Origin of the sequence: Lentzea sp. NPDC059081, from assembly GCF_042738015.1 — a bacterium.
Taxonomy (GTDB): Bacteria; Actinomycetota; Actinomycetes; order Mycobacteriales; family Pseudonocardiaceae; genus Lentzea.
Window position 1 is genome coordinate 1 of record NZ_JBHYGW010000033.1, and the last position, 57,671, is coordinate 57,671.

The window sequence follows — 57,671 nt, forward strand, 5'->3', positions numbered from 1 at the left end:
GGTGTCAACTCGCCACGCTTTTCGGCGAGTTGACACCCCTCCTCAGGTGTGGCTCGCTTTTGCCTCGGCTCGTGACGGGACCACCCCACCCGAACCGCACCACCACCACAACAGCAAGCCGCCCAACCCAAACAGGCGTGCCATCAACCCGCCGAGGGCGCTGGCCGGTCTTTGATCAGTTGGCGGGGTCCGGGGCAGAGCCCCGCGCACGAAACAGGAACCAACCCTCCCCAACGCGACCACAATTGGTCTATACCTAAGAACAGGAGAAACCGACCCCCACGGGAGCACTGGTGACCGAAACGACGAGACTGCAGGAACTGCTTCCTCAGCCCGCAGAGGTGCAACCACACCCCGAGGTGACGTTCACCCTGGACCCAAGCGCGGCAATCGTGCTCACCACGGAAGACGCCCGCCATCCCGCGGAACGACTGGCCGAAATCCTCCGCCCCTCCACCGGCTACCCCCTGGAAATCACCACCACCCCAGCCGAAACCGGAATCATCTTCGAACAATCCGAAACCCCGGCAGAGGCCTACGAACTGGAAGTCACGGCGACAACCGTGACCATCCGGTCAGCCACCCCAGCCGGCCACTTCAACGCGGTCGCGACCCTCCGCCAACTCCTCCCACCACAGGCAGAGGCGAAAACGGAACAGCCCGGCCCCTGGACAGTCCCAGGCGCCAAGATCCAAGACCACCCGCGCTACCCCCACCGCGGCGCCATGCTGGACGTGACCAGGCACTTCTTCACCACGGACCAGGTCAAGCGCTACATCGACCAGGTGGCGGCGTACAAGATCAACTACTTCCACCTCCACCTCTCCGACGACCAGGGCTGGCGTCTGGAGATCAAGTCCTGGCCGAACCTGACCAAGATCGGCGGCCGAACCGAGGTAGGCGGAAGAACGGGAAACTTCTTCTACACCCAAGCCGAGTACGCAGACCTGGTCACCTACGCCCAGAACAGGGGCATCACGGTCATCCCGGAGTTCGACATGCCGGGCCACACCAACGCGGCCCAGGCGAGCTACCCGGAGCTCAACGACGACGACCAGGCCCGCGATCCCTACACCGGCATCGAGGTCGGCTTCAGCTCGCTGGCCATCGACAAGGACATCACCTACGCGTTCATCGACGACGTCGTCCGGGAGGTGGCGGCGATCACCCCGGGCCCGTACCTCCACATCGGCGGCGACGAGGCCCTGACCACACCGGACGCCGACTACCAGGCGTTCATGACCAGGGCGCTCCCGATCGTGCAGAAGCACGGCAAGACGGCGATCGGCTGGCACGAGTTCGTCAAGACCACCGAGGACACCACCCCGGTCGTCCAGTTCTGGAACCAGACCACGGCCGACGAGAACGTCGCGGCGGCGGCCAAGCGCGGCAACAAGGTCATCATGTCCCCGGCGAACCGGATCTACCTGGACATGAAGTACACCGAGGAGACCGAGCTGGGCCTGAAGTGGGCGGGCCACGTCGAGGTCGAGGCCTCCTACGACTGGAACCCCGGCGCCTACCTGGACGGCGTGACCGAGGAGGACGTCCTCGGCGTCGAAGCTCCACTGTGGACGGAAACCGTCGCGAGCTCCGCGGACATCGAGTACCTGGCCTTCCCGAGGCTGACCGCGGCCGCGGAACTGGGCTGGTCCCCGCAAAGCACCCACGACTGGCCCGGCTTCGCCCGCCGCCTCGGCGCGCAGGCGAAGCGCTGGGAGGTGCAGGGCATCAACTACTACCGCAGTCCCCAGGTGCCCTGGCAGGACTAGAAGTACCCCTGCCCGCGGTCCGAGTAGCTGACCACCAGGTGCTTCACCCGGCGGTACCGGGAGAGCAGGGCGGAGTCGGCCTGGTAGGCGTAGTAGTTGTTGACCCACACCCGCTCGGCGGCGAGCTCCTCGCCGACGTTGTGCGCCAGCGCGATGTCGCGGCACCAGAGCCCGGCGCCGAGCGGGCGGGTGGCGTCGTTGGCGATCTTGACGGCGTCGTCGCGGTCGTCGAACCGCGTCACGGACACGACCGGGCCGAGCACGTCCGCGGTGAACACCGCGGACCGGTGGTCGCTCTCGAAGATCGTCGGCTGGACGAAGTGCCCGGAGGCCTCGCCGCCCAGGACCAGCCGCGCGCCCTCGGCCCTGCCGCGCGCGAAGTACGCGAGGAGCCGGTCGCGCTGGGCGAGGGAGACGATCGCGCCGACCATGGTGTCGGTGTCGAGCGGGTTGCCCACCCTCAGCTGCCGCGTGCGCTCGGTCGCCAGGTGCAGCAGCTCCTCGTAGGCGGCGGTCTGGATCAACGCGCGGGACGGCGCCGTGGGGATCTCGCCCTGGTTGGCCGCGAACATCGCGAACCCCTCGAGGGTCTTGTCGAGGAAGCCGTCGCGCTGCGCGAGCACGTCCGCGAAGAAGATGTTGGGGCTGCGCCCGGCCACGACCGGGTGGTCATCCGATCCAGTGACAACGTTCACCACACCGGGCGGCAGCAGGTCGGCGATCACGTCGAGCAGGACGTGGATCGACGCCGGGGTCTGCAGGGCGGGCTCCAGCACCACGGCGTTGCCGGCGGCCAGCGCGGGCGCGAGCACACGACCCGCGTTCATCAGCGGGAACGTCCAGGCCAGGCGTTCGTGCACGACGCCGAGCGGCTGGTACGTGCGGTAGTCCCTGGTCTCACGGCCGAGCTGCTCGACCTCGCCCACCTCGGCGCGGACGAGGGCGGCGAACTGGCGGAACTGCTCGATCAGCAGCGGGACGTCGAAGACCAGGGCCTCGCGGACGGGCTTGCCGTTGTCCCAGGCCTCGGCGACCGCGAGCTCGGTCGCGTGCTCCTCGACCCGGTCCGCGATCTCGCCCAGGACCGTGGCGCGCTCACGCGCCGTCGTGCTCCCCCACGCCCGCGCGGCGCCGCTGGCCGCGTGCAGGGCTCGTGCGCGGTCGGCGTCGGTGCCCCGCGCGACCTCGGTGAACACCTCGCCGGTCACCGGCGACACGTTCTCCACGTACTCGCCGGACACGGGCGACACGTGGTCGCCGCCGATGAAGTGGTCGTACCTCGCTCGGTACGCGACCACGCTGCCGGGCTGCCCCGGCGCCGCGTACTGCGTCATTCTCGACTCCCTGCCAGAACGGGCCCACCGGTGGGGTTGGGTGGGGGAAATGAGAAAGTAGGCAGCAGAACGTTGCATGCTCGTTGCAAGCCGTGGATGGATTCAGTGGCCCACGACCCCGAGCAACACGCACTGTTGCTGAGTCGCGTAAGAGAAGCCGTGTTGAGTGGCACTCGCACGGTTGATTCGCCACGCTCAGTGATTTCCGCGTCGTGGCAACGGTCACTCGCCGCCAATGTCGATCCCGACCTGCACACCGCCCCGACCGTGTTCGCCGCCGACGAGCTGCGGGGCCTGCGCGAGCGCCACCCGCTGCACCCGAGCCTGCCGCTGCTGCGCGAGACGCTGCTCGGCTTCGCGGAGGAGGCGGGCCACATCATGATCGTCACGGACGCGCAGGGCCACATCCTGTGGTGCGAGGGCTCGAAGGACACGCGCGGCCACGCCGAGGACGTCGGCCTGGCCGAGGGAACCCTCTGGTCGGAGGACGCGGCCGGCACGAACGGCATGGGCACCGCGCTGGCGGTGGGCTCCCCCGTCACGGTCCACTCGGCCGAGCACCTGGTGCGGACGTACCACCACTGGACGTGCGCGGCGAGCCCGATCCGCGACCCCGACAGCGGCACGACGATCGGTGTCGTCGACCTGAGCGGCCCGCTCTCGACCGTGCACCCGTCGATGGTGGCCCTGGTGTCGGCGTCGGCCCGCCTCGCCGAGTCTGAGATGCTCGCCAGGATGCACGCACGGGACGAGGAGCTGCGTGCGCGCAACATGCGCCACCTGATGGCGTTGCGCCGTGAACCCGGCGCGTTGCTCAGCCCCAGCGGACGCGTGGTCGCCGTCGAGCCGTACGGACTGCTGCCGTCGCGCGTGGACGTCTCCTGCGACCGCGTCGTGCTGGACGACGGCCGCGAAGCGGTCCTGGAACCGCTCGCCGAGGGCTACCTGCTGCGCGTGCCGAGGCAACGGCACGTCCGGCGCAGCGTGCTGTCGCTGTCGTTCCTGCTGCCGGAGCCGAAGGTCGTGCTGGACGGGCGTGAGGTGCCGATCTCACTGCGGCACGCGGAGATCCTGTGCGCGCTGACGCTGCACGGCCGGCTGTCCGCGGGCCAGCTCGCGTTGCGCCTCTACGGCGAACGCGGCAACCCGACCACGGTCCGCGCCGAGCTGCACCGCCTGCGCGCCCAGCTGGGCACGGACGTGCTCGCGACCAGGCCGTACCGCCTCACCGCCGACGTCGAGGCCGACTTCCTCTCGGCACGCACCGCGCTGAACGACGGCGACGTCCCGCTCGCCGCCTCGCGCTACCGCGGCTCGCTGCTGCGCCGCTCCGAGGCCCCGTTCGTGCTGGCCGAGCGCGACGACCTGGCGACGGGCGTGCGCAAGGCCGTGCTGTCGCGCGGAGACGCGAACGCGCTGTGGACGTTCACCCAGACCGACACCGGCGAACACGACGCCGAGGCACTGGAACAGCTGGTCAGGCTGCTGCCACCGGACGACGTGCGGCTCGCGATCGCCATCGCGCGGTTGAGGCGGCTCGACAGCGACGACTAGATCCCCTAGGGGACATCCACGATTGACAAGACTCTCAAGAACTCAATATCTTCCCAACTAAGAGACTTAGTAGGGGAGGCTGTCATGCGCGTTCTCATCATCGGAGCGGGGACCGGTGGCCTGTGCCTGGCGCACGGGCTGAAGAAGGCCGGCGTGGACGTGGCGTTGTTCGAACGCGACCGCACGCCGCGCAGCATGTTGATCGGCTACCGGGTGGGGATCAGCCCCGACGGCAGCAAGGCGTTGCACAGCTGCTTACCCCCGGACGTGTTCGCCGAATTCGTCAGGACGACGGCCCGGCCGCCGCAGCGGATCAACATGCGGACCGAGAAGTACCGGGAACTGCTGGTCGGCGACATCCCGACGGGCCTCGACGAGAGCCGCAACGAGAAGTCGGTCAGCCGGATCGCGATGCGCACGGCGTTGCTGAACGGCCTGGAAGACGTGGTGCGGTTCGACAAGACGTTCACGCACTACACGCAGAACGACGACGGCACGGTCACGGCGTTCTTCGCCGACGGCACGTCCGAGACCGGTGAAGTGCTGGTCGGCGCGGACGGCGCGCAGTCCAAGGTGCGCAGGCAGTACCTGCCGCACGCACGGGTGAAGGACAGCGGCATCACGTCGATCGCCGGCAAGCTGCCGCTGACCGAGGAGAACGCGCGGCTGCTGCCACCGCTGGCCGACGGCGGCATCACGCTGCTGTTCGGTCCGCGCGGCGAGTTCGTGATCATCCACGTGATGCGCTTCGACGACGCGAGCGTCGAGGACGACTACATCATGTGGGGCTACACGGCCTCGCACGACAAGTTCCCCGACATGAAAGGCATGAGCCAGGCAGAGCTCAAGCAGGTCGTCCTGACCATGACGCCGAACGTGCACCCGAACCTGCGCAAGCTCGTCGAGCTGGCCGTTCCGGAGACCGTGTTCCAGATCAAGGTCCGCACGTCGGAGCGGCTCCGGCCGTGGACGCCGAGCAACGTCACGATGATCGGTGACTCGGTGCACCTCATGACGCCCGGCCGCGGCATCGGCGCGAACACGGCGTTGCGCGACGCGGAGCTGCTGTGCCGCAAGCTCGTCGAGGCGGAGAACGGCAAGGACCTCGTCACGGCGATCGGCGAGTACGAGCAGGAGATGGTCTCCTACGCGTTCGACGCCGTGGAGGCGTCGCTCGAGATGATGGACGGCACCAGCCTGGTCCACAAACCCGTGATCGGCCGGGTCGTGGCGGCGTTCTCCCGGACCTTCCTGCGGGTGACCAACGCCGTGCCCGCGCTCAAGCGGAAGATGCTGGCCGAGGACGCGGCGGAGCGTGATCACGTAAGTTCGGCGCATGAGGTCGTTCACGCCGGGTGAGGTCGTCGTGCGGCGGGAGGTGCTGCACGGCAAGGTCTGGTCGGAGATGCCGGTCAGGGTCGTCGCGGACTCCCCGGAGCTGCTCGCGGTGTTCGTCGAGCCGGGCACCCGGCTCACCTACCCCGCGCACCACCACCCGCACCCGTGGGACACGCCGACCCGCGGGTTCTGGCGCGGCCACGGCAAGCTCATGCTGCACCGCCCGCAGGACGCCTACTCCGTCGACCTGTTCTGGAAGGGCGACGACCGCGTGTTCGGCAACTACTACCTGAACCTGCAGGCGCCCTACCGCCGCGTCGAGGACGGGTTCGAGACGCTCGACCACGCGCTCGACTACACGCTGGCGCCGGACGGGACGTGGGCGCAGCACGACCTCGACGAGTTCGAGGAGCAGGTGGCGTCCGGCAAGTACTCGGCGGACGAGGCCGAGTCGATCAGGACCGAGGGGCTCAGGATCGAGAAGATGCTGGCGTCCGGCGAGATCTGGTGGGACACCGCCTGGGCGGACTGGCAGCCGTCGACGGTGTGGCGGTGAAGGTCCGGCCACTGACCTTCGACACGCTCGTCGCCGAGATCGTCGACCAGGTGTCGGAGCTCGACGGACGGGTGCGCGTCCTGGTCGACGGCGCACCCGCCGCGGAACCGGGAAAACTCGCGGACGCTGTAGTGGAACCGTTGCGCGCCTTGGGACGTGCCGTGCGGCGGGTGTCCATGGAGGACTTCCTGCGGCCGGCGTCGGTGCGGCTCGAACACGGCCGCACCGACTCGTACTCCTACCGGCACGACTGGTTCGACTTCCACGGCCTGCAGCGCGAGGTGCTCGACCCGGCGCTGACCGGCAAGGTGCTGCCGTCGCTGTGGAACGCGGCCACCGACCGCGCGAGCCGCGCCGAGTACGTCGACCTGCCCGAGAACGGGGTCGTGGTCGTCGACGGCACGCTCCTGCTCGACCGGTGGCTGCCGGCCGAGCTGACCGTGCACCTGTGGCTCTCCCCCGGCGCCTTGAAGCGCAAGACCGCCGAGGAGTGGACGCTGCCCGCGTTCGAGGACTACGAGCCGGTGGCGGACCTCTTCGTGCGCTACGACCACCCGGAACGGCCTGGGCTCGTCGAGTCGTGAACCGGCTCGCTCTCCGCGGACATGAACGGGGCGGAGAGGAGGGTCCGTGACCGACGAGGAACTCTGGGAGCAGGTCCGGACCGGCGACGGTGAGGCGTTCGGGCTGCTGTTCGAACGCCACGCCCCAGCCGTGTTCGCCTACTGCCTGCGCCGCACCGGCACGTGGGCCGTGGCCGAGGACCTGGTGTCCGTGGTGTTCATGGAGACGTGGCGCAAACGGTCGTCCGTGACGGTCGACGGGTCGCTGATGCCATGGCTGTACTCCGTCGCGCTGAACGTCACCCGCAACCACCAACGCGCCCGCATGCGGTACCGGGCCGCTCTTGGCAAGGTTCCGCCGCAGCACGCCGATGACGACCACGCCGACGACGTGGCACGACGGGTCGACGCGGAGGCCAGGACGAGAGCGGTGATCGCGGAGCTGGAGAAGCTGCCGGCCGGAGACCGGGAGGTGCTGGAGATGTCCGCGTGGTCGGGCCTGACACAGGCGCAGATCGCCGAGGTGCTCGGCATCCCGGTCGGCACGGTGAAGTCCCGGCTCGCTCGCGCCCAACGCACCGTGCGTGGCGCTCTGGTCGAGGAGGCGTTGTGAACATCAAGCCCGACATCCCGCAGCTGGACCCGATGCGGCTGCAGGTCCGCAAACACGCGCTGCTCAACGAGATCGGCGCGAGGCCGTCCCGCCGCCGGTGGCGGTTCGCCGCACCCGCGACGGCTCTGGTCGCCGCGGTCGCCGTGGCGCTCGTGCTGTGGACGCCGACGACCCCGGACGCCTACGCGTCGTGGACGGCCGAACCGAGGGCACCCGGCGACCTGGCCCCCGTGCTCGCCGACTGCGGCGAACGGCTCGACTGGCACGACGCCCGCGGCAAGGAGGAGAACCTGCCGAACTGGCCCGCCGCGCCACGTGACGTGTCGGTCGTCGACCAGCGCGGGAGCACGACGCTCGTGCTGTTCACGGGTCCGCAGGCCGACATGCTGTGCATGCGCACGCCGGAGGGCGTGGCCATGACCGGGAGCGGCAGCGGCCGGGATCGCGAGCCGCTCGGCGGGAGGCTGTTCGCCGACTTCGGCGCGAACCTGAGCACCGACCGGGACGGTCGCCGGCCGATGCGCGTGCTGAGCGGCCGGGTGAGCCCGGAGGTGGCGAAGGTCGTCCTCGAGACCGAGGACGGGCTGACGGTCACCGCGACCATCGGCAAGGGCTGGATCCTCGGCTGGTGGCCGAGCGGGGGTGACCCGAAGCACGTGACGCTGTACGACCGCGCGGGCGGAGTTCTGGAGACTTCCGCGCTGCCGGTTCGGTAGTCTGCGAGGCATGTGGCGACCGGAGACCGGGCAACGAGCGCTGTTGGTGCTCGCGGTCTTCCTGCCCGCCCTCTACGCCTTCACGGTGTTCTCCTCGCCCACCGAGGTCGTCGCTGTCGTGACCGCGCTCGCCCTCGCATTGGTCGTGGTCGTCGCGCTGGTGCCGCTCTCGGTGGCGCCAGCGCGGTCGCTCTCGATCCGCGAACGAGCCCAGCGGACAGCACAGCTGCGCCTGCGCAACCCCGACTCCCCTGGCAGGGCCCGTCCTCGAGCACCGGGATGCCGGACGTTCTGACACGTCCGCACGTCCCCAACTCGATACGGAGAAACCACCCTTGTTCGCTGACCTGGGCGCTGCCCTGGCGGGCTTCGGCATGCCCGCGCTCGCCATCATCGTGTTCACGATCGTCGTGCGGCTCGCGCTGCACCCCTTCTACCGCGCGGCCGTGCGCGGCGAGAAGGCCAAGGCCAAGCTCGCGCCGGAGATCCAGAAGCTGAGGAAGAAGCACGGCAAGGACCTGATGCGGCTCACGGAGGAGTCGCAGAAGGTCTACAAGAGCAACGGCGTGTCGATGTACGCGGGCATGCTGCCGATGCTCGCGACCGTCCCGTTCTTCATGGTCATGTACCAGGTCGTCACGACCCCGAACCCGTTGTTGGAGGGGACGATCTTCGGGGTTTCGCTCAGTGCTCATTTCACGAGCAGTTTCGCGTGGGTGTTCTTCGCGCTGTTCGGGCTGCTCGCCGTCGTCGCGTACCTGACGGTGAAGTGGCAGCAGTCGCGGATGACCACCACGACACCGCAGCCGGGGTTCGTGACCGGCCTGGCCAAGGTGCTGCCGTTCGGGACGATCCTGATGGCGGCCTACCTGCCGCTGGCCGCCGGGCTGTACCTGCTCACCACGACCACGTGGACGATCGCGGAACGGGCGCTGCTCTACCGCATCCTGAGCTGAAGCTGGGCGACGAGGCGAACCAGCGGATCGTCCAGATCCAGGTCGATCCGCTTGAGCCGGTACCGCAACGTGTTCGGGTGGACGTGCAGCTGGTCCGCGGCCGTGCGCACGTCCCCCAGCGCGTCGAGGTAGGCCAGCAACGACTTGGCGAGCTCGGGGTCGAGCGCGTCGATGCGGGGGTCGCGGATGCGCGGGTTGTCCTGCAGCAGAGCCAGGATCTCGCTCACCAGGACCTGCGAGCGGACGTCGGCCAGCGTCGCGACCTCGGCGTCGAGGTCGCGGGCCATCGCGTCCAGCACGCGTTCGGCCTCCTGGCGGGAGATCTGCGCGTCGTCCAAAGTGGACACCGTGGAGCCGACCGCGGCCTGCACGGCCGTGTGCAGGTGCCGGCGCGCGGTGTGGACGATCTCGCGCGTGAGGCTGAGGAGCTGGGCGTTCGGGGCGAGGTCCGGAAGCAGCACGTAGGTGCGGCCGCCGGACTCGCTCACCAACGCGCTGCGCCGGTACGCCGCAGCGTGCACGGAGATCAGCCCGGTCATCTCGACCCGCCGCAGCTCGTGCTCGCTGCGGTCGCCCTCGGCGCTCCTGACCGCGAACACCACCACGGCGGCGGGTTTGCGCGGGTCGGCGCCGATCTGGCCGGCGACCGTGGCGGCGTCCATCCGGCCGGTGAGCAGCGCGGCGAGCAGGTTCTCGCGGAACCTCGACGTGGGCTGGTTGCGCTGCTGGATCAGGTGCGGGGCGGTGACGCGGGCGGCGCCGAGCAGGGCCCGTTCGGCCTGGTCGGTCAACGGCTGGTCGCCCTCCTGCACCCAGATCGAACCGAGGGGTTGCCGACCGGCGTGGATGCCGACGGCGATGCGGCGGCGGATGCCGAGCTCGGGGCGTTCGTCGATGCGCACGACCTCCTCCCCCGACCTGAGCAGGTTGTAGACGCCCCACTCGCGCAGCATCTTGAGGTACGGCTCGGGGCCCTGGCGGCCGAGGATCGACAGCCGGCGCAGCTCGTCGACCTCGTCCGACGACCGGGAGTAGGCGAGCACGCGGCTCGCGGTGTCCTCGATGCTGACGATGCCGCCGGTCAGCGTGGCAATCGTTTGCGCGAGCGCGAACAGGTCGCCGAGCACCTCGCCGTCGTCGGTGGTCGTGGTCAGCACGCCCTTGGCGAGCGACTCCAGGTGGCCCCAGCGGACCTCGGGCCGGACCTCCAGCAACGCCACGCCCGCGTCCGTGGCCGCCTGGTCGAGCGCCGCCGACGACTCCTTGACGGCGACCGCGGCCGCCTTCGCTCGTCCGGCTGCTCTGACCAGCGGCAACGCGGCTCGGCCACGGGCGCCGATGAGCAGGGCGAGATCGCCCGCGGCGACGTCCGGCGGGTCGTCCGGATCCATGATCACCACATCGCGCACGTCTACCTCGAGGCCGCACGGGGCAACCTGCAGTTCGACGAGCGGATCGCCGAGCGCGATGAGGAGGTGGCGGAGGCTCGACACTGTCCGATCGTACATCCGGGACGGTGAATCTTGGCCTGCCGCACAACGGCCGGTGACCTGCGCGGACTTACGGTGTGCGTACCGACGACGACTTGAAGGAGCTGCGAGTGGACGCCGTCACCCAGGTTCCCGCCCCGGTCAACGAGCCGGTCCTGCAGTACGCCCCCGGCACCCCGGAGCGCGCCGAGCTGCAGGCCAAGCTGGCCGAGCTGCAGAAGGAGCCGCTCGAGCTGACGACGACCATCGGTGGCGAGCAGCGCATGGGTGGCGGCGAGCGCTTCGACGTCGTGCAGCCGCACAACCACCGCTCGGTCCTCGGCACCCTGGCCGGCGCGACCCAGCAGGACGCCACCGACGCCCTGCGCGCGGCCCGCGAGGCGGCCCCGGCGTGGCGCGCGCTGTCGTTCGACGACCGCGCGGCGATCATCCTGCGCGCCGCCGACCTGCTCGCCGGGCCGTGGCGGCAGACGCTGAACGCCGCGACGATGCTCGGCCAGTCCAAGACCGCGATCCAGGCGGAGATCGACTCGGCGTGCGAGCTGATCGACTTCTGGCGCTTCAACGTGCAGTTCGCCCGCAACCTCCTGGCCGAGCAGCCGATCTCGTCCCCCGGCGTGTGGAACCGCACGGACCACCGCCCGCTGGAGGGCTTCGTCTACGCGATCACGCCGTTCAACTTCACCGCCATCGCCGGCAACCTGCCGACCGCGCCCGCGCTGATGGGCAACGTGGTGCTGTGGAAGCCGTCGCCGACCCAGTCGTTCGCCGCGCACCTCACCATGCGGCTGCTGGAGGAGGCCGGCATGCCGCCCGGCGTCATCAACCTGCTGCCCGGTGACGGCCTGGCCGTGTCCGAGGTGGCGCTCAACTCCCCCGACCTCGCGGGCATCCACTTCACCGGCTCCACCGCGACGTTCCAGAAGCTGTGGGCGCAGGTCGGCGCGAACATCGCGAACTACCGCTCGTACCCGCGGATCGTCGGCGAGACCGGCGGCAAGGACTTCATCCTCGCCCACCCGTCGGCCGACCCGGACGTGCTGCGCGTGGCCATGATCCGCGGCGCGTTCGAGTACCAGGGCCAGAAGTGCTCCGCCGCGTCGCGCGCCTACGTGCCGCGGTCGGTGTGGAACAAGATCAAGGACCAGTTCCTGGCCGAGGTCGAGGCGCTGACCTACGGCGACGTCACCGACTTCTCGAACTTCGGCGGCGCGGTGATCGACCGCCGCTCGTTCGACAAGCTGTCGGGTGTGCTGCAGGCCGCTCGCGCCGACTCGTCGCTGGAGATCGCCGCCGGCGGCACCGCGGACGACTCGGACGGCTTCTTCGTCCGCCCGACCGTGCTGCTCGGCACCGACCCGGCGAACTCCGTGTTCACCACCGAGTTCTTCGGCCCGGTGCTCGCGGTCCACGTCTTCGAGGACGCCGACTACCTGACGGTGCTCAAGCAGATGGAGAGCGCGGCGCCCTACGGTCTGACGGGATCGATCATCGCCCGTGACCGCGCCGCCGTGGCGCACGCGCAGGAGGAGCTGCGGTTCGCCGCCGGCAACTTCTACGTCAACGACAAGCCCACCGGTGCCGTCGTGGGCCAGCAGCCGTTCGGCGGCGGCCGCGCGTCCGGCACGAACGACAAGGCGGGGTCGGTCCACAACCTGCTCCGCTGGGTCAGCCCGCGCTCGGTCAAGGAGACCTTCGCGGCGCCCACCACCCACCTCCACCCGCACCAGTCTCAGATCCCTTCTGGGGAGGCGTGATGTTGCGCAGCACCCTTCTCGCGGCCGCTCGCAACAGCGGCGCCCGCAAGCTCGTCGAGTCGACGCCGCTGACCCGGCCCGTCGTCGAGCGGTTCGTCGCCGGCGACGACGTCTCTGCCGCCATCCGCGCGACCGCCGAGGTGCTCGGCGACGGCCGGTTGGTGACGCTGGACCACCTCGGTGAGGACACCGTCGAGGAGTCGCAGGCCACCGACACCGTCGAGGCGTACCTGACACTGCTGTCGCGGCTGGAGTCGCACGGGCTCACCGAGGGCGCCGAGGTGTCGGTCAAGCTCTCGGCCGTCGGCCAGTCGCTGCCGGTGGACGGCGAGAAGATCGCGCTGGAGAACGCCCGGCGCATCTGTGCCGCCGCCGCTGTCGTCGGCACGACCGTGACGCTCGACATGGAGGACCACACCACCACGGACTCGACGCTGGGCATCCTGCGCGAGCTGCGGGTGGACTTCCCGTGGGTGGGCGCGGTGCTGCAGGCGTACCTCAAGCGCACCGAGCAGGACTGCCGCGACCTCGCGCACTCCGGGTCACGCGTGCGGCTGTGCAAGGGCGCGTACCAGGAGCCCGCTTCCGTGGCATACCAGGACAAGCACGACGTCGACCTGTCGTACGTGCGTTGCCTGAAGATCCTGATGGAGGGCCAGGGCTACCCGATGGTGGCCTCGCACGACCCGCGCCTGATCGCGATCGCCGCGGACCTGGCCTCGGCCCGGTCGAAGGACACCTACGAGTTCCAGATGCTGTACGGCATCCGGCCCGAGGAGCAGAAGCGCATCGCGGGCGAGGGCAACCGCATGCGCGTCTACGTCCCGTACGGCGACGAGTGGTACGGCTACTTCATGCGCCGCCTCGCGGAGCGTCCGGCCAACGTGGCGTTCTTCGTGCGGTCGCTGCTCACGACCAGCTGAGCGCGATCTCGGCCTCCTCCACCGTTTCCAGGGCGAACTCCAGCTTGACCGGGTCGCCCACCGCGCGGGCGATCCGCACCGCGCGGTGGGCGAGCTGGAGCGCCTTCGCCGGTTCGTGCCTGGTCTCCACGCACAGCCGGCCGTAGATCGACAACGCGTCGGCGTAGCCGGGTTGCCGGTCCAGGTCCAGGCCCGTCATGTGCCACAACACCACGGCCGTGTGCGCGGTGTTGCGCGCTTCGTCCTTGCGTTCCGCGCCGCGCAACCGGCACGCGTGCTGCTGCATGGCCGAGAGGTAGGCGTTGGGCGGTGACTTCGGCAGCTGCGCGCGCCACACGTCGATCGTGAACTCCGACAGCCGCAACGCGCGGACGTGGTGGTCGGACTCCGAGAGCGCGCGGGCGGCGGACTGCAGGACCGGGGCCAGCTTCGCGCCGAAGAACTCGACGAGCTGCGACGGCAGCCGGTGGCACATCTCCAGGCACTCGTCGGTGGTCCGCAACGCCTGGTCATCGCGGTCGTGCAGGAGCTGCTGCTCGACGAGGGTGGCGAGGGCGATCAGCAGGTCGGCCTGGTTCCAGACGAGGTCGTCGACCACCAGCTCCCGGTAGACCTCCACGGCCTCCTGCGCCGCGTCGAGGTCGTCGGCGATCTGGGCGAGGACGAGCAACGCCGTCCCGAGGCCCTTGCGGTGGCCCGTCTCGCGCCACGCCATCACGGCCTCGCGGGCGGTGAGCTCGGCGTCGAGGAACTCGTCGAGCTGGCGCAATGCCTGGCTGTGCCGCATCAACGCCTCGGCGAGCTCGGTGCGGAACGTCTCGGGGTTCACGACGGCGAGCCGGCGGAAGAGGTCGATGGCCTCCTTGACCGCCTCGCTCGCGGCTCCCGCCCGGCGCAGGTCGATGAGCATCGTGCCCGCCACGACGAGGTTGCGGGCCAGCTCGGGTTCGAAGCGCGGGTCCTCCCTGGCGAGCACCCGCCAGTTCGCGATGGAGAGCTGCATCGAGTCGGCGGCGTTCTGCTTCTGCCCCTCGGCCAGGTAGCGGCGGGCCAGGGCCGCGGCGACCCGCGCGAAGTCGGCGCGGAACAGCGCGGGGTGGTTCTTCGCGAGCTCCTGGAAGAGCAGCGTGGCGCGGCTGATGGCGGTCGTCGCGGCCTCGTCCCTGCCGAGCGCCTGGTAGCGGTAGCTGATCTGCTCCAGGGCGGAGGCGAGCTGTGGAGCGGTCTCCGGGTCGTCGAGCGCGATCTCGTGCCAGAGCGCGATCGCCTCCTCGGAGACGGCCAGCGCCTCCTCGCGCCGCTGGGCGTTGATCAGCCGCAGGCCCAGGTCGCCCAGCGCGTCGGCGAGCAACGGCCGGTTGTCGGCGTCCTGCTCGGTGAGCTCGCGGTAGCACTCGACCTCCCGCCGGGAGGCGTCGACGGACTCCTGGCGCAGGCCGCACAGCATCGTGCGGGCGCTGAGCATCCCGTACATCTCGGCGCGTTCGAGGACGTCGCCGGCGCGGTCGGCCAGGCGCCGGGTGAGGATCGACGGGATGGCGTCGACGGCGAAGCGCTCGTCGCGGAAGACCTGGCGGGCGATGTGCTCGGCGGTGGCGCACGACCCGATCTCGGCGGCGATCCGGAGGCTGTCGCGGGCCATGTCCGGCACCACCTCCGGACGTGCGGCGATGAGCTCGTCGAGCTTGCCGACCAGGTGGGGCCACCGGTGGGCGGCGCGGGCGAGCAGGTCGGGGTCGGGGTCCTCCGGCGTGGCGACCGCGAGGTGGTCCTCGGCGAGGCGGCCGGTCCGCGGGCCGGTGTCGTGGTGCAGGACGCGGCGGACGAGCTGGACCCGGTTGACGTCGCACGGGTCGCCGCGGACCGCCGTCAGCGCGGCCAGGTGCAGGTCGAGGACGGTCTCGCGGGCGATGTTGGGCGGGGGCTCGTCGGGGGTGGCGACGTTGAGGCGCTGCGCGAAGTGGCGGCAGGCGAGGGCGAACGACTCGGCGCGGTCGGCGAGCGTGGGGGCCAGCTCGAGGTCGCTGACCTCGTGGTCGAAGTCCGCGACGCGCTGACGGGTGGAGGACCACCACCAGCCCGTGGTCCTCGCCGCGAGCAGCACCCGCGTGCGCGCCGGTCCGTTCCTGAGCGTGTCCTGCAGCCGTGTGAAGACGTCCTGCCACGGCAGGCGGTCGGCGTCGTCGACCACGACCAGCCTGCCGTGCTCGGCGTCGTCCCAGTGCTCGTCGCGGAACTGCCGGAGCAGCCTGGTCTTGCCCGCGCCGGCGGGGGCGTGCAGCAGCATCGACGCCTGCGGCGCGGGGCTGTCGCGCCAGAGCTCGAGGGTCCGCAGTTCTGGGTCCCTGCCGTGAAAGGGGACCACCTGGTGGGTGGGATCCAGCAGGGCGGCGACGCTGAGTGCTCGGTCCACGGCTTCATAGTCGGCTGGCGGTCCGGCCAGGGGTAGGAAGACCACACCATCGTGGTCTTTTCCCGTTTCTGTCTCACTCCTTCGCTGTCTGTCTTGGAGAACCTCCACCGGCTACGGGTTCAGCCTGGACTGAAATTGTCGGACCCGGTCGGCACAATCAGGGGTGTGCTGGTCGCCCTCGTCCCGGAAGCGGACGGTGCGGGCCGGTGGCAGAAGCTGCACGACGACGGGACGCCGGCGGGTCCCGCGATGGCGGCGGCGTCGCTGGCCCCCGCCGTCGCGTCGCTGGAACGCGCCCACCGGCCCCGCTGGGTGTGGGCGGACACGTCCGAGACCTACCCGCTGCTGCTCGCGGCCGGCGTGCGGGTCGACCGGTGCTGGGACCTGCTGCTGACCGAGTCGCTGCTGCTCGGCGCGGAGGGCGGGCACCGCGAACCGCGCGAGCTGGCGGGGGCGGTGGCCCGGTCGCTGGGACTGCCCGCGCCGGCGGACCTGGGGCATCGCAAGAAGGACGTCGAGCTGACGTTGTTCGAGCCGGAGCCGGTGGTGCTGCCGGGCGACACCGACGAGCTGGCGGCGTTGTCGCTGGTGTTCCGGGCGCAGCAACGCAACCCGGCGCTGGGCCTGCTGATCGCGGCGGAGTCGGCGTCGGCGCTGGTGGCCGCGGAGATGACGCACCACGGGCTGCCGTGGCGCGAGGAGGTGCACCTGCAGATCCTGGAGGAGGTCCTCGGACCGCGGCCGGCTCCGGGGGCGCGGCCGAAGTTGTTGCAGGACCTGGCGGACCAGATCCAGGAGGCTCTCGGCGGGCGCGAGATGAACCCGGACGCGCCGGCGAGCATCGTGCGGGCGTTCGCGCGGGCGGGGATCGACGTCCCGTCCGCTCGCCGGTGGGTGCTGAAGAAGGTGGACCACCCGGCCGTCGCGCCGTTGCTGGACTACAAGGAGCGCGCCCGGTTGTGGGTGGCGCACGGCTGGTCGTGGCTCGACACGTGGGTCGCGGATGGACGGTTCCGGCCGGACTACGTGGTGGGAGGCGTGGTTTCGGGCCGGTGGGCGTCGCGCGGTGGTGCGGCGTTGCAGATCCCGAGGTCGCTGCGCCGCGCCGTCGTGGCGGACGAGGGCTGGTGCCTCGTGGCGGCCGACGCGTCCCAGCTGGAACCGCGGATTCTCGCTGCCCTGTCAGGAGATGAGCGGCTGATGGAGGTCTGCGGCGACGACGACCTGTACGCCGCGCTGGCGCAGGACTCGTTCAAAGGGGAGCGTCCACGCGCGAAGATCGCGATGCTGTCGGCGATGTACGGCGGCACGTCGGGCGAGGCGGGCCCGCTGCTCGCGGTGCTGCGCAAGAGGTTCCCCGTCGCCGTCGGGTACGTCGAGGCGGCGGCGCTGGCCGGTGAGCAAGGGCGGATGGTGCGCACGCGGCTGGGCCGCACCTCGCCCACCCCGTCCGCGGCCTGGCAGGAGCTGACCGGGGGCGCGGACGACTCGGGGGACGTGTCGCGGTCGTCGCGGCAGGCGGCGCGCAACTGGGGCCGGTTCACGCGCAACTTCGTCGTGCAGGGCAGCGCGGCGGACTGGACGGCGGCGTTGCTGGGCGTGCTGCGCACCCGGTTGCCCGCGGACGCGCACTTGGTTTTCTTCCAACACGACGAGGTGTTGGTGCACTGCTCCCGTGCGGACGCCGACGCCGTGATCGAGGCGATCGCCGTGGCCGGGCGGGAGGCGACGCGGTTGCTGTTCGGCGAGACGCCGGTGCGGTTCCCGATGAACGCCGTGCCCGTGGAGTGCTACGCCGACGCCAAGTAGCCCTGAGCAGTCCGAACGGGACGATCCACGCGCATGACCGCTGGGAGGCGTTCGTCCGAACGGGCGCTTGTTCTTGCACCGTGAGAGCGCTCTCATAAATGGACTGCACCCGTGACAAGGAGGTCACTCGCGCATGAAGCAACGCCGCCGCGTCCTCGCGGCCACGACAGCTCTTCTTGCCGCGGTCCCCCTGGCGATCGCCGCCATGTCCGCCAACGCCTCGATCCCACCCCCTGCATCGGGATGGACGCAGGTGTGGGGTGACGACTTCACCGGCTCGAACGGATCACTGCCGTCGAGCGCCAACTGGATCATCGACACCGGCCACAACTACCCCGGCGGCCCCGCCAACTGGGGCACCGGTGAGATCCAGAACTACACGAACAGCACCAGCAACCTGAAGCTCGACGGCAACGGCAACCTGCGCATCACGGCGCTCAAGGACGGCTCCGGCAACTGGACGTCCGCGCGCATCGAGACCCAGCGCTCCAACTTCAAGCCGCCGTCCGGTGGCAAGCTCGCCATCGAGAGCCGGATCCAGATGCCGAACGTGACGGGCGAGGCCGCCCTGGGCTACTGGCCCGCGTTCTGGACCCTCGGCGCGCCGTACCGCGGCAACTACTGGAACTGGCCGGGCATCGGCGAGTTCGACATCATGGAGAACGTCAACGGCATCAACTCCGTCTGGGGCGTCCTGCACTGCGACGTCGCACCAGGCGGTGCCTGCGGCGAGTTCACCGGCATCGGCAACTCGCGGGCGTGCCCCGGCTCGTCCTGCCAGTCCGCCTTCCACACGTACCGCTTCGAGTGGGACGACGCGGCGAAGACGTTCACGTGGTTCGTGGACGGCCAGTCGTTCCACCAGGTCACGCAGGCCCGAGTGGGTGCGGGCGTGTGGAACCAGATGACGTCGCACGCGGGGCACTTCATCCTGCTCAACCTCGCGATGGGCGGCGCGTTCCCGAACGCGCTGAACAACAACCAGCCGACCCCTGTCGCGGCCACCCAGTCCGGACACTCGATGGTCGTGGACTACGTGGCCGTCTACTCGGCTGGCGGAGGCACCAACCCGACGACCACGACCACGACGTCGAACCCCGGTGGCGGGGGTTCCGCGTACAGCGAGCTGCAGGCGGAGAACGCCTCGGAGCGCTCGGGTGGGTCCGTGGGCTCGGGTGACGGCGGCTCCGGTGTGAACCAGATCGCGAACGGCGGGTACCTGAAGTTCTCCGGCGTCAACTTCGGCTCGGGCCCGGCGCGGCAGTTCTACGCCCGCGCGGCCTCCGGTGCCGGCAGTGGCGTGAGCGGCTTGGTCGAGGTGCGGCTCGACTCGCGCACCGCGACCCCGGTGGGCTCGATCGCGGTCGGCAACACCGGTGGCTGGGACTCGTGGAGAACCATTCCCGCGAACATCTCGGACGTCACCGGCACGCACGACGTCTACATCACCTTCACGAGCGGGCAGCCTTCGCCGTACGTGAGCGTGAACTGGGTGAAGTTCGGAACCTGACCCCGTGTGAACGTCGGGGTGTGTTCGTCCGCTAGAATCTCGTCCAGAACGCACGGACGATTAGCTCAGCGGGAGAGCACTACCTTGACACGGTAGGGGTCACAGGTTCAATCCCTGTATCGTCCACCACCGGAGGCCCGCTCCACCATGACCCTCAGAGGTCAGGCAGAGCGGGCCTTTCGTGTTTCCGTCCTGAAGAAGGCAGGGATTGCGGAGGCTCGCAGCAAGAGCAAGTCGCGGACCCGAGTTCAGTCAGGTCACCACAACCACGCACAGAATCGATCGCCGCCGTCAGACGCAACAGCGACGACACACCATTACATACCGCTCGAACGACCGGTGTTCACCCCTGGCTTGGGGTGAACACCCCCGAGGCACTGTCCACCTGAGCCCGTCGCCACGCTCGATCGGCGTCGCGCACACCGAGCACGCCGGCTCGACAACCGACGGGCTACGAGCTGTGATTCAGTCCAAAGACGAGCTCTCGCACGTCGTGTGGCGCATGGGTCAAATAATGGCGCAACAGGTCGGCGGTCGCCTTGGCATCGGTGAGCGCGCGATGGGCTGCGCCATGGATGCCGGGCACACCGGCCGCCGCCAAGCAATCCGGCAATTTGCGGCGCCCAGTCTGGTGGATGTGGGTGTCGAGCTTCATCGTGCACAACGACCCATGAGGGGTGAACGGGTGACTGGCGCGGGCGAACTCCGCGTGCAGGAAGCTCAGGTCGAACGAAGCGTTGTGGGCCACGACGACGGCACCATCCAGGTGGGTGGCGAGGGTGGGAGCCACATCGGCGAATGCCGGAGCATCGGCCACATCGTCCTCGGTGATGCCGTGGACATCGGTCGCCGCGAGTGGGCGACGGGGATTGACCAGTGAACTCCACTCGCCAAGAACAGTCCCGTCCGGGGCGATGCGGACGACCGCGACCTCGATGATCCGGTCGTGTCCCTTGGCGACGAAGCCGGTGGTCTCCACGTCCACGACCGCGTACGCCGTCGGGACGGTGACGAGGGCCAGCGGGGCGTGACGGGTTCCGGTGATGATGTCCACGTCGTACTCGGGCAGTCGGTCGACCAGGTCCACGAGGGCGGAGCGAGTTCCTGCCATGTCGAGGTAACCGGCGGCATAAGCGCGGGTGCGCAGAGACTTGCCGAGGTGGACGTCATGCTTCTCGACCGCAGTGTCGGGCAACGCGGCGGCGATGTCCTCAGCGGTGGTGTCGTCCTCCAGCAGCAACTGCTGGACGATCACGCGCAGTTGCGCCGGCGTGCACTTGGGCACGGTGAAGGCGACACCGTCCCGGGCAGCCTTCACACCGGTTCGGGTAAGCCAGGCGGCAAGGGTGTTGAGGATGCGGTCGCCGCGCCAGGGGAACACGATCGTGTCGTCACCTCTGGCGAGGGCACCGTTCCGAGCGAGGTCGAAGCGGCGGTAGGCCGCACGTCCCTCGTCGAGGAGGCTTTGGGCGGTAGCGTCGAGGTAGGCGGGGACGTCGTCGGACTCGTACCAGACGCGCATGCGACGGCGAACCTCGTCATGGATCTCAGCACGACCACCGGCGAACTTGGGCGCCCGTCCACCGCTGGAGGGCTCGACCTGGATCAGGGCCGCCTGGTCGTCCACGGAGACGATCTTCCAGCGCCTGCCCGCGAAGATGACGAGTGAACCGACTTCGGTCGGCGTGTTCACGTGCAGCGTGCCGAGGGTGCGGGAGCCGTGGACGAGCCGGTACTCCTGCTTCTCCGCGAACACGGCGTAGAACGAGTAGTGATCGACGATCCGCTCGCCCACCTTGCCGAGCAGGAGCAGGCCGTCGGGTTCCTGCTGGACGACCTCGGCGTGACCGAGGTCGCGCAAGAGGGATGCGAAGGTCGCCTGGTCGACGTGCGAGAACGGCCCGGCGAGGCACAACGCCCGGAACAGATCGGCCGGATGGGCTCCTTGGTGCTGTGCGATCACGGACATGACCTGCTGCACGAGGGTGGACAGGTGCAGGGAGGACGTGTCCGCGGGCTCGTACCAGCGATCGGAAAGCAAACTCATCATCGCCACGGCCTGGAACAACTCGGCACGCAATTCGTCCTGCGGCGCGATGTCCGTGGTGAGTTCCTCGGCCGTCACGTACATGCGCAACACGGCGGGTTCACCCCGTCGCCCGGCACGGCCGATGCGCTGACGCAGGCCCGCCACCGAGGGCGGCGCCCCGACCTGGGCGACTGAGGTGAGCGTGCCGATGTCGATGCCCATCTCCAGCGTGGAGGTGCACAGCACGGTGACGGGCCGGTTGCTCTTGAGCATGCTTTCGACGTGTTCTCGTACCCCTTTGGCCAGGTTGCCGTGGTGCGGGAAGAACTCGTTGGGCAGGGCGCGTTCCTCACTGCGGCGGCGTAGCCGGTCGGCGTACAGCTCGACGTCGCCGCGCCGGTCGAAGAACACGAGGTTGTTGCCGCCGCGCAAGGCGGAGAAGACGTGCTCGCTGATCCGCTCGACGGAGGTTCCCTCGCCGGACTCATCGTCGTCCTCGGCGGTGGGTGCATCGTTGACGTACCCACGGATGATGGCGCTGATGTTGCCGGCCTGGTGCGTGGCGGTCACCAGGTGGACGCTCTCACCGCGGCCTGGGCGCAGGTAACCGCGCGCCGACTGCATGTCGCCGAGTGTTGCTGACAACCCGATTCGTGGCACACGGCGGCGGGTGGCGAGCTCGACGCGGTGCAGCAGGGACTGGAGTTGAGCGCCGCGCTCCGTGCCCATGAACGAGTGCATTTCATCGATCACGACCCATCGGAGGCCGCGCAGCATCCAGCCGATCTCCATGCCGCGCAGGACGAACATGGCCTCCAGCGACTCCGGCGTGATCAGCAGGATGCCCTCGGGCTTGGTGAGGACCTTGGCCTTGGCCGACCCCGGCACATCACCATGCCACCGGTGCACCGGCAACTCGAAGCTCTCGCACATCTCGTCCAAGCGACGGTGCTGGTCGTTGATCAGTGCCTTGAGCGGTGACACGTAGAGGACCTGGATCCCGCCGTCGGCCACCTCGTCGAGCAGCGCGGAGCAGATCGGCAGGAACGCCGCCTCCGTCTTGCCCGACGCGGTGGCCGCAGAGACGATCACGTCGTCGGTGCCCCCGAGCACCAGGGGGATTGCCTGTTCCTGGGCGTCGTTCAGCTTCGGCCACCCCTGGCGGTGGATCCAGCGCTGAACCGTCTTGTGCAGGCGGAAGAACTCCGAGGTCCCTGATCGAGCGTCAGAGACGGAAGGTGGCCAGCTCATCATCCACTCTCGACTCGTCCTGCGCTGCCGGCTCCAGCGGTTCGAGGTCGGGGTTCGTCTCCACCTCGAACCGCACGCCACCGACGAGTGGCTCCCACGGCTGGCCGGGATTGTTCTCCAAAACCGACAACAGGTTCAGGAACTCGCGGATCGTGGTGCGCGGGGTGCGGAAGTAGGCGTCGCCGATGTTCTGCGAGCAGTGGTGCATGAACGCGTGCAGCGCCTCGTCGGGCACGAGGTACTGCTGCGGATCACCCGAAGCGTGCACATGACGCAACTTGGTGAGGAGGATGTAGAAGTCCTCCTGCGTGAGATTGGTGAGCCGCAGAACCGGACCTGAGTGGTCGACCAGGCCATTGGTGGCAAAAGCGTTCTCCGCCAGACGCGACTGCAACGCCTCATAGGAGTACAGGCCGCGGCGCGTGTCCATGAGGAACTCCGGCGTACCTCCGAACAGGAAGCCGACGTGGGTGCTGATGCCCTGGAGGCTGTCGTTGACGATGCGCAGGATCTGCTCGTAGTTGGCAGAACGGGCTTGCGAGGAGGTCAGCTTGTAGAGGTTGACCATTTCGTCCAGGCACACCAACAGCCCGCTGTAGCCGGCCATGCGGACGAAGCGGGACAGCAGCTTGAGCTGGTCGTAGAAATTCGCGTCGTCCACGATCGTGCGCACGCCGAGCGCGGCCCGGGCCTCGGTCTTGGTGGTGAACTCGCCGCGCAGCCAGCGCACCGCGTCGATCTTGAGTTGTTCGTTGCCGGTGTCGTGGCCGCGCCAGTACGCCTCCACCACCGTGCCGAAGTCGTAGCCGCCGACCAGCTCGGACAGCTCCTCCATGCGCTGCCGGATGACGTTCTCCGGCGACACACCCTGCTCCCGCGCGGCGGTGAGCGCTTGGGAGACGAACCGCTCGACGAGGCCCGCCAGCGCACCGCCGTCCGGCTTGGCCGAGGTAGAGGTGTTACGGGCCAGCTCCGCATAGAGGCTGCGGGCCTGGCCGCCGGTGGCGTGCAGGCGTCGGTCGGGCGCGAGGTCGGCGTGCATGGTGACGAGCCGCTTCTTCAGCGCGGCTGCCCGGATGAGGTTCAGGAAGAACGTCTTGCCCGAGCCGTACTCCCCGATGACGAAGCGGGCCGTGGAACCACCGTCGGCGACGCTGTCGAGGTCGCGCAGCAGCGACTCGACCTCGCGGGCACGCCCTACCTGGACGTGCTGCTGGCCCGAGCGGGGCACCACGCCTGCGCGCAGCGACTGGATGATCGCGTCGCGGTCGCGGGGCCGGATGCGCGTGTCGTTCATGCGAGCAGTTCTCCCATTGCGTAGTCGTTGATCACGAGCTGGTCGCCGTCGTCCTCGACGACCGGTTCGTCGGTGGCCTCAACCGCTGCTTCATTGAGCACGTCCAGCGCACCTTCGGGCAGCAGTGCGGCTTCGGCGCACAAGGCGTCGAAATCCGCACGGCTCCAGGACGGGTGGACAGCCAGCTTTCGCAGCAAAGTCGAGTGGGCCGCGTCGAGTGGACCGACGAGATCCACCGCGGCGACCGACGCGGGTGGCTGTGGTGCCGGCTCGTCCGGCTCGTCGTTGAAGACGTCGGCGAGCAGGGCCGCCACAGCTGCACTCTCCCGCATCTTGGCCTCCACCAGGGCGGGATCGAGACGGACAACTCCGACGGACAACTCGGGATTTGGCGGTGGCGGGATGAGGTAGCCGGTCGGGCCGGTGTCCGCGGGCACGACGACCACCGGTTCGGTGGCGGGTGCGGGGCGGGACGATGTGGCGGTGAGGGCGTGCAGTTCGGTGTACACCGAGTCCGGGTCCTGCCCCAGCAACTTGTAGATCTTGCGCAGGGTGTCGACCTCGCCGGGCGAAACGACTCCGTCCGCAGCCGCGATGGCAGTGGCGAACTCGGCGACGTGGGTCCGCTGGGCACCGGTCAGGGCACTCAGGCGCTTGGTGAGCCCGGTCAGCTTCAGCTTCGAGGCCAGCAGCCAGTCCAGGTGCGCGGTCAGCCTGGCCCGTTCCCCCGGCGTCAGGTGCAGGCTCGACTCCAGGTGCGAGATCAGGTGATCCCGTTCGGCGGCGGACACGTCGTCGTCGGCCGCCGAGACGACCGCTGCGAGGTGCAACAACGTCGTGGCGGCGGTGTACTCGGGTGTCGCGGTCGCCGGTTGTGCGGCGGTGACCCGGAACAGCACAGCCGGTCCCGCGCTGTGCACGGAGGCGCCCATGCGCACATCGGGCTCGATGCCGACGCCGAGCTTGTCCAGTAGCTGTGCCAAGCCGACCGAGTCTGCCTTCGCGAACTTGCCGGGGGTGCGGGCCGGCCAGAGCGAGGTCAGGTCGGCCAGCTCGAACCGTGCCTGCCGCACGTCCTCTGGAAGGGTTCGGCCGACCAGGTCCCGCACCGGACGCAGACCGTCGAGGTCGCCGGTGAACAGCTCGTCCGGCAGCAGAGCCAGCGCGGGCAGCGTTCCGGCCGCCTCGGGTTGACGGCCGACCAGGCGGCTGTAGGCGTCGAGGTCGTCGGTGCACGACTCGACCAGCGCCTTGAGAGCCTTCGTCGGCACGGCGGCGGTGAGCACGTCAGGCACGTCCAGCCGCCAGGTCGTCGTGTGGAGCCCGCCACTGGCGGGGTGGTAGGAGAGGTTCACCCGGCCTTTGAGGGGCCGGACCTTCATGCCGTCGGCGTAGCGCGCTTGGTAGCGAACGGCGAACAGCGTGCGGAACTCGTCGGGACACCGGGTCGCGGGCGTTCGCGGGTAGATCTCGGGGTGGAGCATGGCCCATGACCAGGCCCAGTCGACGGGCACCGGACGTCCCTCCGCGGCGAGGCGGCCGATACCGAGGCTCAGCGTGAGCGGCGGAGACCACCTGTCGTGCTCGGACGGATAGGGCGCGGGGCCTACTCCCCTGGTGATGAGGGCGCACAGGACCTGCTGGAACTCGGTCGCGTACTGGCGGAACGACGAGTTATCGCCGTATACGCTCAGCAGGCGGACGACCTCCCCGAGGATGCGCGGCAGGTCGGCTTGCGCGGCCGGGTCCTGCTGCGCGTCGACGAGCGCCCGTCGCTCCAGGCCATAGAAGTAGAGGAACACATAGCCGATGTAGGCGTCCGGAGCCCACCGTCCGCCCTCCAGCCACAGCAGGTACGCGGCCCTGCTCCGCGGCGTGATCGAGTGGTAGGCGGGCCAGTAGTCCATGTCCTGGCCGGTGAAGTCGGGCCTGCGCCAGTCGATCGGCAGCGTCGGGTCGACGACCTCGACGCTGCGGCGTGCCGCCGCCTCACCGCGAGGCAGCTTCCCGAGGTAGATCATCCCACCGGGCAACGACCGGCCCGCCACCGTCGTGGTCATGCCGGGCGGCACCCACGCAGGAGCGGAACCCACGGGTTCCTGCGGTGCGGCAGGCCGTGGAGGCGGTGCCGGGGCCGCCAGCGGTGAGCGAGTCGTGAAGATCGGCGGTGGTGCCGACGGCGCGTACTGCGGTGCAGGTGGCGGGGCCGCGATCACGGTAGCTCCGCCTCCGAGCCTCTGACGCAGCCGGTCGAACAGCCCCACGCGGTCTCCTCGGGTCTGCGCCGTCCGGGTAAGGACGAACTCTCGAAAACGGTGACAGCGGCTACGTCGTGTCAGTTCCATGTGGCGTTAGCGCCCAAACGGGTGAATTACGACCGTGGTACTTCTGCCTTGTCGCAGTACTTGGCGGATACGCGAGGATTAATCACAAACCTGGCGGGCGCCGTGTGTAGCGCCACCGCGCACGACTGCGATGTGCGGGCCATGATGCTCTTGCGTGATCATCTTTCGGCGCCGTCAGCCGTGGTTCGCCCGCTTCACCGGAGTGCCCAGCGGTGACCGGGGTGCGGATCGTGCACGCGGCCGACATCCATCTCGACAGCCCGCTTCGCGGGCTCAGCAGGTTCGCCGACGACGACCTCGCCCAGCACCTGCGGTTGGCATCACGACGCGCCATGGAAAACCTGGTGAAGCTGGTCATCGCCAAGGACGCCCGCGCCCTCGTGCTGGCGGGGGATATCTACGACGGCGACTGGAAGGACTACGCGACGGGTCAGTTCTTCGCCAAGCAGATGGGCGTGCTGCACGACCACGGGGTGCCCGTCTTCATGGTCGCCGGCAACCACGACGCCGCAAGTGTCGTCACGAAAGCCGTTCCCCTGCCCCGAAACGTCACCGTCATGAGCACCGACGAACCGGAGCTGGCCATCGCCGAAGACTTGGGTCTGGCGGTCCACGGTCAGGGATTCGCATCAAGGGCCGTCCACGACAACCTGGTGTTGTCGTACCCCGATCGGATCGACGGCCTCGTGAACGTCGGCATCCTCCACACCGCGGTCTCGGGAGCGGAGGGCCACGCGAGTTACGCCCCGTGCTCACCGGCCGACCTGGAGCGAAAGGCGTACGAGTACTTCGCGCTGGGACACGTCCACACTCGGCGGGTCGTGAACCAGAACCACCACGTGGCAGCGTTCTCGGGCAACCTCCAAGGCAGGCACGTGAACGAAACCGGTCCGAAGGGCGCCTTGGTCGTGGACCTCGCCGTCGAGCAGAAGGCGGTTCTGTCCTTCGAACCCCTGGACGTGGCCCGCTGGGAGAACGTCCAGGTGGACGCCACCGGCCTGCGCTCGGTCGACGACGTCTACGACGCGGTGGAACGCCGTCTGGGCGAAGACCGGGCGGCGACGGGCGACCGCCCGCTGCTGGCCCGCGTCACGATCTCCGGCAACACCGTGACCGCCGGGGCGTTGAGCGACCGGATCAGGTTGACCGAGACGGTGCGGTCACTCGCGGAACGCACCGGGGTCACGGTCGAGAAAGCCGTCTCGCAGGCGCGAGCACCGCAAACCGGAAGCGGGGTCGACGACCGGTTGCTCGACGCGGTGCTCCGCCGCAGCCGGGAGTTGACCGAGGACCTCGGTCCTGTCCACGAGGTGGCGAGCTTGCCCGACCGCGACTTCGGCTCCGAACTGCGCAAGAGCGGCCTGCTCGACCTGCGCGACGACAACGTCCTGCGCAGGATCGCGAGCACGGCGCTGGAAGACCTGCTCGCCAAGATGACCTCCGAGGTGAACTGATGCGCGTCAGAACGCTCGAACTCAACCGTTACGGTGCCTTCGAGGGCAGGTCCGTCGCGTTCGGCACGGGCCTCAGCCTCGTCCTCGGCGGCAACGAGACCGGTAAGAGCACGACCCTCGACGCCCTGGCCGATCTGCTGTGGTCAATCCCGTCCAGCTCGTCGCGCAGCTTCCGCTTCAGCAGGCAGGCACTGGTGCTGCGTGCCACCCTGCTCCTGCCGGACGAGACGGAACTGATCGTCGAACGCGTCGCGAGCGGCTTGAGCGACAAGGCGACGGGCGCCGGGATCGTGGAGGTGTGGAAGGGCGACGGAGACGATCGCGCCCTCTGGAAGACCTCGTTCGGGCTGTCGCACGAAGCACTCCGGGCCGGTGGGCACGACCTGTGCCAGGCGAAGGGCGACCTCGCTTCGTTGATCTTCCAAGCCCGCAGCGGGCGCTCGGTCCACGGCATCCTCGAAGACCTGTCGGCGCGGGCCGACGCGCTTTACCGGAGCCATCGCAACAACAAGAACGTCGAGGCGCGCCGGGCACTCGCCGAGTACAAGAACGCCTTGGCAGAGGCAGACCAGGCGATGGCCCGCGCCCACAAGGTGATGGAGGTGCGGGCAGCCGTCGAACGGGCCGAAGAGGACCTCACCGCGCGCCGCACCGAGGCCAGCGAGACGAAAGCCGAGCACGACAGGTGGAGCGCGAAGCGCAGGGTTGCCGGAGAGATCCAGGACCTGGCACGTCTGCGTGCCCGCGCAGCCGAGCTGCGCGCCGCCGGTCCTTGCCTCTCGCGTGAAAATCTCGGGGCCTGGGACGAGGCGAACGAGCAACTCCGGAGGCTCGACGACAACACGGTGGATGCGGAACGACAGCGGGACGAGGTGACCGAGCAGTCGGCGGCCGTCACCGTCGAGCACGAGGTCTTGGCCGAGCAGTCCTCGATCACCCAGCTGGCCAAGGACTGCACCGCACGAGCAGAGGGCATGGCCGCAGCCGAGAACGCCCGTGCCGATGCAGACCGGCTGGACGGTGAGGCCCTGGTGCTGATGTCCGGTCTCATCGGTGCCGACGACCTGCCGGTCGAGGACGCGCTGTCTCGTTTGTGGCTCGGTGAGGACCGGTCCGCCGAGCTGGACGTCGCCGCGGCAGAGCTCGACGACGCGGACAAGGCGCTGGCCGAGGCGGAGAAGAGGCTGTCCGCCGCCCGTGACGAGGAGGCTGCCGACAGCTGCGGCCCGGCCACGACGCCTCCGGAATCCGTTGCGGCTCTGCGCGAGGCCATCGGCTCGCTGAAGGCGGAGGGTTCGGCATCGACCGCGTTCGGCGAGGCGCTGCGCACAGCGCACGAGGCGACCTCCAAGCGCGCCGATCTGCTCGCACGAGCAGGTCTCCCAGCACACACGATCATCGGCGCAATTCCGCCAGCGGGCACCGTCAAGACCAGCGGTGACCTGCTCGTCGCGTGCGAGGAGGCGGAACGGGCCGCGCGTCGCGCATCGGTGATCGCGGCACAACGTGTCGACGATCTCGAGAAGCTCCTGCGTGCAAGCGATGATCACGATGTCCCCACCCCCGCCGAGGTGGTGAACGCGCGCGCCGAGCGGGACAAGCACGTCGACGCCGTCGTGCGGGCTTGGGTGGCCGGAGTTCCCGCGTCGGACGCACCGGACCTCCCGGTGGAGGCGGAACGCGCCGTCCGGCAGGCCGATCGCGCGGTGGACCGGCTGTCCGAGCACCGGGAGGCAGTCGCGGCACGAGCAGGTCTGGTCACGCAGCTCACGGTGGCCCGGACGGAGGCGTCCTCAGCAGCAACGGCGATCGACGCGGCGGTGTCCGAGCTGGCCGAGGCGCTCCAGAGCTGGACGGCCGTATGGCAGCCGGCGGGTGTCACCGCTCCCCCGCCCGCGGAGGCGATCGCACATCGTTCGCTCCTGGTTGACGCGCTGGTGGCCGAGGGCTGTGCCGCTGCGGCGCGAGACCTGTCTGAGACCCTCCGCCCCCAGGTCGAGCAGCAGCGCGCTTACCTGTCCGAGGTGCTCACGCAAGCCGGGCGTTCCCGTCCCGGCGCCGATCCGGGCAGCCTGCTGAGGGCTGCGGAGGAGGTTCTCGCCGAGGATGCCGACGCCCGCGGGGCACGGGCCGTGGCTGACCGGATGCGAAAGCTGCGAGAGGTGGCTCAGCACGAGCGTGACCAGGCGTCGGCGATGCGCATCTCGGTCCAAGCGAAGTGGAAGAACGCCGCGAACGCGGCCGGGCTGCCCACGTCGAGTCCGGTGGGGTGGTACCGACGACGAGATGTCGTGGCGAAGGCCCGTGCCCTCCACACGGACGCGAACCGGCACCGCGAGCAAAGTCGTGTGCTCCGCGAGCACTACGAGATCTTCGCGGGAGAGCTCAGCCGAGTGTCGGCACTGCTGGGCATCGACGTGTCCGCTGATCCCGCCGAGACCACCGCTCTGCTGGCCGACCGCCTGCGGGCAGCACAGGAGGCCAGGGTGAGATCAGCCGGCTTCGAAACCCGGCTGGCCGACCTGGAGAAGGACATCGAGCGCACCGCGCGACAGCGGAGATCCGTTCTCGACGCGTTGGAGGACCTCGAACGCGTCGTGGGAACCGAGGATCTTGTTCGGGCGGCAGGACGAGGACGGCACCTGACTGATCTCGAAGTACAGATCACGACGCACACCGAGATAGTCAGGGCGGCACTGCCCGACCTCGAAGTCGAGCAGTTGGTGTCCGAACTGGTGGAGGTCGACGCCGAGTCCCTGCGCTTCGCGGCGGAATCCGCCGAACAACTCTCCGTCGCCGCCGGTGAAGCTTATGAGGAGGCGTTGTCGAACCATGCCCAGTTGGCTCAGCAGTACCACGAGCTGACCACGCGACCCGGTGCGGCCGAACTGCACGCCAAGGCCGAGGAGAAGCTGGCCACACTCGCCGAGCACGTCGAGGAGTACCTGGTCGTCGAGATCCAGAGAACCGTCCTGCGGGATGAACTGGACGCGTATGAACGAAAGCACGCCTCGCCGCTGCTCGACGCGGCGGGCCGCATCCTCGAACAGCTGACAGAGGGCAGGTACGTCGGTCTGCGACCCGTTCACGGCAAGGACGGACGATCGCTCCGGATCGTCGGAGCGGACGAACAGGCGCACGCACCCGACGAGTTGTCCGAGGGGACCGCAGACCAGGCGTTCCTCGCACTGCGGCTCGCGGGCATCGCATCGTTGCAGGAGAGCAGGGTGGCCCGCGATCTGCCCACCCTGCCGGTAGTTCTCGACGATGTGTTGATGACGTTCGACGACGCACGCGCGGCGGCGGCGATCCGGGTGATGGCCGAGTTGGCGAAGAAGTGGCAGATCATCGTGCTCAGCCACCACACACACATCCGCCAGGTGGCGGAGGGTCTGGGTCTGGCCGGCGTGACCGTGTCGGAACTGGTGGCACCGGCGGCACTGGAGCCGACGCGCGCCGCCGAGGACGTGCGTGCCGCGATCCGCGAGGGCGCGGCTTTGGACGAAGTCGCACCGGTTCACCTCGTCCGCTCCGTGCAGGCGCAGGACTTGGCGGCGGTGCGGACGTGGGCACGGCAGCGCGGGTTCCCGGTCAAGGAACGGGGCCGTGTGCCCAATGAAGTGATCAAGGCCTACGAAGCGGCGAACGCGTGAACGCGCTGTAGGCGCATCGCGATTCCAAGCGGTGTGAAGCAGCTATGACACAGTAGAGCTCTGGCCCGATCGCAGTATCGTCCATCTGACGCCGCATCCTTCGGGGTGCGGCGTCTTTTGCTTTGATGGACGTCGTGTACGCCGAACGTCCCGCTCCCGCGGGTCTGGCCTGTCTGTGGACCCGCACGGTGTCGTCTCCGACCGTGCAACGCGTCGTGCCGGACGGCTGCACGGATCTGATGTGGACTCCCGCAACCGGCGCGCTGTTCGTCGCCGGTCCGGACACGGAGGCGCAGCTCGCGTCGGTCGCCCCGGGCACGTTGTACGGCGTGCGGTTGCCGCCCGGCGCGTTCCCGTCCGTGTTCGGGGTGCCGGCGCATGCCGTGCGCGATCTGCGCGTGCCGCTGTCGGAGCTGGTGCCGTCGGTGCGGCTGGACTCGTTCTCGGAGATGGTGGCGTTCTGCGCGTCACGGGTGGTCGTGGATCCGGCACTGTCCGCGACGGCGTCGTTGCTGCGGACCGTTGACGTGTCGGAAGCGGCGTGGGAGATCGGGCTGAGCGCGCGGCAGCTGCGGCGGCGGTGCCTGGACGCGTTCGGTTATCCGCCCAAGGTGCTGCAACGCGTGCTGCGCTTCGACTCGGCGCTGCGCCTGGCGTGGGACGGCGTGCCGTTCGCGGCGGTGGCTGCTCAGGCTGGTTACGCGGACCAGGCGCACCTGGCCCGCGAGGTCCGCGCCTTGGCCGGCGTGCCGCTGGGTCAGCTGATCCGGCCGTAGCGGCGCAGCGTCAGCAACGCGTCGATCGTGGCGATCGAGCGCCATTCGAAATGGGTGATCGGCGTGAAGGCGGGGAAGTTGAAATTCCAACCACCGTCTTCCTGCTGGCCGCGTTCGAGTTCGTCGAGATCATTCTCGAGCTCCGCGTCGGTGAACCACGCGCGGGCGAGGCTGGTCGGTTTCTGCGCGTACTGGTGCAGTTCCAGTCCCTCACCCTCCGCGTAGCCCTCGGTGCTCGGCTTGAGGTGCTTGAGCTTCTGGGCGACGAGCTCGGCGCGGGCCCGGTCCGGCACCTCGTCGAGGAACATCGCCGCACCTCGGAGCTCGTACGGGTGCGTCTGACCGAGCTTCTCGATCTCCTGCCAGCAGTAGTCCGTGGCCCGGTCGAGCCAGGGGTGCGACAGCCCGAGCGCGTGCAGCGCGGCGGCGATCTGGGAGGTGATGAGCAGTCCGCCCTGGTCGTCGGCGGTGATCCAGGGCGCCTTCGGATAGGGCGCGGACGTCGAGAAGCCGAACGGCACACTGCCATCGGGGCACGTCGCATCGAGCCAGGTCAGGACCGGTTCGGCGGGTTCCGGGGCGTTGACCTCGCCGAACATCTGGAGGGCGCGCAGGGCGTGCAGCGGCTGGCTGGTGGGACCGCGGTGGTCGGGCTCCAAGGCGTACCCGTACCCGCCGTCGTCGTTGCGGAAGGCCAGCACCGCCTGCACCACGGCCTGGGCGCTGCCGCGGTCAAATGCGTGCTCGAACCAGCGTTGCTCCAGCGTGCGAGCGTTGTGCCAGATGAAGTTCCTCGCGCGTTCGATCATGCTTCGAACCTATGCCGATCGGGGTGTGTGGTCTTGAACGAATCGGCCATGTGACCTGAACAGCTCATTCGTTCGCATGATGGGGGAACCCGGGCTGTGTAAAAATCCTCTTACTGGGGTGTCGAGTTCTGAGGGGAGCTGGCTGAGATGCTGATGTTCGACGCAGTGGTGCCGGCGGTGAAGGCGGCTGGTGCGGCGGCAGGTGCCGCTGCGGGCGCTGCCGCGGGTGCTGCCGGAGGTGGCACCGCGAGGTTCAGCGTCGACCCCGACCAGGCCCAGAAGATGATCACCGGCTTGGAAGCCGCGATCGCGAGGCTGACCGATCTCGCGAAGAAGGGCGACGAGCTGACGCAGTCCGGCGCCCCCGGCCCCGACCCCTACAGCGGGTGGGCCACCCTCGAGATGCGCAAGAGCGCCGGGCCGCAGGCGGGTGGCTACATGTGGGCCAACGACGCCGCGGTCAAGGCGCTCGAGCAGACCGTCGCGAACATCAAGAAGGCTCTGGCTGAGTACCGGGGCACCGACGAAGCCGCCGAGAACGCGGTGAAGGGCTGACAAGACCTTGAAGCGCATGACCGCTCTGCTGACCGCCGTCATCGCCGTCGGCGTCCTCGCCGGTTGCTCGGACAAGACCGGGGGGAACGCCACCACGACATCGCCGACCACCGGGGAGCAGACGAGCAGCGCGCCGACGAGCGAGGGCTCGTCGTCGGGCCTCAGCATCGCCAAGTTCGTCGACAAGCCCTGCGACGTGCTCACCACCGCCCAGGTGGCGAAGCTCGGCGGCGTGGGCGCCCCGAAGCCGGGCACCAGCACCCTGGGCGTGACCTGCGAGTGGCCCGGCAAGGTTCCCACGGAGAACTCCTCGTACACGGTCTACGTGACCAAGGATAAGGACGTCGAGGGCATGGTGAGCGCCGTGAAGGCCCAGCCGATCTTCACCGACAAGAAGATCGGTGACGTGCGCGTGGTCGTCAACGACTCCACCGACGGAACCCTGCACTGCAGGGCGATCATCGAGGTCACCAAGACCGACTCGGCCACCGTGGACGTGCGGGTCGCCGCCGCCGAACGAGCGAGCAAGCCCGCGTGCACCGAGGTCGAGTCGGTCGCGAAGATGGTCATCGAGACACTGAAGGGATAGCGGACATGCCTGGGGATGAGCCGAACATCGGTGGTTTCGCGATGCTGCCCTTCGCGGGTGGCGAGACCGTCTACAACTGGTTCGACAAGGGCAAGGGCCCGAGCCAGAGCACCGCACCGACCGCGCAGGGCTGGCGCGACCTCTCCACCGGCCACACCGAGGTCTCCCAGCTGATCGAGAAGGCCGTGGCCGACTCGGGCGCCTCCTGGGAGGGTTCCGCCGGTGACGCCGCGCGTGGCGCCACCTCCCCGCTCGCGACCTGGGCGGACGTGACCGGTGAGTCGGCGACGGCCGCGGCCGACACCTCCGACTCGGTCGGCCAGTCGTACGCGAGCGCCAAGAACGCGATGTCGAAGCCGCCGGAGGTCCCGGACAAGCCGTTCCTCAACGACCTCGCCTGGTGGGACACCGACTACGACGAGGCGGTCGAGAAGAACCAGCAGGTCAGCGAGGCCAACATGCGGGCGTTCACCCAGTACGGGGACGCCGTCTCGAGCAGCACGAGCAACATGCCGACGTTCATCTCGCCGACCGCCAACGACGCCAGCGTGGAGCAGCAGAGCGGGTCGGACCGGATCAACAACAACGTCGACAAGAACAACAACGCCAACGTCAACACCGGCAACAACACCGGCAGCGGCAACCTGAGCAGCAGCAACACGGGTGGTGGCAACAACACCGGCGTGTCCAGCTGGACGCCGCCGACCGACACGACGAACCCGTCGTGGACGTCGACGCCGCCCAACACGCCGCCGACGACGCCTCCCACCTTCGACCCGAACGACCCGCGCAACCGCCCGCCCACGGACCCCGGCATCCCGCCCAACGGCCGCTGGGACCCGAACAACCCCAACGACCCGCGCAACCGCGGCCGGCTCGACCCCAACGACCCCCGCAACCGCACCGGCGGTCCTGGCGGCGGCCGTGGGATCGGCGGACCCGGCGGGGGTAGCGGCGGCGGAGGCGGTGCCGGTGGCGGCCGTGGTGGCGGTGCCGGTGGCGCCGGCGGTGGTCTCGGTGGCGCCGCGGCCGCTCGTGGTCTCGGTGGTCCCGGTGGCATGGGCAGCGGCTTCGGCGGCGCGTCCGGTGTGGCCGGTGAGCAGGGCCGCGGTGGCATGGGCAGCTTCGGGCCGTCCGGTGCCGGATCGGCGGCGGCCGCCGGTCGTGGCGGCGCGGCCGGCATGGGTGGCGGCATGGGCGCCGGTGCCGGTCGTGGCGAGGGCGAGGAGGACAAGGAACACAAGTCCGCCTCGTACCTGCAGGAGACCGAGGACATCTTCGGTGACGGAACGATGGTGGCGCCGCCCGTCATCGGCGGTTAAGGGGAGAACGTGCTTCGCAGCAAGGTCGCCATCGGCGTCACGGCGCTCTACCAGGCTTGGCAGGCCGTCGGTCTGCCGAGTCTGCACCGCGCGTTGCTCACCCAGGTCGACTTCGACTCCGACCGCCTCGAGTCGGGCGACGTGAGCGAGCTCGAACGGCTGTCGCGCTCGGCGTGGGCCCAGCTCGAGCAGTACGGGCTCGCGCGCGGCGGGCAGGTCCACCCGGACCTCGCCAACGCGCTCAAGCTCGTCGTCGAGGCGGGCGTCGAGTACTGGGCCTACTTCAGCCTGAAGGACGGGCCGCAGCAGAGCGTGCTGGTCGTCACGAACGGCCAGGACGCGCTGCGGATCCTGCTCACGGCGGACAAGCAGTTCGTGCTCGAACCGGTCCGCCCGGACGAGGCGCCGCAGGCACTGGTCGGCGCCCTGCCGCCCACGCCGGCGGGCAAGGGCAACCCGATCACGCTGCCCGAGGACGCGCTGAAGCCGAAGCAGCAGCCGCGCTACGAGGACACCGGCTCGTTCATGCAGCAGAGCCGTCCGCAGAGCACGCCGAACGACCAGCTGGTCGCGCAGCTCCGGGAGATCATGGGCCAGCCGCGCACCGGCGGTGGCCAGGTCTACTCGGCCAAGCGCGACCACCTCGGCCGCAAGCAGCGCTGCGTCACCCCGCTCACGTTCATCGACACGCCGAGCGGGCGCTACCTCGCCGCCAAGAGCGACGGCTGGCTGCGAGTGCAGCCAGCCGACTTCGGCACGCTGGCGCGGATGACCGCGACCATGCCGTAGCTCTCAGGAGAACCGCAGCGCGTCCGGGCCCAGCTCGGCCGGGCTGCGGTGTCCCGAGAGGCCGAGCGTGAGGTCGAAGTCCGCGAGCAGGCTCCGCAGCACGTGCTTCACGCCGACCTGCCCGCCGTGCGCCAGCCCGTACGCGAACGGCCGCCCGACCATCACGGCCTTGGCACCGAGCGCCAGCGCCTTCACGATGTCCGCGCCCGTGCGGATGCCGGAGTCGAACAGCACGTCGACCTGCTCCCCCACCGCTTCGACGATCGCCGGCAACGCGTCCAGCGACCCGACCGCGCCGTCGACCTGCCGCCCGCCGTGGTTGGACACGACGACACCGTCCATTCCGAACTCGACGGCCTTGCGCGCGTCGTCCGCGTGCTGGATTCCTTTGAGGACGATCGGCCCGTCCCAGTGCTCGCGCAGGAACGCCAGCTGGTCCCACGACTTGTCGGTGCCGGTGAACATCCCCACCCACCGCAGGATCGCCATCGGCAGGTCCTCCTCCGGCGCCTTCTGCAGCCCGGCCCGGAAAGCCGGGTCGCTGAACGGGATCGCCGTACCGATGCCGCGCAGGAACGGCAGGTAGCCCTGGTCGAGGTCGTGCGGCCGCCAGGCCAGCGTCCACGTGTCGAGCGTGACGACCAACGCCGTGTACCCGGCCTTCTTCGCCCGCTCCAGCAACGAGACGCAGACCTCGGGGTCGTTCGGCCAGTAGAGCTGGTACCACCGCGGCCCGTCGCCGGACGCCTCCGCGACCTCCTCGATGGTGTGCGACGAGGCGGTCGACAACACCATCGGCACCCCGAGCTCCGCCGCCGCCCGCGCGGTCGCCAGCTCCCCGTCCGGGTGCAGGATCGACTGCACGCCAACAGGTGCGAGCATCACGGGCGCCGGCAGCTCCGTGCCCAGCACGCTCACCCCGAGGTGCCGCTCGGTCGCGTTCGTCAGCATCCGCGGCACGAGCTGCACGCGCTCGAACGCGTCGCGGTTCGCCCGCACGGTGGCCCCCGACCCCGCGCCTCCCGCCACGTACCAGAACGGCCCCGGTCCGAGCCGGTCGCGCGCGGACTGCTCCAGCGCGTTCGGGTCGGTGGTGAACGGCGGCACGGTGCCGCCGAGCCCCTGCAGGTAGATCTCGTTCTGGTACGCGGCGAAGTTGGTCATGCCGCCTACTCTGCTACGAAGCGAGCTGAACGAGGAAGAACTCGTTGCCGAACGGGTCGCTGAACCACGTGGCCCGGTCGCCCCAGGGCATCGTCTCCGGCTCGCCCTTCACCGTCACCCCCTTCGCCACCAGCCCGGCGACCTCGGCCTCGGCGTCCGGCGTGATCAGCGTGATCCCGCTGCCCATCGAGAACGACACGTTGGGCGTGTCGCTCAACGACAGCGCAAACGCCGTCTCCGCGGACAAGCTAGACCCGCGCTCCCGTGACGCGCTTCTTCGACACTGCTTTCCGCGGCCACCGCGACTCCAGCCAGATCGCGATCGGTGCCGCGGTGACCACTGTGGACGCCGTGCCCGCCACCAGGCCGATCAGCAGTGCGACGGCGAAGTCGGCCAGTGAGCCGTCGCCCAGGACCAGCAGGGCGGCGAGCACGAAGAGCACGCCGATGCCCGTGTTCACGGTGCGGGGCACGGTCTGCACGACCGCGTCCGACACCACGTCCTGGTACGAGGCCTTGAGCCGGGACCCGCGCAGCTCGCGCAGGCGGTCGAAGACGACCACCGAGTCGTTCACCGAGTAGCCGATCACGGTCAGCAGGGCGGCCAGGAAGACGCCGTCCGCGGTCTTGCCCATCCAGGCGAACAGGCCGATCAGCACCAGCACGTCGCTGACCAGGGCGGCGACCGTGGCGAGGCCGAGGCGCCAGTCGAAGCGCACAGCCAGGTAGCCGAGCTGGGCCGCCACGGCGATGGCCAAGCCGATCACGGCGTTACGGCGCAGTTCAGACGACAGCGACGGGCCGATCAGCTCGTTGCTCGACTGCCGGGCGCCGCCGTCGACGGCGGACGACACGACCTCGCCGATGCGGGACGACGTGGCGTCGTCGATCGGGCCGGTGCGCAGGGAGACCTCGGTCCCGGACGATGACACGACCACGTCCGAGAAGCCCGCGTCGGCCAAAGCGGAACGCACTCGGCCGGCGTCGACGGAGCCGCCCGCGGTGAAGTCGAGCATGCGGCCGCCGGTGAACTCGACGCCCAGGTTCAAGCCGCGCACGAACAGCCCGGCGAACGCCACGAGCACCAGCACGCCGGCGGTGAGCAGCCACCGGGACGGTCGCCGGTACAGGACGACGGACAGCCGTTGGCGGACGAAGCCCAGCGTGTGCAGGCCGCTCAGTCGAGGACGCTTAGCGACGAAACGCGTGCCCATGGCCCACACCACCAGCACGCGCGACAGCACCAGGGCGCTGAACATCGACGCCAGCACACCGATGGTCAGCGTGACGCCGAACCCGCGCACCGGGCCCGTGGCCAGCCAGAACAGCAGACCGGCGGCGAGCAGGGTCGTCACGTTCGAGTCGGCGATCGCGCTCAACGCCCCGCGGAAGCCGTTCTCCGAGGCGCGCCGGAGGTTGGGTTTGCGCGCGAACTCCTCACGGGCTCGCTCGAAGATCAGGACGTTCGCGTCGACCGCCATGCCGATCGCCAGCACGAAGCCGGCCAGGCCCGGCAAGGTCAGCGTCGCCCCCACCGCGAGCAGGCCGGCGTAGGCGACGCCCGCGTAGCCGACCAGCGCCACGACGGCCAGGAACCCGGCCAGCCGGTACGCGAAGACCAGGAACACCGAGGTCAGGGCGATGCCGATGATCGCAGCCTGGGCGCTGGCCTCGATCGCCTCCGCGCCCAGGGTCGCGCCGACGGTGCGCTGTTCGATCACCTCGACCGGCACGGGCAACGCGCCGGAGCGGATGACCAGGGCGAGCTCCTTGGCCTCCTCCTGGCCGAAGCGGCCGGTGATCGTCGTGGCACCGCCGGCCTGACCCGCGCCGCACGGCGTGTCCAGGCTGACCTCCGGCGATGAGATGGGGGCGCCGTCCAGCACGAACGCGATCTGGCGGCCGGGCGTGCCGGACGGTTCGCAGGCCGCCTCGCCGGTGACCTTCTGCCACGTCGACGGCGCGTCGCCCTGGAACTGGATGTTGACCACGAAGCCCGCGCCCTGCTGGTTGCGGACGGCGGTGGCGTCCGAGATGCCCTCGCCGGTCATGACGGTCTGGCCGTTGCGCTGCACGGTCAGCTGCGCGGTGCGGCCGAGGACCTTCACGGCCTCCTCGGGGTCCTGGACTCCGGGCAGTTCGACGACGATGCGGTTCTCGCCGGAGCGGGCGATGACCGGTTCGGCGACGCCCAACGCGTCGACGCGGCGGCGCAGGACCTCCAGCGACCGGTCGGCGGCGTCGGAGTCGCCCTTGGCCTCCAGGACGATCTGGGTTCCGCCCCGCAGGTCGAGGCCGAGGCGGGGATCGGTGGTGAGCAGCAGGAATGCGGATGCGACGAGGACCCCGAGCGCTATCAGACCACGCACGAGCAAGCCCTGTCGCGCGGTGTCGCGCGGCATGGGTGAGTGAGCCTTCCGGAAGAGAAAGTTGGTTGCTGAGAAAGGGGATTCAGCGACCGGAAGGCGGCGAGCGATCCCGCTGCGGGGTCCAGCGGACGCCCTCGGGCGTGCGGTGCACGCGGCGGGCGAAGGAGACCAGGAACCGCAACGGCATCGCGGGCTTCGCGACGGGCGGCACGTCCATCGGCACCTGCGACTGCGGTACCTGAGCGGCGTGGTGGTTGTGCGGTCTGGGGGCGGTGACCGGCAGGTTCGCGACGTCGTGGCCGAGCCGGACGACCGAGCCCTCGCCCAGCGCCGGTTCGGCGGGGGCGGCGACGACGAGGAGCTGACCGAGGAACAGCAGGAAGGCGAGCGCGACCGCGTTGCGACGCATCACCGCCTCCTGCCTCCACCCACGTAGACGAGCGCTCCCCCCACGACAGCGCACAACCAGGAAAGCACAAGCGGCTGCATCGTGGTGGCGCCGAACAGCAACGCGACCGTCCAGCCGACCAGGACCAGCGCCGACGCGGCCAGCAGCGACACCGTCACCGCGAGCTTGCGCAGGCCGAAGAGCATCTTGAACGGACGCAGCCGCATCGCCACGACCAGGCAGCACAGCACCAGCGCGCCGGTGAAGAACCCCAGGTAGGGCGTGGGGCGCGGCATGCCGGCGACCAGGGCGAGCAAACCGCCGCCGACGAGCAGCAACGACAGCATGCGCAGCGCTCGCCACACCTGCGCCTTGTTCAGCTGCGTCGGTGCGGGCGGCTTGGTGGCACGGCGGCGTTGCACGGTCGCGAGGTTGGTCTTGGAGTCCGCGTCGGACGGGTCGAGCTTGATCGCCGTGCGGTAGGCGTGCTCGGCGGTGCCCCAGTCGCGCATCCGCAGCGCCGCGTCGCCCAGCACCTGGAACGCCCGCGCCTCGGTCGGCGCGAGCTGAGAGGCGTGCAGGGCCGAGTCGAACGCCTCGACGGCGCCGTTCTGCGCGTCGGCGAGCACCTCGGCCAGCACGACGTACCCGCGCCAGTCGCCGGGCTTGCGGCGCACGGACTCGCGCGCCGACACCGCCGCCTCCTGGTGCCGGCCCAGGTCGCTCAACGCGAGCGCCGCCAGCCGCTGCGGCCAGGCGGGCTCGCCGTCGAGGATCATCGCGCGCTTCGCGGAGTCGAGCGCCTCGCCCGCCTCGCCCAGGTCGAGGTGGGCGGCCGCGAGCCGGCACCACGCCTCGGCGTGCCGAGGGTTCGCCGCCACGAGGGGCCGCAGCAGGTCGATCGCCTGCCGCGGCTTCCCCGAGGCGGTGAGCTCGGCTGCGCGCAGCAGCACGGCTGTCATCGGCTCGGACACGCCGAACAGTGTGACAAAGCGTCCCGCGCACCCGAACGGGTGACCTCGGACTCGTCACTCAAGAGGCAGCCCCGAACCAGCGCGCGAGCTCCGCCTCCAACGACTGCTGGTCGTCGCCGGCCCACGCCACGTGCCCGTCCGGACGCAGCAGCACGGCGGGCGCGTCGAGCTCCTCGCTCACGTCGACGACGTGGTCGACACGACCCGCCCAGCCCGCGACGGACAACGCCCCGGTCTGGTCGAGCAGGACGCCGCGACCCGCGTGCATCTGCCCGTAGAGGCCGCCCCGCTTCAGCGCGAGGTCTCCGATCCGCCGTCCCACCAGGTCGTCACCGGACCCGAGGTCGTACCGGATCCGCACGGCGATGATCTTCTCGATCAGGTACCGGTTGACCTCCTCGAACGCGACGAGCTCGGTGAGCAGCCGCCGGACGGACCGCGGTCCCGGCTCGACCTTCATCAGCTCGATCTGCGCACGGGTGTTGCTGAGCACCTCCTCGGCCACCGGGTGCCGTTCGGCCTCGTAGGTGTCGAGCAGACCGGCCGGCGCCCACCCGTGCACCGCGGCCGCGAGCTTCCAGCCGAGGTTGAACGCGTCCTGCACGCCCAGGTTGAGCCCCTGCCCACCGGTCGGCGGGTGGATGTGCGCGGCGTCGCCCGCGAGGAACACCCTGCCCGACCGGTAGCGCTCCGCCTGCCGGGTGGCATCGCCGAACCGCGACATCCACCGCGCCGAGTGCACGCCGAAGTCCGAGCCCGCGACCCGCCGCAGCTGCTCCTTGAAGTCGTCGAGCGTCGGCATGACTGAACGGTCCTCGGACACACCTTCGGCCGGCACGACGACCCGGTACGTCGCGGAGCCGCCGATCGGGCCGATGCCGAACCGCTTCTGCGTCTTGCGGATCTCCAGCATCAACGGCATCGCTTCCTCCCACGGGATGCCGATCTCCATCTCGCCGAGAAGCGTCTCCACGCGCGTGGGTTCGCCGGGGAAGTCGATCCCTGCGAGCTTGCGCACGGTGCTACGGCCGCCATCGCAGCCGACGAGGTACCTCGCGCGCAACGACGTGCCACCGGCCAATTCGACGGTCACGCCCTCGTCGTCCTGGTTGAACGCGGTGACGGTCTGACCGCGCCGGATGTCGGCACCGAGCTCCACGGCGTGCTCGGCGAGCAGACGTTCGGTGACCGGCTGCGGCATCGAGAAGACGAACGGGTACTTGGTGTCCAGGCGTTCCGGCGCTGGCCGTTCGATGCCCGCGAAGAACCCCGCGAGCGGGTGCGTCGTGCCGAGCGGGAAGAACCGGTCCGCGAGACCCCGTTGGTCCAGGATCTCGAGGCTGCGCGCGTGCAGGCCCAGCGCGCGCACGACCTTCGTCGGTTCGTGATCCCGTTCGAGCAGCACCACGCCCACACCGTGGAGCCGCAGTTCGCCAGCGAGCATCATGCCGGTCGGTCCACCGCCGGCGATGATGACGTCGATCATGGAGTGATCCCCATTTCCCCAGGTAGATGACGTTGGCCGGGAAATGATGAGGGATGACCGGGGTCTTGCCGCAAGCCCATGGGTGCGCTATATGTTGAAGTGGGAGGAGAGCGCTGCTCGCCTCCCCTTGTCGTATCTGGGGGTGCGACGTGGTGCGGTGGTACTTCGCCGGTCTCGTGCTGTCGTTCTTCGGGACGAGCGCGATGATGCTGGTCGCGGGCGTGTGGGTGAAGTCGCTGACGGGGAGCGACACGCTGGCGACGCTGGCTCTGCTGTGCGTCTACGCGCCGGGCGTGCTGTCGCCGTGGGTAGGCCGCTTCGCCGACTCGTACCGCAAGAGACCCCTGCTGATCTGCACCGACCTCGTCATGGCCGCGGTGCTGGCGGTGCTGCTGGTCACCGACGAGCTGTGGGTGATCTTCGCGGTCCTGCTGGTCTACGGCACGAAGGCGGTGCTGGTCAGCGCGGCCGAACCGGCGCTGCTCGTGGCGTTGCTCCCACCGGACCGGCTCGCGAGGGTCAACGGCCTGCGCATGTCGCTGCAGGAGGGCGTGAAGCTCGTGGCACCGCTGGCGGGCGCGGCGCTGTTCGCGGCGTACGGCTCGTGGCCGGTGGTGACGATCGACGCGGTGGCGCTCGTACTGGCCGCCGCGGCGACGTCGATGGTGCGCGTCGACGAACCCGCGCCATCGCCGCGGGCGACCCCGAGCCTGCCGCACGTCCGAGCGCTGGCCTGGCCGATCGCGGGCGCGGCGACGGCGTTGTTCGCGAGTTCGCTGCACACGGCGGCGTCGTTCGCGCTGGTCGACGACGGCCTGCACCGCAGCCCGGAGTTCCTCGGCGTGCTGCTGGCCGTCCAAGGTGCCGGGTCGGTGCTCGCAGGTTTCGCCGGCAGGCGTGCGAGCGTCACCGCCGGACTCGTGCTGGTGGCGGTGGCAGCGGTGCTGCGGACGACGGCGTGGCTGCCCGCCGTGCTCGTGGCCGGGTTCGTCCAGGGCGTCGGCCTGGCGTGGGCCGTGGTCGCCGTCGTCACGCTGGTCCAGCAACGCACCCCGCGAGCGGTGCTGGGCCAGGTCAGCGCGACCGCGGTCAGCATCGTCTTCGGCGCCGTGCCGATCGGGCTGGCCGCGGGCGCCGCACTGGTCGCGCGGCTGAGCTTCGAGGCGATCTACGTGGTCATCGCGGTGCTGACGGGCGTGGTGGCGCTGGTGACGAACGTCCGCGGCCGCGGTCCGCGCACGTCAGCTCAGCACCCCGGCGTCCTTCAGGTGGGCGAAGATGATCCGGTCGACCGGTGAGATCCGGTCCGCGTCGGCGGTGGTGAGCCAGGCCAGCTCCTCGATCTCGGCCGACGCCACCGGTTCCCCCTCGAACGAGGCGGTGTAGCAGGTCATCCGCACGGTCACCCCCGACGTGTGGCCGTGCGCCTGCGCCTCGAACGTGCCCACGTGCTCCGCCGAGGCGGCGTCGATCTCGACGGACAGCTCCTCGCGGATCTCGCGCACGAGCGTCTCGACGTCGGACTCCCCCTGCTCGCGCTTGCCGCCGGGCAGGTAGTACGTGTCCTTGCCCCTCGACCGGGTGCCCAGCACACGGCCGTCCTTGAGATAGATCCAAGCCACCTTGTCGATCACACGACCGACCCTAGGCGGACGCCAGCTCCTTGACCACGCGGTGGGCGTCGGCGAGCGACTCGACCGCGAGCTCGCGGAACTGGTGCAGCTGCGGGTTGACGTCGGCGAGGGTCAGCTCGGCGTGCACGAACTCGAGGTCGTGGTCCAGGCCGATCATCGAGAACACGGCCCGCAGGTACGGCTCCTGGAAGTCGAAGCCCTCGCGCGGCGTGCCCGGCTTGTACGAACCACCGCGCGCCGTCACGACGACGACCCGCTTGCCGCCCAGCTCGAACGTGCCGTCCTCGCGCGGGAAGAACTCCCTGGTGGCGATCTGGTCGATCCACGCCTTGAGCGTCGACGGGATCGAGAAGTTGTACATCGGCGCGCCGATGAGGATCACGTCGGCGGCCCTGAGCTCGGCGACCAGGCCGGCCGTGACGTCCTGCGGTGTGCCGTCGACGTGCGGGATCCGGTCCGCGTTGACGTCGCGGTAGGCGTAGCCGCCCTCGGGGTTGGCCGACCGCCAGGCGTCGGCGAACGCACGGGTGACCTCGCGGGTCACCGAGCCCTCGATGCGGATGCTGGAGTCGATGTGCAGCAGATTGGTCATACTCGGAACATACGAGTGAAGAACTTCCGAGTCAAGACGTTCTTAGTCGAGAACATCTCTTCCGGGATGTAGGATGGAACACATGGAGGAGCGGTCGCTGCACAACGCCTGTGCGGAGAAGTGGGACTTCAACTGGCTGCTGCACCGGGCGGCCCAGCGCGTCGGGTCGTCGTTCGCCGAGGAGATCTCGAAGTACGGGATCACCGTGCGCGGCCAGCTGATCCTCCAGGCCCTCGCGAACGAGGAGGTCCAGCGCACCCAGCTCAAGCTCGGCGCCATGCTCGGCCTCGACAAGACCACGCTGACGAGCGAGCTGGACAAGCTCGAGCGCTCCGGACTGATCCAGCGCGTTCCCGACCCGAACGACCGCAGGGTGCGCACACCGGTGATCACCGAGGACGGCGTCGAGCTGCAGCAGAAGGTCGGACTGGCGCTCGCCGAGGTCGAACGCACCTACCGCGCGCGGTTCACCGACGAGGAGATGGTGATCATCCGCAAGGCGCTGACCAGCCTGTCCGACGGTGAAGCCCCCGTGCACGGGTCCTGCATCTAGACCAGCGACCCCAGGTCGGAGTCGCGCAGCCAGAACGCGATGAACTCCCGTGCGGCCAGGTCGCCGCGCACGACCAGCTCGTCGTCGGAGTTGGCGAGGCCGCAGTACTCCATGCCCAGGTCGTACTGGTCGGTGAAGAAGTACGGCGACTTGGCGTACTGCTCGTCGAACCCGAGCATCGAGCCCGCGATGTCCGTGCCCTGAAGCCCCGCACGCCCGCGCCCAGCCGGAACTCGACGCCGTGCTCCTCGTGCAGACCACGGAACATCGCGCCCATCTCCGCACCCAGCACGCGCACGAGCGGCTGCAGCAACGGGTCGACGACCGTCACGCGGCAGCCGTGCGCGCGGGCCGCGGCGGCCACCTCGCAGCCGATCCAGCCGGCGCCGACGACCACGACGTGCTTGCCCTCGCCGAACGCCGACCTCAACGCGAGCGCGTCGTCGACCGTGCGCAGGACGTGCCCCCGCGCCTCCGGCAGGACGCGCGGACGCGAGCCCGTCGCGAGCAACAACCGGTCGTAGGTGCGGACCGCTCCCTCGGAGTCCACGACCGTGGGATCGCGTCCGACGCTGACCGCAGCCCGGCGTGGTCGCCCGACGGAGAACGCGGATTCGTCGTCATGAGGCGCTGTCGATCACGTCTAATGGGAGTGAGCGCCGCACCGGCGCCCCGAGTGAGCTGGAGGAACCACCCCGTGGGAGCCAAAGAGGAGTGGCAGGTGAGCTGCCGCGACATCGCTTCGCGCCGACGGGACATGACGGTGTTCGTCAGCCAGGGGCACATCGTGATCACCGTGCCGCCGGGAGAAGCAGCCGTTCTGACACCGCTGGAGGTCGGCCGCCTGCGCGCGGCCCTGCGCGACGCCGTCGTGAGCGCGTCCAACACGGACATGTGACCGCCACCACAGCACTACCTACTCACGAGTAGGTAAATGGCAGAGTGGGTCCCATGCTGACCCGCGTGCTGCTGACCCTGGTCAAAGCCGGAGTGATCCGGCCGCTGGGCCCGCGCGGGCTCTCCGGGACCGTGCGCGGGTACGTGCAGTGGGACATCACCCTCGCATGGGGGTACCAGACCGGTGCCGGCCGGCACCCGGACCGCGCGGCGATCATCGACGACGACGGCGTGCTCACGTACGCGGAGGTCGACGAGCGCACCAGCCGGCTCGCGCACGCCTTCCGCACGAAGGAACGCGTCGGACTGCTGTGCCGCAACGGCCGCGCGTTCGTCGAGACGATGACCGCCTGCACGAAGATCGGCGCCGACGCCGTCCTGCTCAACACGAGCCTGAGCGCGGGACAGCTGGCCCAGGTGGCGCAGGACCAGGAGCTCGACCGGATCGTCGCCGACCGCGAGTTCACCGACGTCCTGCCCGACGTCCCCGCGTACTTCACCGACGAGCTCGAGTCGCTGGTCATCAACGGACCCCGCACGCCGCTCCCCCGCAGGCCCCGGCGCGGCAGGCTGATCATCCTCACCTCCGGCACCACCGGCACGCCGAAGGGCGCCCGCCGGCCGGAACCCGCGAGCCTGGCCCCGGCCGCCGCGCTGCTGTCGCGGATCCCGCTGCGGCACGGCGACGTCGTCTCGATCACCTCACCGCTCTTCCACGCGTGGGGCCTCGCCGCCTTCCAGCTCGGGCTCGTGCTCGGCGCCACCCTGGTGCTGCGCAAGAAGTTCGACCCGGCGCAGGCCCTGCGGGACGCCGAGCGGTGCGACGCGATGTTCGTGGTTCCCGTGATGCTGCAACGCATGCTGGAGACCCCGCACCGGCCGAAGCTTCGGGTGATCGCCTCCAGCGGGTCGGCGCTGCCCCCGAACGTCGCCACCCGCACCCTGCGGGAGTTCGGCCCGGTCCTCTACAACCTCTACGGGTCGACGGAGGTGAGCTGGGCGAGCATCGCCACACCGGAGGAGATGCTCCGGGAGCCCGGCACCGCGGGCAAACCGCCGCTCGGCACCCGACTGGCCATTGTGGACGAACACGGGAAACCCGTGGCGCCCGGCGAGACCGGGCGGATCTTCGTCGGCAACGAGATGCTGTTCGACGGGTACACCAACGGCACCAGCAAGGAGTCGTTGAACGGCCTCATGTCCACCGGGGACCTCGGTTACGTCAAGGACGGTCTGCTGTTCGTGGCGGGCCGCGACGACGAGATGATCGTGTCCGGCGGCGAGAACGTCTACCCGCGCGAGGTCGAGGACCTGCTCTCCACTCTGGACGGCGTCACGGAGGTCGCGGTGACGGGCGTGCCGGACGAGCAGTTCGGCCAGCGCCTCGCCGCGTTCGTCGTCGGCTCGGAAACCCTGACGGCGGAGGGGGTCCGCGACCACGTGCGGGCGCACCTCGCGCGGTTCTCCGTGCCCCGCGACGTCTTCTTCCTCGACGAGCTGCCCCGCAACGCCGCCGGAAAGGTGGTCAAGCGGCAGCTCCGCGCGGAGCGGTAGGACCCGGCCGCGGCTGGCATCCATTGGCATCCTGTTGACAACTGGTCCGTCCAGGCCGCCGGCTCTCCCCCGTTCGGCTGCTTGCCCTGCACCGGGTACCACCTGTTATTGGGCGTTCCACCCCGTGGCACTGGGGTGAATTGGGTGATGTCACAGGTGAGGAGTCTGTGTCATGCTCCGTTCACGAAGTGTCCGGTCGACGAGCTAGGGGCGGTCATGACGGGGCAACGTCGCCCGCTGCCGGGGTCAGTGCTTGCGCAGTGCGACACGTGCCACGTCTCGCCACAGCAGCGGATCGACGCCCTCGGGGTTGACGTGCTCCAGCAACGCGGCGAGAGCGGTGCGCGCCTCGCCACCGCCGTCCGGGTCGACCTCGTCCGCCGCCCGCACGAGCAGCAGGTGGCACCGCAGCTGCTGTTCGGCGTCGAGCAGCCCTGTGGCGATCGCGCTCTCCGCGAGATCACGGGCCTTGTCGACCTCGCCCTCGCGCAACGCCAGCTCGGCCCGCAGCGCGCGGACGTGCGCGAGCAGACTCTCCGGCCGGTGCAACGCCGCGGCGGTCGTCTCCACCGCGTCGAGCAACGCGACGACGTCGCAGAGGTTCGCGCCGGGCGTGCGCAGCCCGATGGACGCTCCGGCGAGCCGGACCCGGCACCGGTACTCGGGATCACCGTCGAAGTCGTCGAGCAGCAGGACGGCCTCGCGGATGCAGTGCGCGGCCTCGGTCCGGTCGCCCAGGCGGTCAGCGACCTTCGCGCGGACCCACCACGTGGAGATCGCGAGCCGGTCGCGGCCGAGCTCGGGCAGGCGCGCGGAAAGCCGGTCGACGACCTGCTCGGCGTCGGCGAGACGGCCGGCGGCGGACAGCTCGGCGCACAACGAGATGAGCGCGCGGGTGTGGACGCGGCGCACCCGGTCACCGTCACCGGTGGACAGTGCGACGGCCTCGTTCGCGGCCCGCACGGATTCGGCCGTCCGGCCGAGGCGGCGCAGCGAGGATGCGCGCAAGATCTCCACGAGGGCGTCCACCGCCGGACCGGGAGACCACGACTTGCGCAGCTTCACCGCGGCCGACAGCAGACCCTCGTGGTCGCGCTGCCTCGCCAGCACCACGAGACGCGTCCAGCGCACGCACCAGCCGAACATCTCCTCGTCCGGCCGCTTTCCCAGCGCCTCCAACAGGTCCACGGTCGTCACGAAGTCCCCGTCGTGGTAGGCGAGCAACGCATCGCACCACCCCAGCGCCTCGTCCTGCATCGCGGTGCGGTCCTCGTCGGCCGTCAGCTCGGACGGGTCGACGTCGAGCACCTCGGCGAGCCTGCGGACGACCGCGGGCGACGGCACCCGTTCGCCGGACTCGAGGCGGGACACGTAGCTCATCGACACGCCGGGGCAGGCGAGGTCCTTTTGCGACAGACCGCGTTGCAACCGGGCCGACCGCAGGCGTGCGCCGAACCTCGTCAACGACTTCCTGCCCTCATCCACGGCCGCCACCTATCGGAACGGAGCACCTCAATGAAGTTGAACACTATCGCTCGCACAATCGCCGCCGTGGTACTCAGCATCGGGGCACTGATGGCGCTCGGCGGCACGGCGTCGGCCGGCGAGCCCGACAACTTCACCCCACCGTACGTCGTGCAGCCCTGACGGCCGGCCGTGGTGGTCCCGCCTCCCTCGCACGCGGGACCACCCCGGCACGCCAATTGACACACCTGACCACACCACCCGCTGCCGGTGGTGCACCCTTGAGGGGTGACTCTGCAACTGCGCACGCCTCGTCACCAGGTGAGCCCGAAGTCCGTCCTGCTGTGGACGATGCAGGCCGCCGCGTTCTGGCTCGTGCTGTTCGTGCCGCAGCTGGTCGTGTTCCTGGTGGTGAGCACGCCTCCCACCTGGGAGCTCGCGCTGCTGGTCGCCACGGGCGTGGTCGGCGTCGTGCACACCGCGGTCGAGCCGAGCTGGCGCTACCGGGTGCACCGCTGGGAGACGACGCCGGACGCCGTCTACACGCTCTCCGGCTGGCTGAACCAGGAGTGGAGAGTCGCACCGGTCTCGCGGATCCAGACCATCGACACCAAGCGCGGGCCGTTCCAGCAGATCCTGGGTCTCTCGACGGTCACCGTGACGACGGCGTCGGCGGCGGGCCCGGTGGAGATCGAGGGCCTGGACCACGAGGTCGCGCAGCGGCTCGTGGTGGAGCTGACGAACACCACGCAGGCCACTCCGGGTGATGCCACGTGACCACGTCACCGGAGACGCCCGCCGAGATGCCCACCGGGATGTCCACTGGGATGTCCGCTGGGATGCCCACCGGGCTGCCCGCGGCGCCGGAGATCACCGAGCCGCTGCCGGAGTGGCACCGCCTGCACGTGCGGATGCTCATCGTGCGGCCGCTCAACGAGACCATCGCGTTGCTGGTGCCGATCCTCGTCCTGGTCTTCACGAGCAACGGCGAGCGTTGGCGGCTCATCGGCGGCGGCGCCACGGTCGCGGTGATCCTCGCGGTCAGCTACTTCCTCTGGCGCACCACCAAGTACCGCATCACCGACGACCAGGTAGAGCTGCACACGGGGTTGCTGACGCGTAAGCAGCTCGCGGTGCCGCGCGATCGCATCAGGACGGTCGACCTCACCTCCAAGCCGGGCCACCGCCTGTTCGGCCTGTCGGCGGTGCGGATCGGCACGGGCCAGCAGGACACCCCCGGCACGGACGGCCTGACGCTCGACGCCGTGACGAAGGAGGAAGCCGAACGGCTGCGCGTGTTGTTGCTGCAGAAGGGCAACGCTCCCCGGCAGGCGACCGGCGCGGGTGCGACGGACGCGGAACCGGTGCCGCGGTCCGAGGTCATCTCGCAGCTCGACCTGAAGTGGCTGAGGTACGCGCCCCTGTCGTTATCCGGCCTGGTCGCGATCGGCGCGCTGTTCGGCGTGCTGTCCAACTACGCGGACGACGTCGGCCTGCACCCGGTGCAGGACCTGTTCGAGTGGCTCTTCGACCGCCCGAACGTGACGCTGATCGGCACGTTCGTGCTCGGTCTCGTCGTCGCCGGGCTCGTGCTCTCGGTGCCGCTCTACGTCCTGCAGTTCTGGAACTACCGGCTGACCCGCGAGCCGGACGGGACCCTGCGCGTGCAGCGCGGCCTGCTCACCACCCGGTCCGTGTCCGTGGAGGAACAACGGCTGCGCGGTGTCGACATCCAGGAACCGCTGCTGGTGCGCGCGGGCAAGGGCGCGAAAACCGTTGCGGTGACGACGGGTCTGGGCTCGAAGGGCGAGAGCAACCTGCTGCTGCCGCCCGCGCCGCTGTCGGTGGCGCACCAGGTCTCGCGCGACGTGCTGAAGGTCGACGACGACCCGACCACCCGCACGCTGCGCAAGCACCCGTTCGCCGCTCTGCGCCGCAGCGTCGTCCGGCACGTGGTGCCGTGGGCCGTGATCGCCGCGGGCCTCGCGATCTGGGCGCCGTCGTGGGCGTGGCCGATCCCGGCGGCGATCATCCCGTTCGCCGCGCTGGTCGGCTGGGACAACTACCGCTCGCTCGGCAACGCGCTCGACGACCGCTACCTGGTGACGCGCAACAACTCCCTGGTGCGCAGCACGGTCGCGTTGCAGCGCACCGGCATCATCGGCTGGCGCATCCGGCGGTCGTTCTTCCAGCGCCGCAGCGGGTTGATGACGATCGGCGCCACGACGGCGGCGGGCGCGGGTGTCTACCACGTCACCGACGTCGGTGAGGCGGACGGGTTGGCGCTGGCCGACGCGGCGGTGCCGGACCTGCTGCGCCCGTTCCTGGTCGAGTCCTCTGAGGACCGTTCCGGTTCCTAGGCAGTGCGGAAGGTCTGGCGGTAGGCGCTCGGGGACACCCCGATCGACGCCGCCAGCTGCTGCCGCAGCGCCGCGCCCGTGCCGAAGCCGGAGTGGTTCGCGACCTGGTCGATCGGCAGGTCCGTGGACTCCAGCAGGTGCCGGGCGCGCTCGACGCGCTGCTGGGTCAGCCACTGGCCGGGCGACATGCCGGTCTCCGCGCGGAACCGGCGGGTGAACGTGCGCACGCTCATCCGCACCTGCGCGGCCATCGCGGCGAGGTCGAGCGGTTCCTGGAGCCGCTCCAACGCCCACTCGCGGGCGAGCGCCGTGGACGTGTCCGGGTAGCTCGGCACCGGGCGGTCGACGAACTGCGACTGGCCGCCCTGCCGCCACGCCGGGACGACGCAGTAGCGGGCGACCCGGTTGGCGACGTCGCTGCCGTGGTCGGACCTGATCACGTGCAGGCAGAGGTCGATGCCGGCCGCGACGCCGGCCGAGGTCAGCACGTCGCCGTCGTCGACGAACAGCACGTCCGGGCTGAGCCGCACGCGCGGGAAGAGCGCGCCGAACGCGTCGGTGGCGCTCCAGTGCGTGGTGGCGGGCCTGCCGTCGAGGATCCCGGCGGCGCCCAGCACGAACGCGCCGGTGCAGATCGACATGACCCTCTTCGCCCTCGTGGTGGTGAGCGCCTCGAACACGGCCGGCTCCAGCCTGCCCTCGTGCCGTGCGAGCGGGTAGCGGGTGCCCGGTACCAGGACCGTGTCGGCGTCGCGGAGCACCTCCAGGCCGTGGTCCGGCGCGATCGAGAACCCGCCGCTGGTGGCGACCTTGGCGCCGCCCGGCGAGCACACGAGCAGCTCGTACTGCTCCGGCAGTTGTCCGAAGATGTGCGTGGCGGTGCCGAGGTCGAAGGCGATCGACGTCTCCAGCGCCAGCACGGCGATCCGATGGGCCATGGCCCGATTCTTTCACATGTTGGCTTCTCGGCCACTGGTTCGCGGATCGGCCATCGCCGAACCTTGTCGGCGTGAGACTCCATTGGGCCTGGGTGGTCGCGGGTGTGTCCTTCATCGCCCTGGTGGGCGCGGCGTCGTTCCGGGCGGCGCCGAGTGCGTTGATCGAGCCGCTGCGGGCGGAGTTCGGCTGGACGACCGGCACGATCTCGCTCGCCATCTCGATCAACCTGTTGCTGTTCGGGCTGACCGCGCCGTTCGCGGCCGCGCTGATGGACCGGTTCGGCGTGCGGGTCGTGGTGACCTTCGCGCTGACGATGGTCGCGATCGGCAGCGGGCTGACGGTGTTCATGACCGCGTCGTGGCAGCTCGTGCTGCTCTGGGGCGTCGTGGTCGGCCTGGGGACCGGGTCGATGGCGCTGGCGTTCGTCGCGACGATCACCGGACGGTGGTTCGTGCGGCACCGCGGCCTGGTCACGGGCGTGCTGACGGCCGGTGGCGCGGCCGGGCAGCTGGTCTTCCTGCCGACGGTGGCGTGGCTGTCCGAGAGCTACGGCTGGCGGCCCGCGTCGCTGGTCATCTGCATCGCCGCGCTCGCCGTCGTGCCGCTGGCCGCGTTCTTCCTGCGCGAGTACCCGCGGGACGTGGGCCTGCTGCCGTTGGGCGCCACCGAGGACACTCCCCCTCCGCCCTCCGGTGGCGCGGCCCGTCGTGCTCTCTCCGCGCTGGGATCCGCCGCGAAGACGCGCCCGTTCTGGTTGCTGGCCGGTGGTTTCGCGATCTGCGGTGCGTCCACGAACGGCTTGGTGGGCACGCACTTCATCCCCGCCGCGCACGACCACGGCATGCCGACGACGACCGCCGCCGGGCTGCTGGCGTTGGTCGGCGTGTTCGACATCGTGGGCACGATCGCGTCCGGCTGGCTCACCGACAAGGTCGACTCGCGCCTGCTGCTCGCGGCCTACTACGCATTGCGCGGGCTGTCGTTGATGTTGCTGCCTCAGCTGTTCGGCGAGTCGGCGCACCCGTCGATGCTGGTGTTCATCATCTTCTACGGCCTCGACTGGGTCGCGACCGTGCCGCCGACCGTGGCGTTGTGCCGCCAGTACTTCGGCATGTCCGGTCCGGTCGTGTTCGGCTGGGTGTTCGCCTCGCACCAGCTCGGCGCCGCGCTGGCCGCGTCCGCCGCCGGGCTCACCCGCGACCACCTGGGCAGCTACGACCTGGCCTGGTACGTCGCGGGCGCCCTCTGCCTCGGCGCGGCGGTGCTGTCAGCGTCGCTTGCGCGAGGTGCCGAAGAGGCCCCGCGTGATCTCGCGCGCCAGGGCGCTGCCGGCTGACCGCAGGAACGACTTGACGGCGCTGTTGCCGAGCACCTTCTCGACGAGCCCCGGTTCCTCCTTCTCGCGCTTCGGCTCGGGAGGAGCTTCCGGGGCTTGGTGTTCTTCCTGGGACGGCGCGACTTTGGCCATCAGCTGCTCGTAAGCCGACTCGCGGTCGATGGTCTCCGCGTACTTGCCGTGGAGATCTGACGTCGCCGCCGCCTGTTTGATCGCGTCGTTGCCGATGGTGTCCATCAGCGACCGCGGTGCCCGCAGGCGAGTCCACGCGACGGGCGTCGGCGCGCCCTTCTCGCTCAGCACGGTGATGACGGCCTCGCCGATGCCGAGCGACGTGAGGGCCTTCTCCAGGTCGTAGTGCGGCGTCGTCGGGTACGTCTTCACCGTGCGCGCCAACGCTTTCTGGTCGTCCGGCGTGAACGCGCGCAGGGCGTGCTGGACGCGGGCGCCGAGCTGCGACAGCACGTCGTTCGGGATGTCGGTCGGCAGCTGCGTGCAGAAGAAGACGCCGATGCCCTTGGACCGGATGAGCTTCACGGTCTGGGTGATCTGGTCGAGGAACGCCTTGGAGGCGTTGGCGAACAGCAGGTGCGCCTCGTCGAAGAAGAAGACGAGCTTGGGCTTCTCGACGTCGCCCTCCTCCGGCAGCGTCTCGAAGAGCTCGGCCAGCAACCACATCAGGAACGTGGAGAACAGCGCCGGGTTGCCCTGCAGCTCGGCCAGTTCCAGCAGGCTCACGACGCCCTTGCCGTCGCGTTCGCGCATGAGATCGGCAGGGTCGAGCTCCGGTTCGCCGAAGAACCGGTCGCCGCCCTGGGCCTCCAGGTTGACCAGCGCCCGCAGGATCACGCCCGCCGTCGAGCTCGACACACCGCCGATGCCCTTGAGGTCGGCCTTGCCCTCGTCGCTGGTGAGGTGCTGGATGACGCTGCGCAGGTCCTTGGTGTCGAGCAGCGGCAGGCCCTTCGAGTCGGCCCAGTGGAAGATCAGGCCGAGCGTCGACTCCTGCGTGTCGTTGAGGCCCAGCACCTTCGACAGCAGGATCGGGCCGAAGCTCGTGACGGTGGCGCGCAGCGGGACCCCGATGCCACCGGTGCCGATCGACAGGAACTGCACGGGGAACGCCCCCGGCTGCCAGTCGTCGCCGGTGTCCTTCGCGCGGGACGTCGTGCGGTCGCTCGCGGCGCCTTGCTGCGACAGACCGGACAAGTCGCCCTTCACGTCGGCCATGAGCACCGGAACGCCGTTGTCCGACAGCTGTTCGGCGAGGAGCTGGAGGGTCTTCGTCTTGCCCGTACCCGTTGCGCCCGCGACGAGTCCGTGGCGGTTGACCATGGACAACGGGATGCGGACGTGCGCGGTCGACTCCACGGTTCCGTCGACCAGCACGGCGCCCAGCTCGATGGCCGCGCTCTCAGACGCGTACCCGGCGGCGATCTCACTCTGAGCCGTCATGCACGGGGAGCGTAACCATGTTGCCGCACGCCGCCACTCGAAGTTGACGCCTCGCGCAGTAATGTTCCGGGGGTGATGGATCGTCTGGTGTGGATCGACTGCGAGATGACCGGACTCGACCTGGGCAAGGACGCTCTGATCGAGATCGCGGCACTGGTCACGGACGCCGAGCTGAACGTGCTCGGCGAGGGTGTGGACATCGTGATCCACGCGTCCGACGAGGTGCTCGCCTCGATGCCGGAAGTCGTCATGGAGATGCACGCCAAGTCGGGCCTGACCGAGGAGGTGCGCGCCTCCGCGGTGTCGCTGGAGGAGGCGGAGGCCGCCGTGCTGGCCTACGTCAAGGAGTGGGTGCCGGACCCCCGGACCGCTCCCCTGGCCGGCAACTCCATCGCGACCGACCGCGGCTTCATCGCCCGCGACATGCCGGCGCTCGACGCGCACCTGCACTACCGCATGGTCGACGTGTCGTCGATCAAGGAGCTGTGCCGGCGCTGGTACCCGCGCATCTACTACGCGCAGCCGGGCAAGGGCCTCGCGCACCGGGCGCTGGCGGACATCGTCGAGTCGATCCGGGAGCTCGCGTACTACCGGCGGACGGCGTTCGTGCCGCAGCCGGGGCCGACGAGCGAGCAGGCCCAGGCCGTGGCCGCTGAGCTGCTCAAGGACGTCAAGTGACCCCCTGATTTCTATTCCGGTAGCTGCCGTTGCTATGCTTTCCTCGCCGGTGAACGCCGGTGATGGTGGGTGTAGCTCAGCTGGCAGAGCACTGGGTTGTGATCCCAGGTGTCGCGGGTTCAAGTCCCGTCACTCACCCTTTGTCGAAAGGCCTCCGCATTCGCGGGGGCCTTTCTTCACGTTTCGGGGAGTCTTCATGACCACGCTCGTCGCCAAGGACCTCGCCGCCGGTCACGGTGACCGCGTCCTGTTCTCCGGCCTGGACCTGGTCGTCGCGCCCGGCGACGTCATCGGGCTCGTCGGCGTGAACGGCGCGGGCAAGTCGACGCTGCTGAGGACGCTGGCCGGGCTGATCCCCGCCGAGTCGGGCCGCGTGACGCTGAACCCGCCGTCCGCGAACGTCGGGCACCTCGCCCAGGAGCCGGAGCGCCTCGAAGGCGAGACCGTGCGCGAGTTCCTCGCCCGCCGCACCGGTGTCGCGGAGGCCCAGGCCGCACTGGACGCCGCCACCGAGGCGTTGACCGCCGGCAACGACGAGGGCTACTCGGACGCCCTGGACCAGTGGCTCGCCCTGGGCGGCGCCGACCTGGAGGAGCGGTCGCTGGAGGTCGTGGCCGACCTCGGGCTCGCCGTGGGCCTGGACGCGTTGATGACGTCGCTGTCCGGCGGCCAGGCGGCGCGCGCGGGCATGGCGTCGTTGCTGCTGAGCCGCTACGACGTGTTCCTGCTCGACGAACCGACCAACGACCTGGACCTCGACGGCCTGGAGCGGCTGGAGAAGTTCGTCACGGGCCTGCGCGCCGCGACCGTGCTGGTGTCGCACGACCGCGAGTTCCTGGCCCGCACGGTGACGAGCGTGCTGGAGCTCGACCTGCACCAGAACGCCGTGCACCTCTACGGCGGCGGCTACGAGTCGTACCTCGAAGAACGCGCACGGGCCCGTCAGCACGCCCGTGACGACTACGAGGAGTACGCGGACACCAAGGCGTCGCTGGAGGCCCGTGCGCGCATGCAGCGCGCGTGGATGGAGAAGGGCGTGAAGAACGCCCGGCGCAAGGCGGGCGACAACGACAAGAACGCGCGCAAGTTCCGTGCGGACGCGACCGAGAAGCAGGCGTCGAAGGCCCGGCAGACCGACCGCATGATCGAGCGGCTGGACGTCGTCGAGGAGCCCCGCAAGGAGTGGGAGCTGCGGATGGAGATCGCGTCCGCACCCCGTTCCGGCGCGATCGTGGCGTCGCTGCGGGCGGCCGTGGTCTCGCGCGGGTCGTTCACGCTGGGACCGGTGGACCTGCAGGTCGACTGGGCGGACCGGGTCGCGATCACCGGGGCGAACGGCGCGGGCAAGTCGACGCTGCTGGCCGCTCTGCTGGGGCGGGCGGAGCTCTCCTCCGGCTACGCGACGCTGGGGTCCGGCGTGGTGGTCGGCGAGGTGGACCAGGCGCGCGGCCTGTTCCTGGGCGACCTGCCGCTCGTGGACGCGTTCGAGGAGGCCGTGCCGGAGATGACGCCGGCGGACGTGCGGACGTTGCTGGCGAAGTTCGGGCTGAAGGCGGCGCACGTGACGCGGCCGGCGGCGTCGCTCTCACCGGGCGAGCGGACGCGGGCGGCGCTGGCGTTGCTGCAGGGCCGCGGGGTGAACCTGCTGGTGCTGG

48 protein-coding genes, 2 tRNA genes and 1 pseudogene (1 of these 51 running past the window's edge) are annotated in these 57,671 nt (G+C 69.9%); 31 read left to right on the forward strand and 20 right to left on the reverse strand.

The window, feature by feature from the left end; genetic code table 11:
• Positions 1–293 precede the first annotated feature (293 nt).
• Entirely contained in the window at positions 294–1,772 is a 1,479-nt protein-coding gene (locus tag ACFWV3_RS39725) for a beta-N-acetylhexosaminidase (RefSeq protein WP_382419101.1), read from the forward strand.
• On the opposite strand, the gene ACFWV3_RS39730 is transcribed toward ACFWV3_RS39725, so the two are convergent.
• Entirely contained in the window at positions 1,769–3,106 is a 1,338-nt protein-coding gene (locus tag ACFWV3_RS39730) for an aldehyde dehydrogenase family protein (RefSeq protein ID WP_382419102.1), read from the reverse strand. The two genes, ACFWV3_RS39725 and ACFWV3_RS39730, sit on opposite strands and share 4 nt — an antisense overlap.
• A 198-nt stretch (positions 3,107–3,304) precedes the next feature.
• Between ACFWV3_RS39730 and ACFWV3_RS39735 the strand changes: the two genes are divergently transcribed.
• The 8 genes from ACFWV3_RS39735 (at position 3,305) to ACFWV3_RS39770 (ending at position 9,402) form a co-directional block, all read left to right on the forward strand.
• Positions 3,305–4,660, forward strand: a complete 1,356-nt coding sequence (locus ACFWV3_RS39735; protein WP_382419103.1) for a GAF domain-containing protein — start codon at positions 3,305–3,307, stop codon at positions 4,658–4,660.
• Between the two features lie 84 nt (positions 4,661–4,744).
• The gene (locus ACFWV3_RS39740) at positions 4,745–6,019 is read left to right on the forward strand and encodes an FAD-dependent oxidoreductase (protein WP_382419104.1); all 1,275 of its coding nucleotides are present in this window, start codon (positions 4,745–4,747) and stop codon (positions 6,017–6,019) included.
• Positions 5,997–6,554, forward strand: a complete 558-nt coding sequence (locus tag ACFWV3_RS39745) for a DUF402 domain-containing protein (RefSeq protein WP_382419105.1) — start codon at positions 5,997–5,999, stop codon at positions 6,552–6,554. The genes ACFWV3_RS39740 and ACFWV3_RS39745 overlap by 23 nt, the downstream gene beginning before the upstream one ends.
• Entirely contained in the window at positions 6,551–7,138 is a 588-nt protein-coding gene (locus ACFWV3_RS39750; RefSeq protein ID WP_382419161.1) for a uridine kinase, read from the forward strand. Before ACFWV3_RS39745 ends, ACFWV3_RS39750 begins: the two co-directional genes overlap by 4 nt.
• A 46-nt stretch (positions 7,139–7,184) precedes the next feature.
• Complete coding sequence (locus ACFWV3_RS39755; protein ID WP_382419106.1) at positions 7,185–7,730, forward strand: RNA polymerase sigma factor; 546 nt, start codon at positions 7,185–7,187, stop codon at positions 7,728–7,730.
• Complete coding sequence (locus tag ACFWV3_RS39760) at positions 7,727–8,446, forward strand: hypothetical protein (protein WP_382419107.1); 720 nt, start codon at positions 7,727–7,729, stop codon at positions 8,444–8,446. Before ACFWV3_RS39755 ends, ACFWV3_RS39760 begins: the two co-directional genes overlap by 4 nt.
• Positions 8,447–8,456: 10 nt before the next feature.
• On the forward strand, positions 8,457–8,741 hold the full coding sequence (locus ACFWV3_RS39765; protein WP_382419108.1) for a DUF6412 domain-containing protein: 285 nt from the start codon (positions 8,457–8,459) through the stop codon (positions 8,739–8,741).
• 40 nt (positions 8,742–8,781) lie between these two features.
• On the forward strand, positions 8,782–9,402 hold the full coding sequence (locus ACFWV3_RS39770; protein WP_382419109.1) for a YidC/Oxa1 family membrane protein insertase: 621 nt from the start codon (positions 8,782–8,784) through the stop codon (positions 9,400–9,402).
• Here ACFWV3_RS39770 and ACFWV3_RS39775 read toward each other — a convergent pair.
• The gene (locus ACFWV3_RS39775) at positions 9,384–10,910 is read right to left on the reverse strand and encodes a PucR family transcriptional regulator (protein ID WP_382419110.1); all 1,527 of its coding nucleotides are present in this window, start codon (positions 10,908–10,910) and stop codon (positions 9,384–9,386) included. The genes ACFWV3_RS39770 and ACFWV3_RS39775 overlap by 19 nt on opposite strands.
• Positions 10,911–11,002: 92 nt before the next feature.
• Between ACFWV3_RS39775 and pruA the strand changes: the two genes are divergently transcribed.
• Both pruA and ACFWV3_RS39785 read left to right on the forward strand, forming a co-directional pair.
• Positions 11,003–12,649 (forward strand): L-glutamate gamma-semialdehyde dehydrogenase, encoded by a 1,647-nt coding sequence (pruA, locus tag ACFWV3_RS39780; RefSeq protein ID WP_382419111.1) that lies wholly within the window; start codon positions 11,003–11,005, stop codon positions 12,647–12,649.
• Positions 12,649–13,572, forward strand: a complete 924-nt coding sequence (locus ACFWV3_RS39785) for a proline dehydrogenase family protein (protein ID WP_382419112.1) — start codon at positions 12,649–12,651, stop codon at positions 13,570–13,572. Before pruA ends, ACFWV3_RS39785 begins: the two co-directional genes overlap by 1 nt.
• On the opposite strand, the gene ACFWV3_RS39790 is transcribed toward ACFWV3_RS39785, so the two are convergent.
• Entirely contained in the window at positions 13,559–15,985 is a 2,427-nt protein-coding gene (locus ACFWV3_RS39790; protein ID WP_382419113.1) for a hypothetical protein, read from the reverse strand. The two genes, ACFWV3_RS39785 and ACFWV3_RS39790, sit on opposite strands and share 14 nt — an antisense overlap.
• A gap of 165 nt (positions 15,986–16,150) precedes the next feature.
• Here ACFWV3_RS39790 and ACFWV3_RS39795 point away from each other — a divergent pair, with 165 nt between their 5' ends.
• From ACFWV3_RS39795 to ACFWV3_RS39805, 3 genes are all read left to right on the forward strand, one after another.
• Positions 16,151–17,794 (forward strand): bifunctional 3'-5' exonuclease/DNA polymerase, encoded by a 1,644-nt coding sequence (locus tag ACFWV3_RS39795; RefSeq protein WP_382419114.1) that lies wholly within the window; start codon positions 16,151–16,153, stop codon positions 17,792–17,794.
• A 133-nt stretch (positions 17,795–17,927) separates the two neighbouring features.
• Entirely contained in the window at positions 17,928–19,304 is a 1,377-nt protein-coding gene (locus tag ACFWV3_RS39800) for a carbohydrate-binding protein (protein WP_382419115.1), read from the forward strand.
• A gap of 54 nt (positions 19,305–19,358) precedes the next feature.
• A tRNA-Val gene (locus ACFWV3_RS39805) sits at positions 19,359–19,433 on the forward strand.
• 322 nt (positions 19,434–19,755) lie between these two features.
• Here ACFWV3_RS39805 and ACFWV3_RS39810 read toward each other — a convergent pair.
• The 3 genes from ACFWV3_RS39810 to ACFWV3_RS39820 are packed head-to-tail and all read right to left on the reverse strand — an operon-like array spanning position 19,756 to position 25,941.
• Complete coding sequence (locus ACFWV3_RS39810; protein WP_382419116.1) at positions 19,756–22,587, reverse strand: DEAD/DEAH box helicase; 2,832 nt, start codon at positions 22,585–22,587, stop codon at positions 19,756–19,758.
• Entirely contained in the window at positions 22,559–23,881 is a 1,323-nt protein-coding gene (locus ACFWV3_RS39815) for an ATP-binding protein (protein WP_382419117.1), read from the reverse strand. The genes ACFWV3_RS39810 and ACFWV3_RS39815 overlap by 29 nt, the downstream gene beginning before the upstream one ends.
• A complete protein-coding gene (locus tag ACFWV3_RS39820; RefSeq protein WP_382419118.1) occupies positions 23,878–25,941 on the reverse strand; it encodes a TerB N-terminal domain-containing protein in 2,064 nt (687 codons plus the stop codon). The genes ACFWV3_RS39815 and ACFWV3_RS39820 overlap by 4 nt, the downstream gene beginning before the upstream one ends.
• Before the next feature lie 506 nt (positions 25,942–26,447).
• Here ACFWV3_RS39820 and ACFWV3_RS39825 point away from each other — a divergent pair.
• The 3 genes from ACFWV3_RS39825 (at position 26,448) to ACFWV3_RS39835 (ending at position 32,109) form a co-directional block, all read left to right on the forward strand.
• Complete coding sequence (locus ACFWV3_RS39825; protein WP_382419119.1) at positions 26,448–27,680, forward strand: exonuclease SbcCD subunit D; 1,233 nt, start codon at positions 26,448–26,450, stop codon at positions 27,678–27,680.
• Entirely contained in the window at positions 27,680–31,333 is a 3,654-nt protein-coding gene (locus ACFWV3_RS39830) for a histone-like nucleoid-structuring protein Lsr2 (protein ID WP_382419120.1), read from the forward strand. The genes ACFWV3_RS39825 and ACFWV3_RS39830 overlap by 1 nt, the downstream gene beginning before the upstream one ends.
• A gap of 125 nt (positions 31,334–31,458) precedes the next feature.
• A complete protein-coding gene (locus ACFWV3_RS39835) occupies positions 31,459–32,109 on the forward strand; it encodes a DUF6597 domain-containing transcriptional factor (protein WP_382419121.1) in 651 nt (216 codons plus the stop codon).
• Here ACFWV3_RS39835 and ACFWV3_RS39840 read toward each other — a convergent pair.
• Positions 32,091–32,918, reverse strand: coding sequence for a hypothetical protein (locus ACFWV3_RS39840; RefSeq protein WP_382419122.1), 828 nt, complete (start codon positions 32,916–32,918; stop codon positions 32,091–32,093). The two genes, ACFWV3_RS39835 and ACFWV3_RS39840, sit on opposite strands and share 19 nt — an antisense overlap.
• A gap of 147 nt (positions 32,919–33,065) precedes the next feature.
• Between ACFWV3_RS39840 and ACFWV3_RS39845 the strand changes: the two genes are divergently transcribed.
• Genes ACFWV3_RS39845 through ACFWV3_RS39860 form a run of 4 tightly spaced genes read left to right on the forward strand, consistent with a single transcriptional unit; the run spans position 33,066 to position 36,173 of the window.
• Positions 33,066–33,473: a hypothetical protein gene (locus ACFWV3_RS39845; RefSeq protein ID WP_382419123.1), complete on the forward strand. Its 408-nt coding sequence runs from the start codon at positions 33,066–33,068 to the stop codon at positions 33,471–33,473.
• Between the two features lie 16 nt (positions 33,474–33,489).
• Positions 33,490–34,062 (forward strand): DUF3558 domain-containing protein, encoded by a 573-nt coding sequence (locus ACFWV3_RS39850; protein WP_382419124.1) that lies wholly within the window; start codon positions 33,490–33,492, stop codon positions 34,060–34,062.
• 5 nt (positions 34,063–34,067) lie between these two features.
• On the forward strand, positions 34,068–35,384 hold the full coding sequence (locus tag ACFWV3_RS39855) for a PPE domain-containing protein (RefSeq protein WP_382419125.1): 1,317 nt from the start codon (positions 34,068–34,070) through the stop codon (positions 35,382–35,384).
• A gap of 9 nt (positions 35,385–35,393) precedes the next feature.
• A complete protein-coding gene (locus ACFWV3_RS39860) occupies positions 35,394–36,173 on the forward strand; it encodes an ESX secretion-associated protein EspG (RefSeq protein ID WP_382419126.1) in 780 nt (259 codons plus the stop codon).
• 3 nt (positions 36,174–36,176) lie between these two features.
• On the opposite strand, the gene ACFWV3_RS39865 is transcribed toward ACFWV3_RS39860, so the two are convergent.
• The 6 genes from ACFWV3_RS39865 to rox all read right to left on the reverse strand — a co-directional run bounded on the left by ACFWV3_RS39865 (position 36,177) and on the right by rox (position 42,554).
• Positions 36,177–37,337 (reverse strand): lactate 2-monooxygenase, encoded by a 1,161-nt coding sequence (locus ACFWV3_RS39865; protein WP_382419127.1) that lies wholly within the window; start codon positions 37,335–37,337, stop codon positions 36,177–36,179.
• A gap of 13 nt (positions 37,338–37,350) precedes the next feature.
• Positions 37,351–37,584 (reverse strand): VOC family protein, encoded by a 234-nt coding sequence (locus ACFWV3_RS39870; RefSeq protein WP_382419128.1) that lies wholly within the window; start codon positions 37,582–37,584, stop codon positions 37,351–37,353.
• Between the two features lies 1 nt (position 37,585).
• Positions 37,586–39,706: a protein translocase subunit SecD gene (gene secD / locus ACFWV3_RS39875; protein WP_382419129.1), complete on the reverse strand. Its 2,121-nt coding sequence runs from the start codon at positions 39,704–39,706 to the stop codon at positions 37,586–37,588.
• Positions 39,707–39,788: 82 nt separating this feature from the next.
• Positions 39,789–40,115 carry a hypothetical protein gene (locus ACFWV3_RS39880; RefSeq protein WP_382419130.1) on the reverse strand — a complete coding sequence of 109 codons (327 nt, stop codon included), beginning with the start codon at positions 40,113–40,115 and terminating at the stop codon, positions 39,789–39,791.
• A complete protein-coding gene (locus ACFWV3_RS39885; RefSeq protein WP_382419131.1) occupies positions 40,115–41,068 on the reverse strand; it encodes a tetratricopeptide repeat protein in 954 nt (317 codons plus the stop codon). The genes ACFWV3_RS39880 and ACFWV3_RS39885 overlap by 1 nt, the downstream gene beginning before the upstream one ends.
• Positions 41,069–41,126: 58 nt before the next feature.
• The gene (gene rox, locus ACFWV3_RS39890; RefSeq protein ID WP_382419132.1) at positions 41,127–42,554 is read right to left on the reverse strand and encodes a rifampin monooxygenase; all 1,428 of its coding nucleotides are present in this window, start codon (positions 42,552–42,554) and stop codon (positions 41,127–41,129) included.
• Positions 42,555–42,706: 152 nt separating this feature from the next.
• Between rox and ACFWV3_RS39895 the strand changes: the two genes are divergently transcribed.
• The gene (locus tag ACFWV3_RS39895) at positions 42,707–43,852 is read left to right on the forward strand and encodes an MFS transporter (RefSeq protein ID WP_382419133.1); all 1,146 of its coding nucleotides are present in this window, start codon (positions 42,707–42,709) and stop codon (positions 43,850–43,852) included.
• On the opposite strand, the gene ACFWV3_RS39900 is transcribed toward ACFWV3_RS39895, so the two are convergent.
• Both ACFWV3_RS39900 and ACFWV3_RS39905 read right to left on the reverse strand, forming a co-directional pair.
• Positions 43,796–44,188, reverse strand: a complete 393-nt coding sequence (locus ACFWV3_RS39900; RefSeq protein WP_382419134.1) for an NUDIX domain-containing protein — start codon at positions 44,186–44,188, stop codon at positions 43,796–43,798. The genes ACFWV3_RS39895 and ACFWV3_RS39900 overlap by 57 nt on opposite strands.
• 10 nt (positions 44,189–44,198) lie before the next feature.
• Entirely contained in the window at positions 44,199–44,780 is a 582-nt protein-coding gene (locus tag ACFWV3_RS39905; RefSeq protein WP_382419135.1) for an FMN-dependent NADH-azoreductase, read from the reverse strand.
• A gap of 82 nt (positions 44,781–44,862) precedes the next feature.
• Between ACFWV3_RS39905 and ACFWV3_RS39910 the strand changes: the two genes are divergently transcribed.
• Positions 44,863–45,333 carry a MarR family winged helix-turn-helix transcriptional regulator gene (locus ACFWV3_RS39910; protein WP_382419136.1) on the forward strand — a complete coding sequence of 157 codons (471 nt, stop codon included), beginning with the start codon at positions 44,863–44,865 and terminating at the stop codon, positions 45,331–45,333.
• On the opposite strand, the gene ACFWV3_RS39915 is transcribed toward ACFWV3_RS39910, so the two are convergent.
• The gene (locus ACFWV3_RS39915) at positions 45,330–45,512 is read right to left on the reverse strand and encodes an oxidoreductase C-terminal domain-containing protein (RefSeq protein ID WP_382419137.1); all 183 of its coding nucleotides are present in this window, start codon (positions 45,510–45,512) and stop codon (positions 45,330–45,332) included. The genes ACFWV3_RS39910 and ACFWV3_RS39915 overlap by 4 nt on opposite strands.
• A 68-nt stretch (positions 45,513–45,580) precedes the next feature.
• Positions 45,581–45,883, reverse strand: a pseudogene (locus ACFWV3_RS39920) (FAD-dependent oxidoreductase); the annotation flags it as partial.
• Between the two features lie 147 nt (positions 45,884–46,030).
• On the opposite strand from ACFWV3_RS39920, the gene ACFWV3_RS39925 reads away from it, so the two are divergent.
• Entirely contained in the window at positions 46,031–46,231 is a 201-nt protein-coding gene (locus tag ACFWV3_RS39925; protein WP_090010112.1) for a hypothetical protein, read from the forward strand.
• Between the two features lie 53 nt (positions 46,232–46,284).
• Positions 46,285–47,784, forward strand: coding sequence for an AMP-binding protein (locus ACFWV3_RS39930; RefSeq protein ID WP_382419138.1), 1,500 nt, complete (start codon positions 46,285–46,287; stop codon positions 47,782–47,784).
• A 246-nt stretch (positions 47,785–48,030) separates the two neighbouring features.
• Here the strand turns inward: ACFWV3_RS39930 and ACFWV3_RS39935 are convergent, their stop codons facing one another.
• Positions 48,031–49,269: a helix-turn-helix domain-containing protein gene (locus ACFWV3_RS39935; RefSeq protein WP_382419139.1), complete on the reverse strand. Its 1,239-nt coding sequence runs from the start codon at positions 49,267–49,269 to the stop codon at positions 48,031–48,033.
• A 273-nt stretch (positions 49,270–49,542) separates the two neighbouring features.
• On the opposite strand from ACFWV3_RS39935, the gene ACFWV3_RS39940 reads away from it, so the two are divergent.
• The gene (locus ACFWV3_RS39940) at positions 49,543–50,025 is read left to right on the forward strand and encodes a PH domain-containing protein (protein WP_382419162.1); all 483 of its coding nucleotides are present in this window, start codon (positions 49,543–49,545) and stop codon (positions 50,023–50,025) included.
• The gene (locus ACFWV3_RS39945; protein WP_382419140.1) at positions 50,022–51,608 is read left to right on the forward strand and encodes a PH domain-containing protein; all 1,587 of its coding nucleotides are present in this window, start codon (positions 50,022–50,024) and stop codon (positions 51,606–51,608) included. Before ACFWV3_RS39940 ends, ACFWV3_RS39945 begins: the two co-directional genes overlap by 4 nt.
• On the opposite strand, the gene ACFWV3_RS39950 is transcribed toward ACFWV3_RS39945, so the two are convergent.
• A complete protein-coding gene (locus tag ACFWV3_RS39950) occupies positions 51,605–52,546 on the reverse strand; it encodes a GlxA family transcriptional regulator (protein ID WP_382419141.1) in 942 nt (313 codons plus the stop codon). The genes ACFWV3_RS39945 and ACFWV3_RS39950 overlap by 4 nt on opposite strands.
• A 71-nt stretch (positions 52,547–52,617) precedes the next feature.
• Here ACFWV3_RS39950 and ACFWV3_RS39955 point away from each other — a divergent pair, with 71 nt between their 5' ends.
• Entirely contained in the window at positions 52,618–53,883 is a 1,266-nt protein-coding gene (locus tag ACFWV3_RS39955; protein ID WP_382419142.1) for an MFS transporter, read from the forward strand.
• On the opposite strand, the gene ACFWV3_RS39960 is transcribed toward ACFWV3_RS39955, so the two are convergent.
• Entirely contained in the window at positions 53,815–55,338 is a 1,524-nt protein-coding gene (locus ACFWV3_RS39960; RefSeq protein ID WP_382419143.1) for a helicase HerA-like domain-containing protein, read from the reverse strand. The genes ACFWV3_RS39955 and ACFWV3_RS39960 overlap by 69 nt on opposite strands.
• A gap of 72 nt (positions 55,339–55,410) precedes the next feature.
• Between ACFWV3_RS39960 and orn the strand changes: the two genes are divergently transcribed.
• From orn to ACFWV3_RS39975, 3 genes are all read left to right on the forward strand, one after another.
• Entirely contained in the window at positions 55,411–56,016 is a 606-nt protein-coding gene (gene orn / locus ACFWV3_RS39965) for an oligoribonuclease (RefSeq protein WP_382419144.1), read from the forward strand.
• 65 nt (positions 56,017–56,081) lie between these two features.
• Positions 56,082–56,154 (forward strand) — tRNA-His (locus ACFWV3_RS39970).
• Between the two features lie 58 nt (positions 56,155–56,212).
• Positions 56,213–57,671: the 5' portion of an ABC-F family ATP-binding cassette domain-containing protein gene (locus ACFWV3_RS39975; protein ID WP_382419145.1), read on the forward strand. The gene runs 167 nt beyond the window's last position; the window shows 1,459 of its 1,626 coding nt (coding positions 1–1,459); the start codon lies at positions 56,213–56,215; its stop codon lies off the right edge, out of view.

What these genes read in the sequence shown, in the direction of transcription:
- ACFWV3_RS39730 (WP_382419102.1), bottom strand. Translation starts at nt 3,106, where the DNA reads ATGACGCAGTACGCGGCGCCGGGGCAGCCCGGCAGCGTGGTCGCGTAC.
- ACFWV3_RS39740 (WP_382419104.1), top strand. Translation starts at nt 4,745, where the DNA reads ATGCGCGTTCTCATCATCGGAGCGGGGACCGGTGGCCTGTGCCTGGCG.
- ACFWV3_RS39745 (WP_382419105.1), top strand. Translation starts at nt 5,997, where the DNA reads ATGAGGTCGTTCACGCCGGGTGAGGTCGTCGTGCGGCGGGAGGTGCTG.
- ACFWV3_RS39765 (WP_382419108.1), top strand. Translation starts at nt 8,457, where the DNA reads ATGTGGCGACCGGAGACCGGGCAACGAGCGCTGTTGGTGCTCGCGGTC.
- ACFWV3_RS39775 (WP_382419110.1), bottom strand. Translation starts at nt 10,910, where the DNA reads ATGTACGATCGGACAGTGTCGAGCCTCCGCCACCTCCTCATCGCGCTC.
- ACFWV3_RS39785 (WP_382419112.1), top strand. Translation starts at nt 12,649, where the DNA reads ATGTTGCGCAGCACCCTTCTCGCGGCCGCTCGCAACAGCGGCGCCCGC.
- ACFWV3_RS39800 (WP_382419115.1), top strand. Translation starts at nt 17,928, where the DNA reads ATGAAGCAACGCCGCCGCGTCCTCGCGGCCACGACAGCTCTTCTTGCC.
- ACFWV3_RS39810 (WP_382419116.1), bottom strand. Translation starts at nt 22,587, where the DNA reads ATGATGAGCTGGCCACCTTCCGTCTCTGACGCTCGATCAGGGACCTCG.
- ACFWV3_RS39815 (WP_382419117.1), bottom strand. Translation starts at nt 23,881, where the DNA reads ATGAACGACACGCGCATCCGGCCCCGCGACCGCGACGCGATCATCCAG.
- ACFWV3_RS39820 (WP_382419118.1), bottom strand. Translation starts at nt 25,941, where the DNA reads ATGACCACGACGGTGGCGGGCCGGTCGTTGCCCGGTGGGATGATCTAC.
- ACFWV3_RS39830 (WP_382419120.1), top strand. Translation starts at nt 27,680, where the DNA reads ATGCGCGTCAGAACGCTCGAACTCAACCGTTACGGTGCCTTCGAGGGC.
- ACFWV3_RS39835 (WP_382419121.1), top strand. Translation starts at nt 31,459, where the DNA reads ATGGACGTCGTGTACGCCGAACGTCCCGCTCCCGCGGGTCTGGCCTGT.
- ACFWV3_RS39840 (WP_382419122.1), bottom strand. Translation starts at nt 32,918, where the DNA reads ATGATCGAACGCGCGAGGAACTTCATCTGGCACAACGCTCGCACGCTG.
- ACFWV3_RS39845 (WP_382419123.1), top strand. Translation starts at nt 33,066, where the DNA reads ATGCTGATGTTCGACGCAGTGGTGCCGGCGGTGAAGGCGGCTGGTGCG.
- ACFWV3_RS39850 (WP_382419124.1), top strand. Translation starts at nt 33,490, where the DNA reads ATGACCGCTCTGCTGACCGCCGTCATCGCCGTCGGCGTCCTCGCCGGT.
- ACFWV3_RS39855 (WP_382419125.1), top strand. Translation starts at nt 34,068, where the DNA reads ATGCCTGGGGATGAGCCGAACATCGGTGGTTTCGCGATGCTGCCCTTC.
- ACFWV3_RS39865 (WP_382419127.1), bottom strand. Translation starts at nt 37,337, where the DNA reads ATGACCAACTTCGCCGCGTACCAGAACGAGATCTACCTGCAGGGGCTC.
- ACFWV3_RS39880 (WP_382419130.1), bottom strand. Translation starts at nt 40,115, where the DNA reads ATGCGTCGCAACGCGGTCGCGCTCGCCTTCCTGCTGTTCCTCGGTCAG.
- rox (WP_382419132.1), bottom strand. Translation starts at nt 42,554, where the DNA reads ATGATCGACGTCATCATCGCCGGCGGTGGACCGACCGGCATGATGCTC.
- ACFWV3_RS39905 (WP_382419135.1), bottom strand. Translation starts at nt 44,780, where the DNA reads ATGACCAATCTGCTGCACATCGACTCCAGCATCCGCATCGAGGGCTCG.
- ACFWV3_RS39910 (WP_382419136.1), top strand. Translation starts at nt 44,863, where the DNA reads ATGGAGGAGCGGTCGCTGCACAACGCCTGTGCGGAGAAGTGGGACTTC.
- ACFWV3_RS39915 (WP_382419137.1), bottom strand. Translation starts at nt 45,512, where the DNA reads ATGCTCGGGTTCGACGAGCAGTACGCCAAGTCGCCGTACTTCTTCACC.
- ACFWV3_RS39930 (WP_382419138.1), top strand. Translation starts at nt 46,285, where the DNA reads ATGCTGACCCGCGTGCTGCTGACCCTGGTCAAAGCCGGAGTGATCCGG.
- ACFWV3_RS39950 (WP_382419141.1), bottom strand. Translation starts at nt 52,546, where the DNA reads ATGGCCCATCGGATCGCCGTGCTGGCGCTGGAGACGTCGATCGCCTTC.
- ACFWV3_RS39960 (WP_382419143.1), bottom strand. Translation starts at nt 55,338, where the DNA reads ATGACGGCTCAGAGTGAGATCGCCGCCGGGTACGCGTCTGAGAGCGCG.